Origin of the sequence: Burkholderia sp. Bp9143, from assembly GCF_003853645.1 — a bacterium.
GTDB lineage: Bacteria > Pseudomonadota > Gammaproteobacteria > Burkholderiales > Burkholderiaceae > Burkholderia.
The window spans coordinates 114025-171695 of sequence record NZ_QTPO01000012.1 but is presented as its reverse complement, the minus strand read 5'-3'; the positions used below and the strand labels follow the sequence as shown (position 1 = coordinate 171695).

The 57671-nt window shown below is 67.6% G+C and carries 49 protein-coding genes and 3 tRNA genes (2 of these 52 only partly in view); 19 read left to right on the top strand and 33 right to left on the bottom strand.

Annotation, left to right across the window (positions count from 1 at the left end):
* The 9 genes from DIE23_RS11995 to mltG all read right to left on the bottom strand — a co-directional run.
* Positions 1–594 carry the 5' portion of a glycosyltransferase family 4 protein gene (locus DIE23_RS11995; RefSeq protein WP_124612307.1) on the bottom strand. It extends 471 nt beyond the left edge of the window, so the window shows 594 of its 1065 coding nt (coding positions 1–594); it begins with the start codon at positions 592–594; its stop codon lies off the left edge, out of view.
* 274 nt (positions 595–868) lie between these two features.
* Complete coding sequence (locus tag DIE23_RS11990) at positions 869–2044, bottom strand: AAA family ATPase (RefSeq protein WP_124612306.1); 1176 nt, start codon at positions 2042–2044, stop codon at positions 869–871.
* Positions 2045–2079: 35 nt separating this feature from the next.
* Positions 2080–3252 carry a mechanosensitive ion channel family protein gene (locus tag DIE23_RS11985; RefSeq protein ID WP_124612305.1) on the bottom strand — a complete coding sequence of 391 codons (1173 nt, stop codon included), beginning with the start codon at positions 3250–3252 and terminating at the stop codon, positions 2080–2082.
* 93 nt (positions 3253–3345) lie between these two features.
* Complete coding sequence (locus DIE23_RS11975) at positions 3346–3702, bottom strand: Rap1a/Tai family immunity protein (protein WP_124612313.1); 357 nt, start codon at positions 3700–3702, stop codon at positions 3346–3348.
* 121 nt (positions 3703–3823) lie between these two features.
* Positions 3824–4534, bottom strand: coding sequence for an ankyrin repeat domain-containing protein (locus DIE23_RS11970; protein WP_059817616.1), 711 nt, complete (start codon positions 4532–4534; stop codon positions 3824–3826).
* A 43-nt stretch (positions 4535–4577) separates the two neighbouring features.
* A complete protein-coding gene (locus tag DIE23_RS11965; protein WP_059538079.1) occupies positions 4578–5357 on the bottom strand; it encodes a TatD family hydrolase in 780 nt (259 codons plus the stop codon).
* 79 nt (positions 5358–5436) lie between these two features.
* Positions 5437–6465 carry a DNA polymerase III subunit delta' gene (locus DIE23_RS11960; protein WP_124612303.1) on the bottom strand — a complete coding sequence of 343 codons (1029 nt, stop codon included), beginning with the start codon at positions 6463–6465 and terminating at the stop codon, positions 5437–5439.
* Between the two features lie 18 nt (positions 6466–6483).
* Positions 6484–7104 (bottom strand): dTMP kinase, encoded by a 621-nt coding sequence (tmk, locus tag DIE23_RS11955; protein WP_124498646.1) that lies wholly within the window; start codon positions 7102–7104, stop codon positions 6484–6486.
* The gene (gene mltG / locus DIE23_RS11950; RefSeq protein ID WP_124612302.1) at positions 7104–8123 is read right to left on the bottom strand and encodes an endolytic transglycosylase MltG; all 1020 of its coding nucleotides are present in this window, start codon (positions 8121–8123) and stop codon (positions 7104–7106) included. Before mltG ends, tmk begins: the two co-directional genes overlap by 1 nt.
* 77 nt (positions 8124–8200) lie before the next feature.
* Here mltG and DIE23_RS11945 point away from each other — a divergent pair, with 77 nt between their 5' ends.
* Together DIE23_RS11945 and DIE23_RS11940 are read left to right on the top strand one after the other, a co-directional pair.
* The gene (locus DIE23_RS11945) at positions 8201–9235 is read left to right on the top strand and encodes a folate-binding protein YgfZ (RefSeq protein ID WP_124612301.1); all 1035 of its coding nucleotides are present in this window, start codon (positions 8201–8203) and stop codon (positions 9233–9235) included.
* A gap of 76 nt (positions 9236–9311) precedes the next feature.
* Positions 9312–10157 carry an NRDE family protein gene (locus DIE23_RS11940; RefSeq protein ID WP_124612300.1) on the top strand — a complete coding sequence of 282 codons (846 nt, stop codon included), beginning with the start codon at positions 9312–9314 and terminating at the stop codon, positions 10155–10157.
* A gap of 19 nt (positions 10158–10176) precedes the next feature.
* Here DIE23_RS11940 and DIE23_RS11935 read toward each other — a convergent pair whose 3' ends face one another.
* From DIE23_RS11935 to DIE23_RS11915, 5 genes are all read right to left on the bottom strand, one after another.
* The gene (locus tag DIE23_RS11935) at positions 10177–10617 is read right to left on the bottom strand and encodes a GNAT family N-acetyltransferase (RefSeq protein WP_124612299.1); all 441 of its coding nucleotides are present in this window, start codon (positions 10615–10617) and stop codon (positions 10177–10179) included.
* A gap of 34 nt (positions 10618–10651) precedes the next feature.
* A complete protein-coding gene (locus DIE23_RS11930; RefSeq protein WP_124612312.1) occupies positions 10652–11611 on the bottom strand; it encodes an alpha/beta hydrolase in 960 nt (319 codons plus the stop codon).
* Between the two features lie 146 nt (positions 11612–11757).
* Entirely contained in the window at positions 11758–12237 is a 480-nt protein-coding gene (locus tag DIE23_RS11925; protein ID WP_124612298.1) for a PaaI family thioesterase, read from the bottom strand.
* On the bottom strand, positions 12234–12551 hold the full coding sequence (locus tag DIE23_RS11920) for a Dabb family protein (RefSeq protein ID WP_124612297.1): 318 nt from the start codon (positions 12549–12551) through the stop codon (positions 12234–12236). The genes DIE23_RS11925 and DIE23_RS11920 overlap by 4 nt, the downstream gene beginning before the upstream one ends.
* Before the next feature lie 318 nt (positions 12552–12869).
* Positions 12870–13400 carry an isochorismatase family protein gene (locus tag DIE23_RS11915; protein ID WP_124612296.1) on the bottom strand — a complete coding sequence of 177 codons (531 nt, stop codon included), beginning with the start codon at positions 13398–13400 and terminating at the stop codon, positions 12870–12872.
* A 764-nt stretch (positions 13401–14164) separates the two neighbouring features.
* On the opposite strand from DIE23_RS11915, the gene DIE23_RS11910 reads away from it, so the two are divergent.
* The gene (locus DIE23_RS11910) at positions 14165–16306 is read left to right on the top strand and encodes a hypothetical protein (protein WP_124612295.1); all 2142 of its coding nucleotides are present in this window, start codon (positions 14165–14167) and stop codon (positions 16304–16306) included.
* A 146-nt stretch (positions 16307–16452) separates the two neighbouring features.
* Here the strand turns inward: DIE23_RS11910 and DIE23_RS11905 are convergent, their stop codons facing one another.
* The 5 genes from DIE23_RS11905 to DIE23_RS11885 form a co-directional block, all read right to left on the bottom strand.
* Complete coding sequence (locus tag DIE23_RS11905) at positions 16453–17853, bottom strand: sensor domain-containing diguanylate cyclase (protein ID WP_124612294.1); 1401 nt, start codon at positions 17851–17853, stop codon at positions 16453–16455.
* A 313-nt stretch (positions 17854–18166) separates the two neighbouring features.
* A complete protein-coding gene (locus DIE23_RS11900) occupies positions 18167–19345 on the bottom strand; it encodes an acetyl-CoA C-acyltransferase (protein WP_124612293.1) in 1179 nt (392 codons plus the stop codon).
* A gap of 42 nt (positions 19346–19387) precedes the next feature.
* Positions 19388–20020 carry a bifunctional nicotinamidase/pyrazinamidase gene (gene pncA / locus DIE23_RS11895; RefSeq protein WP_044843660.1) on the bottom strand — a complete coding sequence of 211 codons (633 nt, stop codon included), beginning with the start codon at positions 20018–20020 and terminating at the stop codon, positions 19388–19390.
* A 43-nt stretch (positions 20021–20063) separates the two neighbouring features.
* Entirely contained in the window at positions 20064–22148 is a 2085-nt protein-coding gene (locus DIE23_RS11890) for a 3-hydroxyacyl-CoA dehydrogenase NAD-binding domain-containing protein (protein WP_124612292.1), read from the bottom strand.
* 182 nt (positions 22149–22330) lie between these two features.
* On the bottom strand, positions 22331–23974 hold the full coding sequence (locus DIE23_RS11885) for a 3-(methylthio)propionyl-CoA ligase (protein ID WP_124612291.1): 1644 nt from the start codon (positions 23972–23974) through the stop codon (positions 22331–22333).
* Positions 23975–24138: 164 nt separating this feature from the next.
* Here DIE23_RS11885 and DIE23_RS11880 point away from each other — a divergent pair, with 164 nt between their 5' ends.
* The 5 genes from DIE23_RS11880 to DIE23_RS11860 all read left to right on the top strand — a co-directional run bounded on the left by DIE23_RS11880 (position 24139) and on the right by DIE23_RS11860 (position 27943).
* A complete protein-coding gene (locus DIE23_RS11880; protein WP_124612290.1) occupies positions 24139–25707 on the top strand; it encodes a YdiU family protein in 1569 nt (522 codons plus the stop codon).
* Positions 25708–25745: 38 nt separating this feature from the next.
* Complete coding sequence (msrB, locus tag DIE23_RS11875; RefSeq protein ID WP_096503123.1) at positions 25746–26177, top strand: peptide-methionine (R)-S-oxide reductase MsrB; 432 nt, start codon at positions 25746–25748, stop codon at positions 26175–26177.
* 124 nt (positions 26178–26301) lie between these two features.
* Entirely contained in the window at positions 26302–26832 is a 531-nt protein-coding gene (locus DIE23_RS11870) for a septation protein A (RefSeq protein ID WP_124612289.1), read from the top strand.
* Position 26833: 1 nt separating this feature from the next.
* Positions 26834–27142: a BolA family transcriptional regulator gene (locus DIE23_RS11865; RefSeq protein ID WP_124612288.1), complete on the top strand. Its 309-nt coding sequence runs from the start codon at positions 26834–26836 to the stop codon at positions 27140–27142.
* A gap of 18 nt (positions 27143–27160) precedes the next feature.
* Entirely contained in the window at positions 27161–27943 is a 783-nt protein-coding gene (locus tag DIE23_RS11860) for a peptidylprolyl isomerase (protein WP_124612287.1), read from the top strand.
* A gap of 165 nt (positions 27944–28108) precedes the next feature.
* Here DIE23_RS11860 and DIE23_RS11855 read toward each other — a convergent pair whose 3' ends face one another.
* Together DIE23_RS11855 and purL are read right to left on the bottom strand one after the other, a co-directional pair.
* On the bottom strand, positions 28109–28651 hold the full coding sequence (locus tag DIE23_RS11855) for a GNAT family N-acetyltransferase (RefSeq protein ID WP_124612286.1): 543 nt from the start codon (positions 28649–28651) through the stop codon (positions 28109–28111).
* On the bottom strand, positions 28651–32715 hold the full coding sequence (purL, locus tag DIE23_RS11850; protein ID WP_124612285.1) for a phosphoribosylformylglycinamidine synthase: 4065 nt from the start codon (positions 32713–32715) through the stop codon (positions 28651–28653). Before purL ends, DIE23_RS11855 begins: the two co-directional genes overlap by 1 nt.
* A 330-nt stretch (positions 32716–33045) precedes the next feature.
* Between purL and DIE23_RS11845 the strand changes: the two genes are divergently transcribed.
* The 3 genes from DIE23_RS11845 (at position 33046) to pgi (ending at position 37680) form a co-directional block, all read left to right on the top strand.
* Entirely contained in the window at positions 33046–34350 is a 1305-nt protein-coding gene (locus DIE23_RS11845; protein ID WP_124612284.1) for an FAD-dependent oxidoreductase, read from the top strand.
* Positions 34351–34401: 51 nt separating this feature from the next.
* On the top strand, positions 34402–35946 hold the full coding sequence (locus tag DIE23_RS11840) for an NAD(P)H-hydrate dehydratase (protein WP_124612283.1): 1545 nt from the start codon (positions 34402–34404) through the stop codon (positions 35944–35946).
* 111 nt (positions 35947–36057) lie between these two features.
* Positions 36058–37680, top strand: a complete 1623-nt coding sequence (pgi, locus tag DIE23_RS11835) for a glucose-6-phosphate isomerase (RefSeq protein WP_124612282.1) — start codon at positions 36058–36060, stop codon at positions 37678–37680.
* Between the two features lie 74 nt (positions 37681–37754).
* Here the strand turns inward: pgi and DIE23_RS11830 are convergent, their stop codons facing one another.
* Complete coding sequence (locus tag DIE23_RS11830; protein WP_124612281.1) at positions 37755–38456, bottom strand: ABC transporter ATP-binding protein; 702 nt, start codon at positions 38454–38456, stop codon at positions 37755–37757.
* Here DIE23_RS11830 and DIE23_RS11825 point away from each other — a divergent pair.
* Complete coding sequence (locus tag DIE23_RS11825) at positions 38455–39129, top strand: arylesterase (RefSeq protein WP_124612280.1); 675 nt, start codon at positions 38455–38457, stop codon at positions 39127–39129. The genes DIE23_RS11830 and DIE23_RS11825 overlap by 2 nt on opposite strands.
* Before the next feature lie 112 nt (positions 39130–39241).
* Here the strand turns inward: DIE23_RS11825 and DIE23_RS11820 are convergent, their stop codons facing one another.
* The 7 genes from DIE23_RS11820 to tig form a co-directional block, all read right to left on the bottom strand.
* Positions 39242–41176, bottom strand: a complete 1935-nt coding sequence (locus DIE23_RS11820; RefSeq protein WP_124612279.1) for a SurA N-terminal domain-containing protein — start codon at positions 41174–41176, stop codon at positions 39242–39244.
* Between the two features lie 137 nt (positions 41177–41313).
* Positions 41314–41390, bottom strand: a tRNA-Asp gene (locus DIE23_RS11815).
* Between the two features lie 23 nt (positions 41391–41413).
* Positions 41414–41489: transfer RNA gene (locus DIE23_RS11810), tRNA-Val, on the bottom strand.
* Positions 41490–41694: 205 nt separating this feature from the next.
* Positions 41695–44118, bottom strand: a complete 2424-nt coding sequence (gene lon, locus DIE23_RS11805) for an endopeptidase La (protein ID WP_060348425.1) — start codon at positions 44116–44118, stop codon at positions 41695–41697.
* Between the two features lie 197 nt (positions 44119–44315).
* On the bottom strand, positions 44316–45587 hold the full coding sequence (gene clpX, locus DIE23_RS11800) for an ATP-dependent Clp protease ATP-binding subunit ClpX (RefSeq protein ID WP_006754177.1): 1272 nt from the start codon (positions 45585–45587) through the stop codon (positions 44316–44318).
* 164 nt (positions 45588–45751) lie between these two features.
* A complete protein-coding gene (clpP, locus tag DIE23_RS11795) occupies positions 45752–46405 on the bottom strand; it encodes an ATP-dependent Clp endopeptidase proteolytic subunit ClpP (protein WP_006496351.1) in 654 nt (217 codons plus the stop codon).
* A gap of 140 nt (positions 46406–46545) precedes the next feature.
* Positions 46546–47892, bottom strand: coding sequence for a trigger factor (tig, locus tag DIE23_RS11790; RefSeq protein WP_124612278.1), 1347 nt, complete (start codon positions 47890–47892; stop codon positions 46546–46548).
* A gap of 386 nt (positions 47893–48278) precedes the next feature.
* On the opposite strand from tig, the gene DIE23_RS11785 reads away from it, so the two are divergent.
* Complete coding sequence (locus DIE23_RS11785; RefSeq protein WP_124612277.1) at positions 48279–49424, top strand: glycerate kinase; 1146 nt, start codon at positions 48279–48281, stop codon at positions 49422–49424.
* Positions 49425–49486: 62 nt separating this feature from the next.
* Entirely contained in the window at positions 49487–49936 is a 450-nt protein-coding gene (locus DIE23_RS11780) for a MarR family winged helix-turn-helix transcriptional regulator (RefSeq protein WP_124612276.1), read from the top strand.
* A 260-nt stretch (positions 49937–50196) separates the two neighbouring features.
* Here the strand turns inward: DIE23_RS11780 and DIE23_RS11775 are convergent, their stop codons facing one another.
* Complete coding sequence (locus tag DIE23_RS11775) at positions 50197–51195, bottom strand: 2-dehydropantoate 2-reductase (RefSeq protein ID WP_124612275.1); 999 nt, start codon at positions 51193–51195, stop codon at positions 50197–50199.
* Between the two features lie 101 nt (positions 51196–51296).
* On the bottom strand, positions 51297–52442 hold the full coding sequence (locus DIE23_RS11770) for a helix-turn-helix transcriptional regulator (protein ID WP_124612274.1): 1146 nt from the start codon (positions 52440–52442) through the stop codon (positions 51297–51299).
* Positions 52443–52744: 302 nt separating this feature from the next.
* Between DIE23_RS11770 and DIE23_RS11765 the strand changes: the two genes are divergently transcribed.
* From DIE23_RS11765 to DIE23_RS11750, 4 genes are all read left to right on the top strand, one after another.
* Positions 52745–53791 carry a porin gene (locus DIE23_RS11765; RefSeq protein ID WP_124612273.1) on the top strand — a complete coding sequence of 349 codons (1047 nt, stop codon included), beginning with the start codon at positions 52745–52747 and terminating at the stop codon, positions 53789–53791.
* 22 nt (positions 53792–53813) lie between these two features.
* Positions 53814–55034 carry an MFS transporter gene (locus DIE23_RS11760; protein ID WP_124612272.1) on the top strand — a complete coding sequence of 407 codons (1221 nt, stop codon included), beginning with the start codon at positions 53814–53816 and terminating at the stop codon, positions 55032–55034.
* Between the two features lie 16 nt (positions 55035–55050).
* The gene (locus tag DIE23_RS11755) at positions 55051–56160 is read left to right on the top strand and encodes a class II histone deacetylase (RefSeq protein WP_124612271.1); all 1110 of its coding nucleotides are present in this window, start codon (positions 55051–55053) and stop codon (positions 56158–56160) included.
* 98 nt (positions 56161–56258) lie between these two features.
* Positions 56259–56489 (top strand): hypothetical protein, encoded by a 231-nt coding sequence (locus DIE23_RS11750; RefSeq protein WP_124612270.1) that lies wholly within the window; start codon positions 56259–56261, stop codon positions 56487–56489.
* A gap of 98 nt (positions 56490–56587) precedes the next feature.
* Here DIE23_RS11750 and DIE23_RS11745 read toward each other — a convergent pair whose 3' ends face one another.
* Together DIE23_RS11745 and DIE23_RS11740 are read right to left on the bottom strand one after the other, a co-directional pair.
* Positions 56588–56881: a hypothetical protein gene (locus DIE23_RS11745; protein WP_124612269.1), complete on the bottom strand. Its 294-nt coding sequence runs from the start codon at positions 56879–56881 to the stop codon at positions 56588–56590.
* A 189-nt stretch (positions 56882–57070) separates the two neighbouring features.
* Positions 57071–57157 (bottom strand) — tRNA-Leu (locus tag DIE23_RS11740).
* A 236-nt stretch (positions 57158–57393) separates the two neighbouring features.
* Between DIE23_RS11740 and hpnD the strand changes: the two genes are divergently transcribed.
* Positions 57394–57671: the start of a presqualene diphosphate synthase HpnD gene (gene hpnD, locus DIE23_RS11735; RefSeq protein WP_124612268.1), read on the top strand. Its footprint extends 556 nt past the window's final position; the window shows 278 of its 834 coding nt (coding positions 1–278); the start codon lies at positions 57394–57396; its stop codon lies off the right edge, out of view.

Sequence of the window (57671 nt, the reverse complement as noted above, 5' to 3'; positions counted from 1 at the left end):
CAGCCCGCACTGGCGCGCGATGCGGATCGCGGTGTCGACCCGCTTCTCCGGCGAGATGCGGCCGAGGAACGCGAGATAGCGCGGCTCGACGGGCTGCGGCAGGTACAGCGTGTCGGGCAGCCCGTGGTACACGGTGGTCAGCCATTTCGCCTGCGGCAGCGGCTGGCGCTGCGAATTCGAGATCGAGATCACCGGCGCGGTGTTGAACGTATCGAACACCGGCTGCTGCTCGGGCAGGTCGAGCCGGCCGTGCAGCGTCGTCACGAACGGCGTGTCCTGCCGGTTGAAGACCGAAAACGAGTAGTAGTCCATGTGGAAATGGAGCACGTCGAAGTCCTTCGCACGGCGCGCGACCGTCTCCATCAGCAGCATGTGCGGCGCGACGCGGTCGCGGATCGACGAGTCGAGCCGCAGCGCGCGCGGCCACACCGGTTCGAGCCTGGCCCGGGTCGTCGAATCGCCGCTGGCGAACAGCGTCACGTCATGGCCGAGGTCGACGAGCGCCTCGGTGATGTAGGACACGACGCGCTCCGTGCCGCCGTACAGCTTCGGCGGCACGGATTCGGTCAGCGGGGCGATCTGGGCAATTCTCATGGTCCACGTCTCCTGTGTCCTCGGTCGGCGGCACGGGGGCCGTGCGCACCTGCGGCTCCGTGCAGCGCGCGGCCGGCATCGCGCCGGCCGAATATCCCATTATTATTCGCGATTCCGATGCCCGGAAGCACCGGCCTTTCATTTTATGGGGGTTGTTACAGACAGGATACATTCGCGCTCAGGATCGCCAGAAGCACATTGGCGCAGCCGGACCGGCGCCGCAGGCTACCGACGGCGCGCCGCCGACGCGGCCGCACGCACACCGCCCCGCCCGTCAGCGCGACGGCCACTTCCACGGCGGCAGGTCGCGCGTGTCCGCATCGACGAGCACGGTCGCGCCGAGCTGCTTGTCGAGCACGAGCGACTCGCAGGCGGCCTCGCGTTCGAGCGTCGCGATGAGCCGCGCCGCGTGCGACACGACCAGCACCTGCGAACGCCGCGCGGCCTGCGCGATCAGGCGCCCGAGCGCCGGCAGCAGATCGGGATGCAGGCTCGTCTCCGGTTCGTTCAGCACCATCAGCGCGGGCGGCCGCGGCGTCAGCAGCGCGGCCGAGAGCAGCAGATAGCGCAGCGTGCCGTCCGACAGCTCGGCGGCCGACAACGGCCGCAACAGCCCCGGCTGGCGCATCAGCACGTCGAAGCGGCCGCGGCCGCCCGGGTTGTCGATGTCGACGGATGCGCCGGGGAACGCGTCGTCGATCGCCGCATCGAGCGCGGCGACGTCGCCGATCTCGCGGATCGTCTGCAGCGCGGCGGCCAGATCGGCACCGTCGTCCGCCAGCACCGGCGTATGGGTGCCGATGTGCGACTGTCGGGCCGGCGCCTGCGCATCGGTCCGGAAATGATCGTAGAAGCGCCACGACCGGATCCGCTCGCGCACCGCGATCATCTCCGGCGCGCCGACCGGATCGGCGAACTCGGTCATCATGCTGTCGAAGCTCGCGACCGGCTGCGGCACCGTGTGCCAGTCGCCCGACCCGGTGCGCGTACGAATCTGCGCACCCTGCCGGTCGACCAGCAGCGTCGACGGGCGCAGCAGCGCGCCGCCCCAGATGCATTCGCGCTTCACGACGGGGTCGAGCGCGAACCGCGAACGGCTCGGGACCGGCAGGCCGAGATCGATCGCATAGCCGAAATCGTCGCCCGCGAAGCCGAGCTTGAGGCTCACCGGCCCGTTGCGCACCGTGCCAGTCACCGGCGTGTCGCCGCTCAGCATCGAACGCGAAAAGCGTTCGGGGCCGGCCCACAGCGTCGACGGCAGCCCACCTTCACGCGCGAGCGACGGGATCACGCGGCCCTGCGCGGTGTCGGCAAGGAGCCGCAGCGCGCGGTACACGCTCGATTTGCCGCTGCCGTTCGGCCCCGTGACGACGGTGAGCGCCGCGAGCGGCACGATCAGCTCGCGCAGCGAGCGGTAGTTGGCAATGGCGAGCGTTTTCAGCGCGGTCATGGAGTCAATGGCAGCAGGTAATGGCGGGCGCGCGTTCAGCGGCCTTCGGTGGCCCTCGGATCGGCCGCGGTGTTGGCCGCCGTGCTGGCGGCGGGCGGCCGCACATGCGGCCGTTCGGGACTCGGCTCGCCCGGCGCCGAATCGTGCGGATACAGCTCCATCCGGCTGCGCGGCAGACATTGCGGAAAACGTGCCTGCAGGTACGCGATCAAGCCCTCGCGCACGCGGCAGCGCAGATCCCAGCACGCCGACGAGTCGACCGCGCTGACGAGCGCGCGCAACTGCATCGTGCGCTCGGTCGCGTCGGTCACCTGCAGCACCTGCACGCGGCCGTCCCATTCGGGCGCCGCGTGGACGAGCCGCGCGAGTTCCTCGCGTAGCGGCGCGAGCGGTGTGCGGTAGTCGACCGACAGGTACACCGTGCCGATGATTTCCGAGCTGCTGCGCGTCCAGTTCGTGAACGGGTTTTCGATGATCCACTGCAGCGGGACGACGAGCCGGCGCTGGTCCCACAGCCGCACCGACACGAACGAGCCGGTGATTTCCTCGATGCGGCCCCACTCGCCCTGGATCACGACGACGTCGTCGAGCCGGATCGGCTGCGTGAGCGCGATCTGCAGCCCGGCGATCAGGTTGCCGAGCACCGGCCGCGCGGCGATACCGGCAACCAGCCCCGCGACGCCCGCCGACGCCAGCAGGCTCGCGCCGATCTGCCGCACGTTCGGGAACGTCATCAGCGCGGCGCCCGTGCCGATGATCACGATGAGTACCATCACGGTGCGCACGAGCACCTTGGCCTGCGTGTGGACGCGCCGCGCGTGGAGGTTGTCGGCCGCGTCCATCGGATGGGCCCGGATGATCGCATCGCCGACCCCGGCCACGAGCCGCACCAGCAGCCAGGTCAGCGACACGATGGAGCCGACCGCGGCTGCGGTACGCATTCCGCGTACGAACGACATGCCGTCGTCCGCCTGGACCCACAGGAATTCCAGCGCGAGCAGCCCGAGCGTGACGAGCGACGATTTGTCGATGTAGCGCAGGATCACGGTCATCAGCGGATACGGCTGCGCGATCCGCTTGACGATGCGTGCACCGAGACGATGCACGATCACGACGACGAGTACGACGATGACCGACACGCACAGCGTGCCGAGCCACGTATGCAGCGGCGCATCGGCGATGCGCCGCACTTCCTCGATTGAAATCATCGGCGCCCGGGAAGCTTCGGTTATGAGGCGCATCGGCCTCGTCCTGGATGCGTCGGCGACGTCCGGGCGACGCGCGCCCGGACCGGCATCAGATCAGTTGCCGCTCCTGCACGGAAACGCCTTGCCAAGACCGAGCGACACCGCGGTGCTCGCGTTGTAGTCGGCCAGCCTCGGGTTTTCCGCGATGTACTTGCGCACCGCGTCGGTCATCTGCTGCGCCCGGATGTCGGGCGGCAGGCAGAAATACTGCCCGACGCGCGGCCCGGTGGTGCCGCCGATCGCGTCGATCGTGTTGTAAACGCCATCGGCAGCGCCCTCGATGTAGGCCGCGCACGACGCCCGCGACTTGACGTCCGTCTTCGCGCACAGCCGGTCGAGATCCGCGCCCGTGAAAGCCGCCGCCGACAACGGCACGGCGAACGCCGCGGCACAAAACATAGCCCGCAACATGGTGTTCCTTATGTCAATGCGGCCTCGGGCCGCTTGCTGCGCCGACCGGCGCGGCGGCCGGACACCCGCTGCCGGCCGGGTTCCGGCCGGCCGGGCGCGCTCGGCCACCGCGCCGAAACCGTCATTTTGCACTCTTTTGCGCATCTGCCGGCGCCGACGCGCCGACGCGCACCGTCCGCTTGCTCAGGATGTCGATCGCGTCCGGCGCCTTGTAGTGCTTCGCGAACTCGAGCGCGGTGATGCCGAGCTGGTTCTTCACCTGCGGATCGGCACCCTGGTCGAGCAGCAGGTTGACCGTCGTCGCGTGGTTGCCGCGCGCGGCCATCATCAGTGGCGTCGTGCCGTTCGGCGACGCGGTGTCGATATATGCGTCGTGGTCGAGCAGGATCTTGACGACCTCGTCCTGGCCGTTGGTGGCCGCGTAGTGCAGCGGCGCCCAGCCCTTCTTGCTGACTTCCGCGCCCTTGTCGATCAGCAGCTTGACGAGCCCGACGTCGCCGTTCAGCGACGCGAGCATCAGCGCGTTCTCGCCGGCCTTGTCTTCCTTCTCGAGGTCGACGTTCGGCGTCGTGGCAATCGCCGCCGCCACCTTGTCGGACTTTTCGCGCGCGGCGATCACCAGGATCGGGTCGCCGTTCGGCGCGAGCGTGTTCGGATCGAGCTTGCCGCTCTTGAGCTGCTTGCCGATGTCGGCGATGTCGTCGAACTTGACCGCCTTGACGATCGCGTCGAGCGACTCGGCATGCGCGCCGGCGGCGGCAAACAGGCCGCTCGCGACGAGCGCGGCGGCGACGAGTGCGCGCTTGGGCAGGTATGTGGTCGGCTTCGTCATTGTTGTGGGCTCCTTCCCTGGGTTGTCGGCTGGCCGCGCGTCATTAGCGGGCGATCTTGAACAGCCGGAAAAAGTTCTGTGTCGTCGCATCGGCCAGTGCCTCGACGGCGATGCCTCGCTCGGATGCGATAAAGCGTCCGACATGGCTGACGTACGCAGGTTCATTCGGCTTGCCGCGATACGGCACCGGCGCGAGGTACGGCGAGTCGGTTTCGATCAGCAGCCGGTCGAGCGGCACGCGCCGCGCGACGTCCTGCACGTCGGTCGCGTTCTTGAACGTGACGATACCCGACAGCGAGATATGGAAGTTCTGCGCGAGCGCCTGCTCGGCGACGGGCCACGGCTCGGTGAAGCAGTGCATCACGCCGCCCGGCACGTCCGCGCGCTCCTCGGCCATGATCCGCAGCGTGTCTTCCGACGACGAGCGCGTATGGATGATCAGCGGCTTCATCGTCGCGGTCGCCGCGCGGATGTGCGTACGAAAGCGTTCGCGCTGCCATTCCATGTCGGCGATCGAGCGGCCTTCGAGGCGGTAGTAGTCGAGGCCCGTCTCGCCGATCGCGACGACCTTCGGGTGCGCGGCCAGTTCGATCAGTTCCGCGAGCGTCGGCTCCCGTGCGTCCTCGTGATCCGGATGCACGCCGACCGACGCGTACACGTTGTCGTGCGCCTGCGCGATCGCGAGCACGTCGGGCAACGTCTCGAAGTCGACCGACACGCACAGCGCGTGCGTGACGTCGTGCTCGCGCATGTTCTCCAGCACGGCAGGCAGGCGGTCGGCGAGACCCTTGAAATTGATGTGGCAGTGAGAATCGACGAACATCGTGTTTCCTGAATTCGTAAGACGGGCGCTCATGCGCTCGCCGGCAATCGTTTCCCCACCTCGGGGAATCAATACGCGCTCACGCGAACATTTCCCGATAACCGAGAAACAGTTCCTCGAATACGAGCCGGGCATTGAGCGGATGGTTCTCGACCGTCCGCTGGCGCGTCACGGCCTTCATGAAGCGCGCGAACGCATTCGCGTCGACCGCCTCCGCGCAACGCGCGAGCGCGGCCGCCTGCATCGGGAAGTAGCGCGGCGCGCCCGCCATCCGCTGGGCGAGCAGATCGTAGAGCCAACGCTGCAGCCAGCCGAGCACCAGCGGCACCGGCAGCTTCTGCAGCGTCTCGCCACAGGCGAACGGATCGCACGCGGCGCCGGCCGCGAGCTGGCCGAGCGTGAAATCGCGCAGCGGCCGGTTCTCGTCGCTCGCCAGCGCCAGCGCGGCGAGCGGCGCGCCGCCGGCCTCCGCGAGCAGCGCGCGCGCATCGTCGACGCCCTGCCCCGCGAGCCACGCCGCGGCCGCGTCGGGCGCCGGCACGGTCATCGGCCACTGCCGGCAGCGGCTGATGATGGTCGGCAGCAGCCGGTCGATGCGCGCCGATACCAGCAGGAACACGACGCCGGACGGCGGCTCCTCCAGCGTCTTCAGCAGCGCGTTCGACGCGGCGACGTTCAGCGCCTCGGCCGGATACAGCACGACGACGCGCGCGCCGCCGCGATGCGATCCGACCCCGCAGAAGTCGAGCAGCGCACGCACCTGCTCGATCTTGATCTCCTTGCTCGGCGCGCGCGTCTTCTTGCCGCCTTCGTCCGCGTCGGCCGGCTTCGCGTCGTCGGCCGCGCCCGGCGCTTCGCCCGCGAGCGCCTCGGGCAGCACGATCCGGTAGTCCGGATGGTTGCCCTGCGCGAACCACGTGCAGGCCGCGCAGGTGCCGCACGGCTCGCCGTTCGGCTGCGGCGCTTCGCACAGGAAGCCCTGCGCGAGATGCTGCGCGAACTGCAGCTTGCCGATCCCGGCCTGGCCGTGCAGCAGCAGCGCATGCGGCCACTGCGCGCGCAGTTGCTGCAGGCGGTTCCAGTCGTCGGTCTGCCACGGATAGATCATGTGGTGCGTTCCTTCGTGTTACAGCGCGGCAAGCACGCGTTCGAGCTGCTGGCGGATCTCGGGAATCGTCTGCGTCGCGTCGACGATCGCGAAGCGATGCGGCGCCTCTTCCGCGCGCCGCAGGTATTCGCCGCGGGTGCGCGAGAAAAACGCATCCGACTCGCTTTCGAACTTGTCGGGCATGCGCGCGGCGCCGCGGCGCTCGCTCGCCACCTGCGGCGCGACGTCGAACAGCACCGTCAGGTCGGGCTGGAAACCGCCCTGCACCCACCGCTCGAGCGTCTCGAGCTTGTCGCGCGGCAGCCCGCGGCCGCCGCCCTGGTAGGCGAAGGTCGCGTCGGTGAAGCGATCGGACACGACCCAGTCGCCGCGGGCGAGCGCGGGCTCGATCACGAGCGCGAGGTGCTCGCGGCGCGCGGCGAACATCAGCAGCGCTTCGGTCTCGAGATCCATCGGCTGGTTCAGCAGGATCTCGCGAAGCTTCTCGCCGAGTTGCGTGCCGCCCGGCTCGCGGGTGACGACGACCTGCCGGCCGCTCGCGGCCAGCCTGGCCTGGAGGCGTTCGCAGAACCATTGCAGGTGGGTGGTCTTCCCGGCCCCATCGATGCCTTCGAACGTGATGAATTTACCGCTCGCCATTATTGACCTCGTATGTACTTGTCCACGGCCTTGTTGTGATCGCCGAGCGTGTCCGAGAACACGCTCGTGCCGTCGCCCTTCGCGACGAAATAGAGCGCGCTCGTCTGGGCCGGATTGATCGCCGCCTGCAGCGAGGCGACGCCCGGCAGGGCGATCGGCGTCGGCGGCAAGCCGCGGCGCGTATAGGTATTGTAAGGAGTGTCGGACTGCAGGTCGCGCTTGCGCAGGCGGCCGTCGTACGCATCGCCGAGGCCGTAGATCACCGACGGATCGGTCTGCAGCGGCATCCCGATGCGCAGCCGGTTCGCGAACACGGCCGCGACGAACGCGCGATCGGCCGCGTGACCCGTTTCCTTTTCGACGATCGACGCGATCGTCAGCGCTTCGTAAGGCGTCTTGTACGGCAGCCCAGGTGCACGCGCGGCCCACGCTTCGTCGAGGCGCGTCTGCATCAGGTGGTATGCGCGCCGGTAGATGTTCAGGTCGCTCGTGCCCTTGTCGAACAGATAGGTGTCGGGGAAGAACAGCCCCTCGCCGCTGCCGCGCTGGATCGTGTTGTCCGGTGCGCCGATCGCGCGCAGCAGTTCGGCGTCGCTCATGCCGGCCGTCGCGTGCGCGAGATCGGGATTGCCGTCGAGTTCCGCGCGCATCCGCTTGAAGGTCCAGCCCTCGATCACCGTCGCGACGTATTCGTTCACGTCGCCGCGCGCGATCTTCTGCAGCACGTCGTACGGCGTGATGCCGGTCTTGAATTCGTAGTTGCCGGACTTGAGCCGGCTCGACAGCCCGAGCAGGCGCGTCATCGCGACGAAGCCGAGCGGCTCGACCGGCACGCCGCCGAGCTTGAGCTGCAGCGCGACGCTCTTCACGCTGCTGCGCGGCTTGATCGTGACGTCGAGCGATGCAGCGCCCAGCAGCAGCGGCCGGGTCGCCCAGTAATACCCGCCGCCCGCGCCGGCAGCGGCCACAACGACGGCCAGCGCCACGACCGTCGCGGCGCATTTCTTCAGTAGGGACATGGAAACGAGACTCAGGTAAGACCCATATAATACTTGCTCGCCTTCGTCAAAGTCAGGGTTGACTGTTCCCTCATTCCATGAGCACACCGTTCGCTTCACCGGCTGCCCAGGTCGCATCCGTCTCGCTCCCCGTTTTCCCCCGCCCGTCCGCCGCCGATTTCGACGCGCCGGGCGCCTGCATGCCGCTTGCGCAGTTCGGCGTGATCGACGTGGCCGGCGACGACGCCGCGACGTTCCTGCACAGCCAGCTCACCAACGACATCGAACATCTCGATGCCGCGAGCGCGCGCCTGTCCGGCTATTGTTCGCCGAAGGGCCGCCTGCTCGCGTCGTTCCTCGCCTGGCGCGCCGGTCACGGCGTGCGCCTGCTGGTCTCGAAGGACGTCCAGGCCGCCGCACAGAAACGGCTGTCGATGTTCGTGCTGCGCGCGAAGGCGAAGCTGACGGACGCGAGCGACGCGCTCGCGGTGGTCGGCTTCGCGGGTGATGTGCGCGAAGCGCTGTCGGGCATTTTCGACGCGCTGCCGGACGGCGTGCACGTGAAGGTCGACGGCCCGGCCGGGGCGCTGATCCGTGTGCCGGACGCGGCCGGACGCAAGCGCTACCTGTGGATCGGGCCGCGCGCGGAAGTCGACGCGCGACTCGCCGCGCTCGCCGGCACGCTGCCGGTCGTGTCGCCGGCCGTATGGGACTGGCTCGACGTGCGCGCGGGCGAGCCGCGCATCACGCAGCCGGCCGTCGAACAGTTCGTGCCGCAGATGGTCAACTTCGACGTGATCGGCGCCGTTAACTTCCGGAAGGGGTGCTACCCGGGCCAGGAAATCGTCGCGCGCAGCCAGTATCGCGGCACGATCAAGCGCCGTACCGCGCTCGCGCACGTCGCCGGCGAGACCGACACCGTGCATGCCGGCGTCGAGCTGTTCCACAGCGACGACCCGGGCCAGCCGTGCGGGATGATCGTCAACGCGGCGGCCGCGCCCGCGGGCGGCGTCGACGCGCTCGTCGAGATCAAGCTGGCCGCGCTCGACGGCGGCACGGTGCACCTCGGTTCGGCCGACGGTCCGGCACTCGCGTTCGACGCGCTGCCGTACGCGTGGCCGACGGAAGCGTGATGCACTGACAACCCGTTCGCACGCCGGTTCGCACATGGCGGCCGGCGCCCGATGTTTCCTGCGAGAGATTCGCCCGATGTGTCTGATTGCCTTCGACTGGCAGCCTGATGCCGCCGCCGGTCCCGTCTTTACCCTGACCGCCAACCGCGACGAATTCTTTCGCCGTACGAGTGCGCCGCTTTCGTGGTGGGAGGATGTGCCGGGCGTGCTGGCCGGCCGCGATCTCGAAGCGGGCGGCACGTGGCTCGGCGTGTCGCGCGACGGCCGCTTCGCGGCGCTGACCAATTACCGCGCGCCGTTCGACATTCGCGCGGGCGCGCCGACCCGCGGCAAGCTCGTGTCCGATTTCCTCCGCAGCCCGTCCGTTGCGCCGCTCGATTACCTCGGCGAACTGGCCGAGCACGCGGCTGTGTACAACGGCTTCAACCTGCTAGTCGGCGACTGGAAGCGGCGCGAGCTTGCGTGGTTCTGCAACCGCGCGGCCGAAGGTGAAACCGGCGTCGCCGCGCCGGTCGCGATCGGCGCCGGCGTGCATGCGCTGTCGAATGCCCGGCTCGATACGCCCTGGCCGAAAGTCGTGCGCAAGCGCGCGGAACTCGGCACGCTGCTGACCGACAACCCGACCCCATCGCTCGACGAGTTGATCGAGCTGATGCGCGATCCGCATGTCGCGGACGACGACGCGCTGCCGCACACCGGCATTCCGATCGAGCGCGAGCGTGCGCTGTCGGCCGCGTTCATCGAGACGCCCGAATACGGCACGCGCGGCACGACCGCGCTGCGCGTGACAATGAAGGAAGGCGTGCGATTGACGGTCGACATCAAGGAACGCTGCGACGACGACGGCTCGCACCGCACCGTTCGCCCGGGTAGTTTCGAGCGCGCGTTCACGTTCGACATCGAGGCGACGCAACGACGCTGAGCCTGCCGCGCGTGCGGCGCTAGGGCGCGCGCGCCATCTCGACGTGCGGCACGCCGATTTCGACGAACGGTTCGCCGATCGCCGTGAAGCCGTGCCGCACATAGAACGACACCGCGGCATCCTGCGCGTAGAGCCGCACGACCGGCTCGCCGCGATGCCGCGCCGCGTCCAGCAGCGCATTCAGCACGGCCGATCCGGCGCCCTGCCCGCGCGCGTCGGCCAGCACCGCGACGCGGCCGATCGTGCCGGTGCGCAGCAGCCGCCCCGTCGCGACCGCGCGGCGTGCGCCGGTCGCCGCATCGAACCGGTAGGCAACCGCGTGCAGCGACAGCGGATCCTCGTCGTCAAGCTCCCATTCCGGCGGAATCCGTTGCTCGCGCACGAACACCGCATCGCGAATCCGTGCGGCATCGCCGCCCAGCACGGCCCAGTCGCCCGTTTCCACCCAGCCGTCGGTCATCGCTCCCTCCGCGCGGCGCCGGGCGCCGCCGCCGTCAAATGTCGTCGAATGCGGCCCTGAGCGCCGCCACCGCGTCGGCATGCGCGGCCCGCACCTCGGGCACGTAGCCGCCCATCTTGAAGAACTCGTGGATCATCCCCGGATAGCAGACCAGCGTGACCGTATTGCCGGCCGCACGCAGCTTGTCCGCGTACGCGGCGCCCTCGTCGCTCAGCGGATCGTATTCGGCGGTCGCGATCCAGGCCGGCGCGACACCGCCGAACGACGGCGCATCGCGCGTGCCGTCGAGCGGCGCGAAGCGCCAGTCGTCGCGGTCGGACCGATCGCGCACGTATTGCGTGAAGAACCACTGGATCGTGTCCTGCGTCAGCAGGTAGCCGTTCGCGAGCCGTCCATGCGATTCAGTGTCCTGGTAGCCCGTCACGCCCGGATAGATCAGCATCTGCAGTGCAAGGTCGATGCCCGCGTCGCGCGCAAGCACCGCGCAGACGGTCGCGAGCGTGCCGCCCGCGCTGTCGCCGCCCACCGCGAGCCGCGCGGCGTCGATGCCGAATGCGGCGGCTTCGCGATGCAGCCAGCGCAATGCGTCGTCGGCGTCGTTCACCGCGGTCGGGAACCGGTGTTCGGGCGCGAGCCGGTAGTCGACCGACAGCACCGCGCACTGCGCGTCGCGCGCGAACATCCGGCACAGCGCGTCGTGCGTATCGACGCTGCCAACCGTGAAGCCGCCGCCGTGGTAATAGACGAGCGCCGGCAGCGGTTCGGCGAGGCTCGGCTCGACCGGCAGGAAGAGCCGCGCGCCGATCGAACGGCCGTCGCGCGTCGGCACGACGCAGGCCTCGACCGAATGCATCGGCGCCGGCGCGACGTCGAGGATCGGCGCGCTCTTCTCGTACGCGGCGCGCGCCTGCTGCGGCGTCTGGTGGTGATAGGACGGACGTTTCGCGCGCTCGATCATGTCGAGCACCTGGGCGATCTTCGGATTCAGCGGCATCGGTGAGGACGGCGCGTGCGGCGCCGCGAGCGGACAAGCGTTACATGATGCCACGCGCGGGTCCGGCGCGCGGTGCGCCGGAATCCCGTGCCGTCAATCAAAACGGTCCTGCCCGTGGAGGGCGGGGCCGCCGTGCATCCGGGCGCTTACGCGTCGCTCGGGCCGGGCTGCGCATCCGGCGCCGTGCGCGTGCGTTGCCGCTTGATGTCGCGGCCCACCGCGAGCCGCCGCATGTACTTGAACGTACCGAGCGCCTTCGCGACGAAGTTGCCGTCGCTGTCGCGCACTTCGCCTTCGCAGTACGCCATCGTCGTCGAACGATGCATCACGCGTCCGTACGCGCGCAACTCGCCGCGCCCGGGCTGCATGAAGTTCACCTTCATCTCGACCGTGACGACGCCGACGCCGTCGTCGGTCAGGCTGCGCGCGGCCATCGCGAGCGCGATGTCCGACAGCGTCATCGTCACGCCGCCGTGCGCGATGCCCCACGTATTCATGTGCCGCTCGTCGAGCGGCAGCACGATCTCGCTCGCACCATCCTTTGCGGACACCAGCTGCACACCGAGCAGATCGACAAACGGGCTTTCGATCGACGGACCGTCCGTCGGAGATGCCGCGCCGCTCATCGTGCCGTGCTTTCGGAGAGATAGTCGACGCACTGGCGCGATTCGGCCACCGCCACGACGAATTTCTTCACTTCCTGGTGAACCGGGTGTACCTGGTAGGCATTCAGTGCGGCCTGGTCCGTGAAATCGGATACGAGCACGACGTCCGACGTGGCTTCGAGCCCCGGCGTCGCGATGCCGACGTCGAGCTGCAGGATGCCCGGCACGAGGTCGCGGCAGCCTTCGAGCTTTTCCTTCAGCTTCAGCGCGTTCTGCGCGCGCGTGCCGCCTTCGGCCGATTCCTTCAGCTTCCACATCACGATATGTCTGATCACTTTCGTTGCTCCTGTTCGGGTTGAATCGCCATTCCGGCCGAAACCCTTGCCGGTCATGGATGTTCCGTTGCTCCGCCATTCACGCGCCGGCAAGCGCGGCCGGCCACGGGAACGCGAACGTCGAAACGGGCATCATTTCACACCTGCGGCGGCGATGCCCGCTTTTTCTCCGCGTCGCTCATCGACACCGGGATCCCGCTCGCGAGTACCGATACCGGCATCAGCCTGCCAGACTTGCCGGCGCCAACGGACGGTATCCCGAGGTTCTCTCGCCCGCTTGCGGGTGTGGCGTTCCAAGCCGCGCCCCGACGCCGTGATTCACTTGATCAGATGCAGCACGTCGCGAAAACGCGGATGCCGACTGGACCCGAGCCATTCGAACCCGATCATCTCGACGGTCGCAATCTCCACGCCCCGCGCCCCGAGCCTGTCGATCGCCGCATCTCGATCCACCGTTTTGCGGGAGCCCACGGCGTCGCTGACCACCGTGACCTTACGGCCGCTGCGCAACAGGCCGAAGGCCGTTTGCAACACACAGACGTGTGCCTCGCAACCGGCAATGATGACATTGTTGCGTTCGGCCGGAAGCGCATCGGCCAGGCCTTCCGCGCACGCGTCGAAATGGTCCTTGGCCACGGTGTTCGAGCACAACCCCTTGAAGTCCGACACGGTCTCGCCGAGCCGGAGCGGACTCTGTTCGGTACCGATGACCGGCACCTCGAATATCCGCGCAATACGGCCGAGTCGAACGGCCTGCGCCACGACGAGCGCCCCGTCGTGAATCGCCGGCATCAGTCGGGTCTGAAAATCCACCAATACGAGCACTGAATCGTCGGGTACGTGTAGCACCGCGCATTCTCCAAGACGATGCAAGGGCGACTTCGACCACCGCCTGCCATCAATGAAACGCCCGACTCCGCGAAAGACCGGAATCGAAGGCGCAAGAAGACTCCAAGCCTACCAAATCTGTGGGCTCCGACGGGTGATCGAGGGCACTGCGGTTCGGGACCGGCATTCGAAACCGGCATCGCGCGGCCGCACTCGGCTCCATTGCGGGAACGCCAATTTCTCGCTCGCCTGCCGCGGCGAATTCACTGAATTCGCCGCCGTCGATTCAACCGCCCGGCAGACACCGGCAAATCGCCCATACCGGCATCCACTGCCAATTGATTCTCGTCGCATTTCAAATGCGATTATTTTTCAATTCACATCAATTCGAATAATTTACCGACCCATCAGGAAATAATTTCACCCGCTTTTCAAGCGATTATTCGAGGGTCTTCAAAATCATTATTGACTTCGGCTTTATCCGAACTTTAGAATCCCCTACGACAGCTTACGTTTCATTTTCCTCGCTGCGCACGATTTACTTCCCGCGCCATGCCGTGGCGCCAGTGGAATTCGTCATTCATGCCTCACCGGGCGGAATTTCCTTTCGCTTTTCAATTCCGGCATTTAACCGCTCGCCGGTTATACCGCCCGATTCGCCCCGCATCACATCCGGATTAAATCGCGCATTCATCTGAATGCCGCCGCACCGGACGAAGCAGGCCGAGCGCCCGCTGATTCGATCATTCTCATAAAAAATCGCCAGTCATCAGGAGGGACATGACATGCATCGCTTCGCGAAGTCGCTGTGTACGGGATTCGTCTGCGCAGGCCTGCTCGCGGCCTGCAACGACGACGACGTCCAGTCGGGCAACCCGCCGTCGAACCAGGCCGCACTGTCGTTCCGCATGGATGCCGGCGGGCAGATCAATGCGTTCTACCGGCAGGACAAGGTCGCCGCGCACCTGCTGGTACGCTCGTCGACGAAACCGCGCCTGCTCGTGGTGTTTCCGGCCGGTAACAGCGGCACCGGGCTGTGGTTCGACGATACCGCGCAGCCGGTGAACTGGAGCCTCGACACGGCGCCGTCCGCGCTGTCGGTACCCGACACGCACGGCCGCCCGCTGTACGGCATCGGCGCCGACGTGTCGGTCGACACCGACACGCTGACGATCCGCCAGGGGCTGCTGAGCAACGTGCGCTTCCTGCGCGACTTCAACGGCGGCGCGACGATTCCGCCGGAGATCGTCGCCGCCCCGACGCTCCAGGGCAGCGCCGCGCAATGGCAGCGCGACCGGCTCGACGGCGCGCCCGGTTACGCGCTGCGCATCACGCCGCGCGACGGCGGCAGCATCGCGACGGCAGCGGGCGGCAAGCTCGTGCTGCGCGCGGCGGCCGGCACACGCACGCTGAAACTGCATGTCGACGCGCTGTCGGGCGAGACACCGCTGTCGCCGATCCTGCGCGCCGACCTGCTCGCGCCGTCCGTGAATCCCGACCCGGTCAGCCAGAACGTGCTCGAATTCCTGAGCTTCCACGACAAGCTGCTGGCCGGCTCCTGGCAGTACGACACCTACTTCGGCCGCGACACGCTGATCTCGGTGCGCATGCTGATGCCGGTGCTCGAGCCGGCGGCGATCGAGGCCGGCCTGACGTCGGTGCTGAACCGCCTGTCGAATGACGGCAAGGTCGCGCACGAGGAAGGCATCGGCGAATTCGCGCTGGTCGACAACGCGAAGCACGGCCGGCCGAAGGATGCGACGCCGACCTACGACTACAAGATGATCGACAGCGACTACCTGCTCGCGCCGATCGCGGCGGCCTGGCTGATCGACGACACGCGCGGCCAGGCGCGCGCGGCCGCCTATCTCGCGCAACGCGGCAGCGACGGCCAGACGAACGGCAGCCGGCTCGTCGTCAACCTGCTGCACGTCGCGGCGACCGCGCAGCCGTTCGCGCAACAGCCATCGGTCGCGAACCTGATCCACCTGCGGCCCGGCGAGATCGTCGGCAACTGGCGCGACAGCACCGACGGGCTCGGCGGCGGCGTCTATCCGTACGACGTGAACGCGGTGCTCGTGCCGGCCGCGCTGCGCGCGGCGAATGCGTTCCTCGCGCGTGGCCTGCTCGATCCGTACCTGGACGCCGGGCAACGCGCGACGCTCGCGAACACGGCTACCGAAGCGGCTACCTGGGAGCGGCAGGCGCCGCCGCTGTTCCAGGTGAGCGTGCCGGCCGCGCAGGCGGCGACCGACGTGTCGGCCTATGCGCCGTCCGCCGGTGTGCCGGCCGGCACCGCGCCGGGCGCGCCGCTGACGTTCTACGCGCTGTCGCTCGACCAGCAGGGCACGCCGATTCCGGTGATGAATTCCGACGGCGGCTTCGCGCTGCTGTTCGGCACGCCGCCGGACGACCAGCTCCGGCGGATCGTCGCCGACGTCACGCGGCCGTTCCCGACCGGGCTCGTCACCGATGCCGGGATGCTGATCGCGAACCCCGCGTATGCGAACCAGGCGCTGTGGCCGAAGTTCACGAGTTCCGCGTATCACGGCACGGTGATCTGGTCGTGGCAGCAGGCGATGTGGGTCGCCGGGCTCGATCGCCAGCTCGCGCGCCAGGACCTGTCGGACACGACGCGCACGCTGCTGACGCAGGCGCGGCAGACGATCTGGCAGGTGATCTCGAACGGACGCGACATGCGCACGTCGGAAATGTGGACCTGGTCGTACGTCAACGGCCAGTACCAGACCGACGCATTCGGCACGCGCAGCGCGGATGCGACCGAGGCCAACGCGGCGCAGCTGTGGAGCACGACGTATCTCGCGATCCGCGATCCGCAACTGCGCACGGGCAAGTACTGGTGGCAGGCGACGCAGCGGATGCAGGACGCGCAACCGGAGCATGCCGCGGCCATTGCGTCGCGATAGATGACGCGTCAGTGAAACGAAAGCCCCGCACGCGCATTCGCCTGCGGGGCTTCATTCCGGTCGCGCGCGAAACGGGCGATACATCGCATGGCGCCATTGCGTTGCAGTCGAGCGCGCCACGTCGCCGGACGCACGGCGGCCGTTCGTCAGTGCGCGACCACGCGATTGCGCCCGTCCCGCTTCGCCTGATACATGCGTTCATCGACCGCCCGCAGCAACGCATCGACCGTGCTCCCATCGACGCCGTACTGCGCGACGCCGACGCTGACCGTCACCTGCACGCGCTTGAAATCCAGCCCGAACGGCGAACTCGCGATCGACGAACGCACGCGCTCGGCGGTCATGCGCGCGCCTTCGAGCGGCATCTCGGGCAACAGCGCCATGAACTCCTCGCCGCCGACTCGCGCAAGCGCACCGGCCGGACGTATCGCCTCGAGACACTGGCGCACGACGCCGCGCAGCACTTCGTCGCCGATCTGGTGGCCGTACGCGTCGTTGATGTTCTTGAAGTTGTCGAGATCGAGCGCGAGCAGGCAAAACGGCGTGCCGTCGCGTTCCGCGCGCACGATTTCGCGCTCGACCTGCGCGATGAATTGGCGGCGGTTGGACGCGCCCGTCATCGGATCGGTCGCGGCCATGTATTCGAGCTTCTGGTTCGTGCGCCGCAGTTCCTGCAACGCACTCTCGGTGCGCGCCATCGATTCCGACAGCCGGCTCATCAGGTCTTCCTGGCTGTAGATCGCGGAGAACGAGCGCGTCGTCTGCAGCGCCTGCACGACGCCGTAGCTGAGCAGGAAGAAGCCACCCGCGAAGATCGCATGCGCGAGCCACCACATGTGATTCCACGGCTTGCCGAGGATAAACGCGAGCGACGACAGCGCGAACGCCATGATCGACATGCCGTAGATCACCATCAGCGGCGACCGGATGCGCCGCGCGAGCAGCACGCCGACGTTCAGCAGCGAAAACACCAGCGCGCCGCCTTCCATCGACAGCCGCGTACCCAGCGCGCCGGCGACCGGCGAATACGCGACGTACGCGACCGCCACGTTGACGATCACGAACAACATGACCCACGGCAGCCACGTTCGCGCGCGCGTCCGCTTCTCGATGCGATCGGGCGGCTGCGAATACGACAGCAGGCCCGTCAGCAGCAGGATCGACATCACGAGGCGCGAGGCGGGCCCGTACAGCAGGAACAGCCAGATGTTGTGGTGCGCCATCCCGGTAAACACACCGTGCAGCGCGTAGATCATCGCGAAACCGAGAAAGCCGAGCGTCAGCCAGCGCAGCAGCGGCTCGCCGGACGACCGGTAGCACACCCACGTCACGTAGGTGACGAACGCGCCTTCGAGGGTCGCGGCCGCGATCGCGATTTCATGGAATGCGTGGCTCTCGAACACGACGTGCGGGTCGCTGAAGAACCACAGATAGGCAATCAGATAGGCCGGCAGCAATGCAAAACCGACCAGCAGGCATTTCGCGTAGAGCCGCGCGGCCGCGCTGACGACGCGAGGCGGTTCCCCCGCTGCATAGGTCGTGCTCAATTTGATCCCCGTTTCGGTCTGCTGCGTGGTTCAAACGTCCACGATGCCGGAAACGCGCGGTGCATCGTCTTCGCCGGCTACCGGAAGCGCGTTACGTGCGTTGGTACGACGCACACGCTGGCCCATCCCGCCGAAAGGCAAATGTCAGAGCAAGTATAGGTGCGGCAATTCGTTTGACAAGTAAGGGGAAACGGCACCCCCGAACCGGCACCTTTTACTTCACAATCTTCATGAATCAGGTCCGGATATCACCGATTCGCAATCGCGGCCGCCGCTTTCGCCGCGGAACGCCGCGGCGGCACGCGATCTAACGTCAGATGATTTCGAACAGCCCGGCGGCCCCCTGCCCGCCGCCGATGCACATCGTGACGACCACGTATTTCACGCCGCGCCGCTTTCCTTCGATCAGCGCATGGCCCGTCAGGCGCGCACCCGACACGCCGTACGGATGGCCGACAGCGATCGCGCCGCCGTTCACGTTCAGGCGGTCGTCAGGAATCCCGAGCGTGTCGCGGCAGTACAGCACCTGTACCGCGAATGCCTCGTTCAGTTCCCACAGACCGATGTCGTCGACCTTCAGCCCCGCCTGCTTCAGCAGCTTCGGCACCGCGAATACCGGGCCGATGCCCATCTCGTCCGGCTCGCAACCGGCGACCGCAAAACCGCGGAACACGCCAAGCGGCTGCAGCCCTTCGCGCTGTGCGACATCCGCGTTCATCACCACGCACGCCGACGCGCCGTCCGAGAACTGGCTCGCGTTGCCGGCGGTGATCACGCCACCCGGCACGGCCGAACGGATCTTCGACACGCCTTCGAGCGTCGTGTCGGGCCGGATGCCTTCGTCGGCCGACACCGTCACGTCCTGCGTGAACAGCCGGCCGGTCGCCTTGTCGGCAATGCCGGCACGCACGGTGATCGGCACGATCTCGTCGTTGAAGCGCCCGGCCTCCTGCGCGGCCGCGGCGCGCAGTTGCGACCGCACGCCGTACTCGTCCTGACGCTCCTTCGCGATCCCGTAGCGCTTCGCGACGTTCTCCGCCGTCTGCAGCATGTTCCAGTAGATCTCGGGCTTGTGCTCGACGAGCCAGCCTTCCTGGATCATGTGCCGGTTCATCTCGTTCTGCACGCACGAGATCGATTCGACGCCGCCGGCGACATACACGTCGCCCTCGCCCGCGATGATCCGCTGCGCGGCAAGCGCGATGGTCTGCAGCCCTGACGAGCAGAAACGGTTCACCGTCATCCCCGGCACGCTCACCGGCAGCCCGGCGCGCAGCGCAATCTGCCGCGCGATGTTGGCACCCGTCGCGCCTTCCGGGTTCGCGCAGCCCATGATCACGTCCTCGATGCGCGCGGGGTCCAGCTTCGCGCGTTCGAGCGCGGCCGCGACCACGTGGCCGCCGAGCGTCGCGCCGTGCGTCATGTTGAATGCGCCGCGCCACGACTTCGCGAGCGGCGTGCGTGCGGTCGATACGATTACGGCTTCGGTCATGCGAGTCTCCTTCGGTCCTGCTTCATGTCGGATGGGAATGCGCTACGCCGTCGGGCGCGCGCCCGCGGACGTCACATGCGCGACGCCCGCCGCCTGCATCTGTTGCCATGCGTGCGCGAGCGACCCGTTCAGGTCGATCGCACGGCACGCATCGTTGATCACGGCGGCCTCGAAACCTGCCGCACGCGCATCGAGCGCGGACCACGCGACGCAATAGTCGGTCGCGAGCCCGCAACACCACACGCGCTTCGCGCCGAGCTCGCGCAGATAGCCGGCGAGCCCCGTGCGCGTCGTGCGGTCGGCCTCGACGAACGCGGAATAGCTGTCGACCTGCGCGTCGCCGCCCTTGCGGATCACGAGCCTGGCATGCGGGATGTCCAGGTCGCGATGCAGCGCCGCGCCTTCCGTGTCCTGCACGCAGTGCACGGGCCACAGCACCTGCTCGCCGTACGGCAGCGCGAGCGTCGAGAACGGCTCGCGCCCCGGGTGGTTCGCCGCGAACGACACGTGTTCGCGCGGGTGCCAGTCCTGCGTCAGCACCACCTGGTCGAAGCGTTGCGCGAGCGCGTTGATCACCGGCACGACCGCGTCGCCGTCCGGCACCGCGAGTGCGCCGCCCGGCATGAAGTCGTACTGCACGTCGATCACGAGCAACACGTCGTCAGTGCGTTTCATTGCGTTTCTCCTTGCAAGCCCGGTCGTGCGGTCACGCGGGCTGTCAGCCGTTGAACCCGCGCCCGGCCTTCGCCAGTTCGACGATCGACGGCGCGAGCTGCCACGCGTCGCCGTTCGGCGCGGCCGCATAGCGGCGGATCGCGCGCTCGACGTTGTAGAGGCCGACCATGTCCGCATACAGCATCGGGCCGCCCCGCCACAGCGGGAAGCCGTAACCGGTCAGATAGACCATGTCGATGTCGGACGCCTTCGACGCGATCTTCTCCTCGAGGATCTTCGCGCCTTCGTTGACGAGCGCGAACACGAGCCGCTCGACGATCTCGTCGTCGCCGATCTTGCGCCGTTCGACGCCGCGCTCCTTCGAATACGCGACGACCATCTCGTCGACGAGCGCCGACGGCTTCGCCTTGCGCTCGCCCGGCACGTAGTCGTACCAGCCGCCGCCCGTCTTCTGGCCGAAGCGGCCCTGCTCGCACAGGCGGTCGGCGATCTTCGAGTACTGCAGATCGGGCTTCTCGACATAGCGGCGCTTGCGGATCGCCCAGCCGATGTCGTTGCCGGCGAGGTCGCTCATCCGGAACGGCCCCATCGCGAAACCGAACGTCTCGATCGCGCGATCGACCTGCGCGGGCAGCGCGCCTTCCTCGAGCATGAAGAGGGCCTGGCGGATGTACTGCTCGATCATCCGGTTGCCGATGAAGCCGTCGCACACGCCCGACACGACCGCCGTCTTGCGGATCTTCCTGGCCACCGCCATCACGGTGGCGAGCACGTCCTTCGCGGTCTGCGCGCCGCGCACGACCTCGAGCAGCTTCATCACGTTCGCGGGGCTGAAGAAGTGCATGCCGACCACGTCCTGCGGACGCTTCGTGAACGCGGCAATCTTGTCGACGTCGAGCGTCGACGTGTTCGATGCAAGGATCGCACCGGGCTTCGCCACGGCGTCGAGCTGGCCGAACACCTGCTCCTTCACGCCGAGCTCCTCGAACACGGCCTCGACGATCAGGTCCGCATCCTTCAGGTCGTCGTAGGAAAGCGTGGGCGTGATCAGCGCCATGCGCGCGTCGAGCTTCTGCTGCGTGAGCTTGCCCTTCTTCACCTGCGCGTCGTAGTTCTTGCGGATCGTGGCCAGACCGCGGTCGAGCGCATCCTGCTTCGTCTCGAGCAGCGTGACGGGCAGGCCCGCGTTGATGAAGTTCATCGCGATCCCGCCGCCCATCGTGCCTGCGCCGATCACGCCGACGCGACGGATCTCGCGCACCGGCGTATCGGCCGGCACGTCGGGAATCTTGCTCGCCGCGCGCTCGCCGAAGAACGCATGCCGCAGCGCGCGGCTTTCCGGCGTCATCATCAGCGCGACGAAGCCGTCGCGCTCGGCGACGCTGCCCTTGTCGAAGCCATTCAGCACGCCGGCCTCGATCGCGTCGATGCACTTGTGCGGCGCGGGGAAATTCGGCGCGGCGGCCCGCGCGGAATTGCGCGCGAACTGGATGAAGCCCGCGACGTTCTCGTGGACGATCTTGCGATCGCGCACGCGCGGATGCGGCCCCTGCTGCGCGCCGACCTTGCGCGCGAACGCGACGGCCGCGTCGAGCAGGTCGCCGTCGGCCATCTCGTCGAACAGCCCGCTCTTCGCGAGCTGCTCCGACGGCACCGGCGCGCCCGACACGATCATGTTCAGCGCGGTTTCGAGGCCCACCGCACGCGGCAGGCGCTGCGTGCCGCCCGCGCCCGGCAGCAGGCCGAGCTTCACTTCGGGCAGCGCGACCTGCGCACCGGGTGCCGCGACGCGATAGTGCGCGCCGAGCGCAAGCTCGAGGCCGCCGCCCATCACGACGCTGTGCAGCGCCGCGACGACCGGCTTCGCGCTTGCCTCCACCGCGCGGATCACGGTGTGCAGCGTCGGTTCCTGCAAGGCCTTCGGGGTATTGAATTCGGTGATGTCGGCGCCGCCCGAGAACGCGCGGCCCGCGCCGGTCAGCACGATCGCCGTGACCGACGGATCCTGCGCGGCGCGATCGAGCGCGTCCATGACGCCCTGGCGCGTCGACAGGCCGAGCCCATTGACGGGCGGATTGTTGAGCGTGATGACGGCCACGCCGTCGCGAGTCGAGTAATCCACTGCCATCTGCCTGCCTCCATGCATCGCGCGCCGGGGTGGCTGCGCTTCATTGTCCGCGGTCGAACGGCCGCATGTCCGGATCGAACGGAGGCAGCATACAACGAAAAAGCACGGTCGTTCAATTTGATTTTTTCCCGATCCGGGGGCCGGATCGGGCGACCGTGCGGCAGGCCATCACCGGCCGCCGCTTACGGCGCGCAGACCGCCGTCGGCAGCACGTAGTCGCGGAACGTCTCGCGCAGCTTCAGCTTCTGCAGCTTGCCGGTCGCGGTGTGCGGCAGCGATTCGACGAACACGACGTCGTCGGGCACCCACCACTTCGCGACCTTGCCTTCGTAGAACGCGAGCAGCGCGTCGCGGGTCAGGTTCGCCCCCTCGCGCGGCACCACGACGAGGAGCGGTCGCTCGGTCCATTTCGGGTGCGCGCACGCGATGCAGGCTGCCTCGGCGACACCCGGGTGCGCGATCGCGACGTTCTCGATGTCGATCGAGCTGATCCACTCGCCGCCTGACTTGATCACGTCCTTGCTGCGGTCGGTGATCTGCAGGAAGCCGTCGGGGTCGATCGTCGCGACGTCGCCGGTCGGGAACCAGCCGTCCGACAGCGGCGACGTATCGCTCCTGAAGTAGTGATCGATCACCCAGGGCCCGCGCACCTGCAGTTCGCCGAACGCGACGCCATCCCACGGCAATTCGCGGCCGTCGTCGCCGACGATCCGCATGTCGACGCCGCAGATCACGCGCCCCTGCTTCTCCAGCAGCCGGCGCTGCGCGTCGAGCGGCCGCTGCGACTGCGCCCAGTTCAGCTTCGCGAGCGTGCCGAGCGGCGACAACTCGGTCATCCCCCACGCGTGGATCACGCGCACGCCGTATTCGTCCTCGAACGTGCGCAGCATCGCGGGCGGGCACGCGGAGCCGCCGATCACCGTGCGGTTCAGCGTCGAGAAGCGCACGCCGGCCTCGCGCATGTAGTTCAGCAGCCCGAGCCACACGGTCGGCACGCCCGCGGAGAACGTCACGCGTTCGGCCTCCATCAGTTCGTACAGCGACTTGCCGTCGAGGTCCTTGCCGGGCAGCACGAGCTTGCCGCCCGTGAGCGGCACCGCATACGGCAGCCCCCACGCGTTCACATGGAACATCGGCACGACGGGCAGCACCGCGTCCAGCGCAGACAGGTTCATCGCGTCGGGCAGCGCGGCGCCGTAGGCGTGCAGCACCGTCGAGCGATGCGAATACAGCACGCCCTTCGGATTGCCGGTCGTGCCCGACGTGTAGCACAGGCCCGATGCCTGCAGTTCGTCGAGGCGCGGCCAGTCGTAACGGCCGTCCTCGGCGTCGACGAGCGTTTCGTAGCTCAGGTACGGCGTCGCGCCGGACGGCAGGTGCGCGGCGTCGGTCATCGCGATCCAGCCCTTCACGTGCGGACACTGCGGCGCGATCGCGTCGACGAGCGGCGCGAAATTGATGTCGAAGAAGATGTAGCGGTCTTCCGCGTGATTGACGATGTACGCGATCTGCTCGGGGAAGAGGCGCGGGTTGATCGTATGGCACACGGCGCCCATCCCGCCGATCCCGTAATACGCCTCCAGATGCCGGTAGCCGTTCCAAGCCAGCGTGCCGACGCGGTCGCCCGATTCGACACCGAGCCACGCGAGCGCCTGCGCGAGGCGCTTCGCGCGTTGCTCGCAGTCGCGGTACGTGTAGCGATGCAGGTCGCCTTCCACGCGCCTCGAGACGATCTCCGTGTCGCCCGCATAACGCGCGGCGTGCGCGATCAGCGACGACACCAGCAACGGCATGTCCATCATCTGGCCCAGCAACGGCTTGCCCATCGTCTTGTTCTCCCTGAAGGAAGCGAATCGGTGACCAGCCTCGAAGCGGTGCGCCAGCTTGCGGCCCGTCCACGGCCCGGACAGGCGTGGCGCAAGACGCGCGGGCCGCCATGCGGGCGGCGCGACGCCGCCTTACAATATCGGCTTACCCAGAGGCGCTCAACATGTCGTTTTCCCGAAGCGCAGCCGATACGGCTGACACTCTCCCCGACCTCGCCGCCACGCTCGGCGCGCCAGCCGTTGGCGCGTTCGTCGCGCTCGGCGACGCGTTTCATACGCGGCTGCCGGCCGCGCCGCTGCCCGCGCCGTACGTCGTCGGCTTTTCCGATGAAGTCGCGCACCTGCTCGGCCTGCCGGCATCGCTCGCGGCGCGACCCGGATTCGCCGAGCTGTTCGCCGGCAACCCGACGCGCGATTGGCCCGCGAGCGCGATGCCGTACGCATCGGTGTATTCCGGTCACCAGTTCGGCGTGTGGGCCGGCCAGCTCGGCGACGGCCGCGCGCTGACGATCGGCGAACTCGCCAGCGCCGACGGCCAGCGCTACGAACTGCAGATCAAGGGCGGCGGCCGCACGCCGTATTCGCGGATGGGCGACGGCCGTGCGGTGCTGCGTTCGTCGATCCGCGAATTCCTGTGTTCGGAAGCCATGCATCACCTCGGCATTCCGACCACCCGCGCGCTCACGGTGATCGGCTCCGACCAGCCGGTGGTGCGCGAGGAGATCGAGACGTCGGCCGTCGTCACGCGCGTGTCGGAGAGCTTCGTGCGCTTCGGCCATTTCGAGCACTTCTTCTCGAACGATCGCCCGGACCTGCTGCGCCAGCTCGCCGATCACGTGATCGATCGCTTCTATCCCGCATGCCGCGACGCCGACGATCCGTACCTCGCGCTGCTCGAAGCCGCGACGCTGCGCACGGCCGACCTCGTCGCGCAATGGCAGGCGGTCGGCTTCTGCCACGGCGTGATGAACACCGACAACATGTCGATCCTCGGCGTGACGATCGACTACGGCCCGTTCGGCTTCGTCGACGCGTTCGATGCGAACCACATCTGCAACCACTCGGACACGAGCGGCCGCTACGCGTACCGGATGCAGCCGCGCATCGCGCACTGGAACTGCTACTGCCTCGCACAGGCGCTGCTGCCGCTGATCGGGCTGCAGCACGGGATCGCCGACGACGATGCGCGCGCCGAGCGCGCGGTCGACGACGCGCAGGCCGTGCTCGCGAAGTTTCCGGAACGCTTCGGCCCCGCGCTCGAACGCGCGATGCGCGCGAAGCTCGGCCTCGCGCTCGAACGCGAGAGCGATGCCGAGCTCGCGAACAAGCTGCTCGAAACGATGCACGCGAGCCATGCGGACTTCACGCTGACGTTCCGCCGGCTCGCGCAACTATCGAAGCACGACGCGAGCCGCGACGCGCCGGTGCGCGACCTGTTCATCGATCGCGACGCGTTCGACGCGTGGGCGAACCTCTACCGCGCGCGACTGTCCGAGGAGACGCGCGACGACGCGACCCGCGCGGCCGCGATGAATCGCGCGAACCCGAAATACGTGCTGCGCAACCATCTGGCCGAAGTCGCGATCCGGCGTGCGAAGGAAAAGGATTTTTCCGAAGTCGAGCGACTCGCGCAGGTGCTGCGCCGACCGTTCGACGAACAACCGGAACATGAAGCGTATGCGGCATTGCCGCCCGACTGGGCCGGGTCGCTCGAAGTGAGCTGCTCGTCGTGAACCGCACGACCCGACCGACCGATCAGGAGAACTCCCACATGTCACACGATTCCGACGATAAAACCTTCCCTTACCAGAAGGACGACGCCGAACTGCGCCGCCGGCTCACGCCGATGCAGTACGAGGTCACGCAGCATGCGGCGACCGAGCGCGCGTTCACCGGCGAATACACCGACACCGAGGACGCCGGCATCTACACATGCGTCGTCTGCAGCACGCCGCTGTTCGAATCCGGCGCGAAATTCCATTCGGGCTGCGGCTGGCCCAGCTACTTCAAGCCGCTGAACGGCGAGGTGATCGACGAGAAGATCGACCGCTCGCACGGGATGGTGCGCGTCGAGGTCCGCTGCAACCATTGCGGCGCGCATCTCGGCCACGTGTTCGAGGACGGCCCGCGCGACCAGACCGGTTTGCGGTACTGCATCAATTCGGCTGCGTTAAACTTCGAGTCCCGACCCGAAAACGAATGAGCGGCACCGGACGGATCGGTCGGACAGCCTTCCCGGCTGCCCCGATCCCGGACGGTGGCGCCTGGCGGGTCCCCACAACGGTGAAAGGCCGCGCGATGCGGCCTTTCACGCAGCTGCGAGCGCCATGAAATTCCTGTTCGATCTGTTTCCGATCATCCTGTTTTTCGCCGCCTTCAAGGTCTGGGGCATCTTCACCGCCACCGCCGTCGCGATCGTCGCGACGCTGGCCCAGGTCGCGTGGGTCGCCTTCCGGCACCGGAAAGTCGACACGATGCTGTGGGTCAGTCTCGGCGTGATCGTCGTCTTCGGTGGTGCCACCCTCGTCCTGCATGACGAGAAATTCATTCAATGGAAACCGACTGTGCTGTACTGGCTGTTTGCGATCGGGCTGTTTGCCGCGCGCTATGTATTCGGCAACAACCTGATCGAGAAGATGATGGGCAAGCAGCTCACGCTGCCGCACCCCGTGTGGGACAAGCTGAACGTCGCGTGGGCACTGTTCTTCGCGGTGCTCGGCGTCGCGAACCTGTACGTGGTGCACAACTACACCGAATCGCAATGGGTGAACTTCAAGCTGTTCGGCACGACGGGCGCGATGGTCGTGTTCATCATCCTGCAGAGCCTGTGGCTCACGAAGTACCTGAAGGACGAATGACATGACCGACACCTTTCTCGACGCCTCGCCCGACGAACGCATCGCGCTGATCGAAGCGCGCCTGACCGCATCGCTCGCGCCGCTGTCGCTCGCGGTGCGCGACGACAGCGCGCAGCACGCGGGCCACGCCGGCGCGGCCGCCGGCGGCCATTACACGGTGACGATCGTGTCGGCCGCCTTCGCGGGCAAGCCGCGCGTCGCACGGCACCGGCTGGTGTATGATGCGCTCGCTGATGCGATGCAGCGCGGCATTCACGCGCTCGCGATCGTGGCTTACACGCCCGAAGAATTCAACGAATCTTCAATCTAGTCTCAACAGGAATTCCCGATGATCCTGAAATCCCCCCGCCTGTGGGTCGCGGCGGCTGCCTTTGCAGCGGCACCGGCATTCGCCCAGAACATCGCCGTCGTCAACGGCACGCCGATTCCGAAGTCGCGCGCCGATGCGATGGTCGCGCAGCTCGTCCAGCAAGGCCAGACCGACAGCCCGCAACTGCAGCAAGCCGTGCGCCAGGAACTCGTGAACCGCGAAATCCTGATGCAGGAAGCGATCCGCGAAGGCATCCCGAACCGCCCGGACGTGAAGGCGCAGGTCGCCGTCGCGCAGCAGACGGTCGTGCTGCGCTCGATGATCGAGAGCTTCCTGAAGAAGAACCAGCCGACCGACGCGGAAGTGAAGGCGCGCTACGACGATCTCGTGAAGGGTGCCGGCGGCAACCGCGAGTATCACCTGCACCACATCCTCGTCGACAGCGAACAGCAGGCGAAGGACCTGATCTCGAAGATCAAGGGCGGCGCGAAGTTCGAGGATCTGGCGAAGCAGTACTCGAAGGATCCGGGCTCGGGCAAGAACGGCGGCGACCTCGACTGGTCCGACCCGAAGGCGTACGTGCCGGAATTCGCAGCCGCCGCGCAGAAGCTGCAGAAAGGCCAGATGACCGACGCGCCGGTGAAGACGCAGTTCGGCTGGCATATCATCCGTGTCGACGACATCCGCGACATCGCCCCGCCGCCGTTCGACCAGGTGAAGGCGCAGATCGCGCAACAGCTCGTGCAGCAGAAGCTGCAGGCGTTCGAGGAAGGCCTGCGCCAGCAGGCGAAGATCCAGTAACGTCGGCGACGATCGCCCACGCAAAGGCCGCTCCCAGAGCGGCCTTTTTTCTTTTTCACGCATGCTGGCGGTCAGCCGGTTCACGCGGCGAGCGCACAAAGAAAAAGCCGCTTCAAGGCGGCTTTTCAGGTCTGCGGGAGCTCGTACGGGCGGCGCAGCAACCCGCTATGCCGGATGGAACGCATCGTGGTAGCGGACCTCACCCGACGGCCGCGGCGCGGCTTGGTCGAACGGCAGCGCGAGAAAATACTCGGGCGGCGCATCCGCGAACACGAGATCGCGGGACGGCACAAAGCCGAAACGCGCGTAGTACGCGGGATCGCCGAGCACGACACAGCCGCGCGCACCGAGCCGGCGCAACGCATCGAGCCCCGTGCGCACGAGCCCCGCACCGATGCTCTGGCACCGGCATTCGGGCAGCACCGCGAGCGGCGCGAGCCCGTACCACGCGTGGCTGCCGGCCGGCTCGCCGCCAATCGAGACCGGCGAGAACGCGACGTGACCGATCACGCGCTCGTCGCGCTCCGCGACGAGCGACACGCTGAGCGCACCCTCCGCACGCAGCGCGTCGACGATCCGCCGTTCGAACTGCCCGTGCTGCGGCTCGTCCGCGAACGCAGCCGCGATCACGCGACCGATCGCATCGACGTCGCGCGCGCGTTCGTCGCGCAGCGTGACGATCTCGACCGGTGCGTGCGGATCGAGCATCAGCCGATCCAGCGGCGTGCGTTACGGAACACGCGCATCCACGGGCTCGCTTCGCCCCAGCCTTCCGGATGCCAGCTCATCGTGACCGTGCGGTGCACGCGCTCCATGTGCGGCATCAACACCGAGAAGCGGCCGTCGGCCGTCGTGACCGACGTGATGCCGGCCGGCGACCCGTTCGGGTTCAGCGGATAACGCTCGGTCGCTTCGCCGCGGTGGTCGACGTAGCGCATCGCAACCGCGACGCGATCGATGTCGCCCTGCTGCGAGAAATCCGCATAGCCTTCGCCGTGCGCGACCGCCACCGGAATCCGCGAGCCTTCCATCCCCGCGAAGAAGATCGACGGCGACTTCTCCACTTCGACGAACGAGAAGCGCGCCTCGAACTGCTCGGACTTGTTGCGCGTGAACTTCGGCCACGCTTCCGCACCCGGGATCATCGACGCAAGGCTCGACAGCATCTGGCAACCGTTGCAGATGCCGAGCGCGAACGTGTCCGGGCGCGCGAAGAAGGCCGAGAACATGTCGGCGAGGTTCGCGTTGAAGCGGATCGTCTTGGCCCAGCCTTCGCCGGCACCCAGCACGTCGCCGTACGAGAAGCCTCCGCATGCCACCGCGCCCGCGAAATCGGCGAGCGTCGCGCGGCCGGCCAGCAGGTCGCTCATGTGCACGTCGTGCGCGTCGAAGCCCGCGCGGTCGAACGCATACGCCGTTTCGAGGTGCGAGTTCACGCCCTGCTCGCGCAGGATCGCGACGCGCGGGCGCGCGCCCGTCGCGATGAACGGCGCCGCGATGTCGTCGGCCGGATCGAAGGTCAGCACCGGCGAGATGCCCGGATCGGCCGCGTCGAGCAGCGCGTCGTATTCGGCGTCCGCGCAAGCGGGGTTGTCGCGCAGGCGCGCGATGCGCCAGCTCACTTCGCCCCATGCGCGATGGAGGTCGGCGCGCGGCGCGTCGAACACCTTCTTCGCGTCGCGGTACACCTCGATCACGTCGCGATCGTTGACCGTGCCGATCACGTGCGAGCACGCCGACAGGCCGAACTCGCGCAGCGCGCCGAGCACCGCGTCGCGATCGATCGCGCGCACCTGCACGACGGCGCCGAGCTCTTCCGAGAACAGCGCGCGCAGCGTGCGATCCTCGCGACGGCCGCTCGTCTGCTTCGCCCAGTCCTTCGCGTCGCCATAGTCCGATTCATGATTCGGGTCGAGCGTCAGCATGTCGACGTTCAGCGACACGCCCGCGTGACCCGCGAACGCCATTTCGCACACCGTCGCCCACAGGCCGCCGTCCGAGCGGTCGTGGTACGCGAGCAGCTTGTCTTGCGCATTGAGCGACTGGATCGCGTTGAAGAAGCCCTTCAGGTCTTCCGGATCGTCGACGTCCGGCGTCGCGTCACCGACCTGCTGCGTGACCTGCGCGAAAATGCTGCCGCCCATCCGGTTCTTGCCGCGGCCGAGATCGATCGCGATCAGCACGCTGTCGCCCGCGTCGGCGATGCGGCGCAGTTGCGGCGTCAGGTGACGGCGCACGTCCTCGACCGGTGCGAACGCGGAGATGATCAGCGACACCGGCGACACCACTTCCTTCGCGACGCCCTGCTCGTCCCACTTGGTCTTCATCGACAGCGAGTCCTTGCCGACCGGGATGCCGATCCCGAGCGCCGGGCACAGCTCCATGCCGATCGCCTTGACCGTGTCAAACAGCGCGGCGTCCTCGCCGGCCGTGCCGCACGCGGCCATCCAGTTCGCCGACAGCTTCAGCTTGTCGAGCGCCGCGATCGGCGCGCTCGCGATGTTCGTGATCGCCTCGCCGACAGCCATGCGGCCCGATGCCGGCGCGTCGATCACCGCGAGCGGCGTGCGCTCGGCCATCGTCATCGCCTCACCCTTGAAGCCCGCATAGTCGAGCGCGGTCACCGCGCAGTCGGCCACCGGCACCTGCCACGGGCCGACCATCTGGTCGCGCACCGACGTGCCGCCGACCGAACGGTCGCCGATCGTGATCAGGAACGACTTGCTGCCGACCGTCGGGTGCTTCAGCACCTCGACCGCGACTTCCGACAGCGCGATGCCCGTCACGTCGACCGGCGCGCGCTCGGTCGCGACGCGCGCGACGTCGCGGTGCATGCGCGGCGGCTTGCCGAGCAGCACTTCCATCGGCATGTCGACCGGGAATTCCTCGATGCCCGTTGCTTCGTCGTCGACGAGCTTCAGCTCGCGTTCGTCGGTCGCGACACCGACCACCGCGAACGGGCAGCGCTCGCGTGCGCAGATCGCCTCGAAGCGCGGCAGGTCGGCCGGCGCGATCGCCAGCACGTAGCGCTCCTGCGCCTCGTTCGACCAGATTTCACGCGGCGACAGGCCCGATTCCTCGAGTGCGACCTTGCGCAGTTCGAAGCGTGCGCCCTTGCCCGCGCCGTCGACGATTTCGGGGAACGCGTTCGACAGGCCGCCCGCGCCGACGTCGTGGATGCTCAGGATCGGGTTTTCCGCGCCGAGCTGCCAGCAGCCGTTGATCACTTCCTGCGCGCGCCGCTCGATTTCCGGGTTGCCGCGCTGCACCGAGTCGAAATCGAGTTCGGCCGTGTTCGCGCCGGTCGCCATCGAGCTCGCCGCGCCGCCGCCCATGCCGATCCGCATGCCGGGGCCGCCGATCTGGATCAGCAGGGAGCCGGCCGGCACGTCGTGCTTGTGCGTGTGTTGATCCGCGATGTTGCCGAGGCCGCCCGCGATCATGATCGGCTTGTGATAGCCGCGCACCTGGCCGTCGACGTTCTGCTCGTACACGCGGAAGTAGCCGCCGAGGTTCGGACGGCCGAATTCGTTGTTGAACGCGGCGCCGCCGAGCGGGCCGTCGATCATGATCTGCAGCGGCGACGCGATGCGGTCCGGACGGCCGTACGGGCCGTGCGCATCGTTCGGGTTGCGCTCGCCGACCGGCTGCGCCGCGTCACGTGCGTTTTCCCACGACTGGCGTGCATCCGGCAGGTCGAGGTTCGACACCGTGAAGCCGGTCAGGCCGGCCTTCGGACGCGCACCGCGGCCCGTCGCACCTTCGTCGCGGATCTCGCCGCCCGCGCCGGTCGCCGCGCCCGGGAACGGCGAGATCGCCGTCGGGTGGTTGTGCGTCTCGACCTTCATCAGCGTGTGCGTGAGCTCGGTGTGGCGACCATAGCGTTCGCCCGGCTCGCCGGCCGCGCCCGCGTTGCGCGGGAACCAGCGCTCGGCTTCGGCGCCGACCATGATCGACGAGTTGTCCGAATACGCGACGATCGTGCCTTGCGGGCTCAGCTTCTCAGTGTTGCGGATCATCGCGAACAGCGACATGTCCTGCGCTTCGCCGTCGATCGTCCACTGCGCGTTGAAGATCTTGTGGCGGCAGTGCTCGCTGTTCGCCTGCGCGAACATCATCAGTTCGACGTCGGTCGGGTTGCGTTCGAGCTTGCGGAACGCGTCGACCAGGTAGTCGATCTCGTCGTCGGCGAGCGCGAGGCCCAGCTCGACGTTCGCGCGCTCGAGCGCGGCGCGGCCGACGCCCAGCACGTCGACGGTCGCGAGCGGCTTGGCCGGCAGCTCGTCGAACAGGTGCTTCGCGTCGTCGCGCGCGGCGACCACGCTTTCGGTCATCCGGTCATGCAGCGCGGCTGCCACCGCGGCGCGTGCGTCGTCGGACAGCGCCTTCTTGCCGCCGAGCAGGCCCGACTTCAGCGTGACCGTGAATTCGACGCCGCGCTCGATGCGGCGCACCTGCGTGAGGCCGCAGTGCTGCGCGATGTCGGTTGCCTTGCTCGCCCACGGCGAAACCGTGCCGAAGCGCGGCAGCACGACGAAGGTCTCGGCCGTCCCCTTTTCGGCCGCCGGCTCGAACGGCGCACCGTAGTGCATCAGCGCGTCGATGCGTGCGCTGTCGTCCGCCGACAGCGGCTCGGCCGCATTGACGAAGTGCAGGAACTGGCCGCGCACCGCGACGATGTTGGCGTCGATTTGCCTGAGCGTGTCGAGCAGACGGGTTTGACGGAAATCGGAGAGGGCCGAAGCGCCGGGAAAACACGAGAAGTGAGCCATGGGCTGGACTGACGTCGATGAGTCGCGCGAGGTGGCGACGTGGGGCGAAAGGAAGGCCGTAATTATACCCGGAAGTCGGTCGTCCCAGACCGGCTGATCCGCACCCGTCACGCACCGCGACAGTGCACCGGCATCCGCCGCGCACAACCGCCCGCCGGACCGGTGCGCGCGGCCGCGGCGGCCGGTGACTGCACCGCGGCGGAATCGGATGGGATCGCGTGACGCCGGTTTGCGCGATTTTGGCGCTATCATTCCCGGTTCACCGGGCCGGGGGCCCGTCAGCGAATTCTCACCGGGCGGCATGCACGCCGCCCGTCATCGAAGCAATCCATGGATGTCATCGTCATCGGCGGCGGAATCAGCGGCGTCGCCACCGCCTACCAGCTGCGCGCGGCCGGCCATCGCGTGTGCGTGGTCGAACGCCACGCGACCGTCGCGCAGGGCGCGACCTACGGCGACGGCGGCACGCTGCTGCCGAGCCCGCTCGACGTCTGGTTCGGCCCGACCTTCATGCGCCAGCGCCAGCCGCGCGACACCGGCATCGTCTACAAGCCGGGCTTCAACGGCGGCGTGCGCCGCTTCGTCAAGCAGCTCGCCGCGCTGCGCGAGCCCGACGCGTTCGCCACGCAGTATGCGCGGCTGCGCCCGTTGATCGACGCGTCGCGCGAGTCGATCGCCGACATCGAGGCGCGCTTCCAGCTCGAATTCGAGCAGAAACCCGGGATCCTGCACGTCGTGCGCGACCCGCGCGACTGGGAAGCGCTGCAGCCGGCGCTCGACCTGCTGCGCACGCTTGACCAGCCGTACCGGGTGCTCACGGCCGACGAATGCGCGGCACTCGAGCCGTCGGTGCCGGCCGAGCCCGGTTTCGCCGGCGGCGTGCTGCTCGAGAGCGAGCGCACCGGAAACTGCCCGCTGTTCGCGAAACTGGTCAAGCAGACGCTCGACGAGCACGGCGTGCAGTTCCGCTTCGGCGCGGACGTGGCCGCGATCCGCGTCGACACCGGCCGCGCCGCGGTCGAGCTCGCGCCGCCGGCCGGCGGTCGGCGCGCGACGAAAGCGCACGAGGTCGACGTGATTTCGGCCGACGCGATCGTGGTCGCCGCCGGCGCCGGCAGCCTGCCGCTGCTCGAGCGGCTCGGCTGGCGGCTGCCGCTGCATCCGGTTCGCGCACATACGCTGACCGCCCCGGTCGCGTACGAAGAACATGCGCCGCACCTGAGCGTCGTCGATTCGATCAAGCGGATCTCGATCACGCGCACCCACCAGCGGCTGCGCATCGGTGGCGGCGCCGTGCTGCAGAGCCTCGCCGACACCGCGAAGCCCCTCCCCGAGCCGCTGTCCGAGGCCGCTCTCGCGCTGCTCGGCCAGGCCGTGCACGACTGGGTGCCGGGTGCCGCGAAGATTTCCGCCGCGCTGTCGTGGCAAGGCTCGCAACTGCTGTCGCCGGACGGCCTGCCGGTCGTCGGTCCGACCCCGCATCCGCGCGTGTTCGTCAATGTCGGTCACGGTCCGGCCGGTTGGGGCCTCGCGTGCGGGTCTGCTAAAGTGGTGACAGACTATCTGGCCGGCGACACGCAGCAGTGGCCCGCCGACACGCTCGCCGCGCTGAGCGCCGCGCGCTTCACGACCTGACCGCCGCGGGCTCGTCCCGGGGCGGCTCCCTTGCGCCGCCATGACCCCGCGATGACGAATACCCGCCCGCTTCCCGACTCCGCCCCGCTCGCGCTGCTGCGCGTCGCCGACCTGCGCGCGGCCGAGGCCGCCGCGACCGCCGAACTGCCGCCGCACACGCTGATGGGCCGCGCGGGCGCCGCCGCCGCGCGCTGGCTGTCCGAACGGGTCGCCGGCGACGATCGCCCGGTCTGGTTCGCCGTCGGCCCCGGCAACAACGGCGGCGATGCGCTGGTGGCCGCCGCCGAGCTGCAGCAGCTCGGCGTCGCGACGCAGGCCTGGATGCCCGTGCCGGTCAAGCCGGACGACGCACGATGGGCGCTCGGCCTCGCGCGCGCGGCCGGCGTGCCGCTGTCGACCGAACCGCCCGCGTCGCTCGACGATTACGCGTGGGTCGTCGACGGACTATTCGGCATCGGCCTCGGTCGCGCACTCGACGGCCCATTCGCCGCCCAGGCCGCGCGCATCGCCGCGCATGCCCGAAGCGGCGGCCGCGTGCTCGCGCTCGACGTGCCGAGCGGACTGGACAGCGACACGGGCCGGATCGTCGGCGCGGGTGTCGCCGTCGCCGCGACGCACACGCTCACCTTCATCGGCGCGAAGCCGGGCCTTTACACCGGCGACGGCCGCGACCTCGCCGGCGCGATCGACATCGCGTCGCTCGACGTCGCACCGCCCGCCGCGCCGGCCGTCGTGCTGAATGCGCCGGCACGATTCGCCGACGCGTTGCCCGCCCGCGCATTCGCGTCGCACAAGGGCACGTTCGGCAGCCTGGCGGTGCTCGGCGGCGATACCGGCATGTGCGGCGCGCCGATCCTCGCCGCGCGTGCCGCGCTGTTCGCGGGCGCCGGCAAGGTGCATGTCGGCTTGCTTGGCGCCGGCGCGCCGCCGTACGACCCGCCCTTTCCCGAACTGATGCTGCACCCCGCGGACAGTCTCGACCTCGATGCGATGTCCGCGATCGCGGCAGGCTGCGGCCTCGGCGCGCGCGAGACCGCGGCCACCCTCGTGCGCGACGTGCTCGCGCACGACACCATGACGCTGCTCGACGCCGACGCGCTGAACCTCGTCGCGACGCACGCCGACCTCGCGGCCGCCGTTGCCGCCCGCGGCGCACGCGGCCATGCGTGCGTACTGACGCCGCATCCGCTCGAGGCAGCGCGGCTACTCGGCAGCGATACCGCGACGGTGCAGCACGATCGGCTGGCCGCGGCACAGGCGCTGGCCGCGCGCTACGCGAGCGTCGTCGTGCTGAAGGGTTCGGGCACGGTGATTGCGGCGCCCGACGGCCGCCTGACGATCAACCCGACCGGCAATGCGGCGCTCGCCACCGGCGGCACCGGCGACGTGCTCGGCGGACTGATCGGCGCGTTGCTCGCGCAGCGCGTCGCACCGTACGAAGCCGCGCTTGCGGGCGTGTACCTGCACGGCCTCGCGGCCGATACGCTGACCGCGCACGGCACGGGACCGGCCGGCCTCACCGCTGGCGAACTGGCGCCGATGGTGCGCACGCTGATCAATCGCCTTTTTTACCCGTCGCCGCGCGCCGACATGTAACGCCGCTATACTGAGTGCCCCGCCGCACGGCGGGCCCGCTCGTCCGCCGGCCTTCCGATCCCGATGCGCCGGCGCGGCATTCCTCCCGATTCACGCTTCACTCGAGCCGCCATGACGCTGAATTCGCTCCCCGCCTGGACTGCCCTTCAATCCCACTTCGAACAGATCCGCCATGCGCGGCTGCGCGACTGGTTCGCGCCGGAAAACGACCGCGCGCCGACCCGTGCCGAACGCTTCACGGTCCCTGGCGGCGGCCTCGCGGCCGACTTCTCGAAGAACCGCATCAACGACGACACGCTGCGCCTGCTCGTGCAGCTGGCCCGCGAAGCGCGCGTCGAGGCGCGCCGCGACGCGATGTTCGCCGGCGAGATCGTCAACCCGACCGAAGGCCGTGCCGCGCTGCACACCGCATTGCGCGCGACCGACCCGCACGCACCGTTCCATGCGCAGGTCAGCGCCGAGCGCGCGAAGATGGCGACCTTCGCGCGCGCCGTGCGCAGCGGCGCGTGGACCGGCTACACCGGCAAGCGCATCCGCCATGTGATCAACATCGGCATCGGCGGCTCGGATCTCGGACCGAAGATGGTCACGCACGCGCTGCACCATGTCGCGACGCCTGACATCTCGACCCACTTCGTGTCGAACGTCGACGGCGCCGATCTCGCGCGCGTGCTCGAACAGGTCGACCCGGAAGAAACGCTCGCGATCGTCGTGTCGAAGACCTTCACTACGCTCGAGACGATGACGAACGCACGCTCGCTGCGCGACTGGTTCGTCGCGCGCGGCTGCCCCGAGGACGCGCTCGCGAAGCACTTCGTCGGCGTGTCGGCCAACCCGGCCGAAGTCGTGAAGTTCGGCATCGCCGCGGACAACGTGTTCGAAATGTGGGACTGGGTCGGCGGCCGCTATTCGCTATGGTCGGCGGTCGGCCTGTCGATCATGCTCGCGATCGGACCCGAGCAGTTCGACGAATTGCTCGCCGGCGCGAACGACATGGACCGCCATTTCCGTGAAGCGCCGCTCGAGCGCAACCTGCCGGTGCTGCTCGGCCTGATCGGCATCTGGTACCGCAACTTCTTCGGCTCGCAAAGCTATCTCGTCGCGCCGTATTCGGAAGCGCTGCACTACCTGCCGTCGTACCTGCAGCAGCTCGAGATGGAAAGCAACGGCAAGTCCGCGCGCCTGGACGGCACGTTCGTCGACTACCCGACGTCAGCCGTCACGTGGGGCGAGCCGGGCACCAACGGCCAGCACGCGTTTTTCCAGATGCTGCACCAGGGCCCGACGATCGTGCCGATCGACTTCATCGCGGTGCTGACGCCCGAGCATCCGCTCGCGAGCCATCATCCGAAGCTGCTCGCGAACTGCTTCGCACAGAGTGAAGCGCTGATGCTCGGCCGCACGCTCGACGAAGCGCGCAAGGTCGCCGGCCCCGGCAAGGAAGCGCTCGCGCCGCACCTGACGTTCCCGGGCAACCGCCCGACGACGACGCTGCTGGTGGATGCGCTGACGCCGCGCACGCTCGGCGCGCTGATCGCGCTCTACGAGCACAAGGTACTGGTGCAGGCGACGGTGTGGGACATCAATCCGTTCGACCAGTGGGGTGTCGAGCTCGGCAAGATTCTCGGCAAGGTCGTCGAAGCCGACCTGTCGGCCGAGTCGGTCGATCCCGCGAAGCACGATTCGTCGACGACCGCGCTGATCGAGCGCGCGCGTGCGGCGCTCAAGCGCTGACGCGACAGCATCGAACGCGTGCCGGCCGCCCGGGGCGATCCACCCTGTGCGGCCGGCAAGAATTCAGTGTCGCGCTACACCGCGTGCGGTGCGACGATGCGTCCGGCGTCGATGGTGACCGTCGTCGCGCAACGCCGCGCGAGTTCGGCATCGTGCGTGACGAGCACGAGCGTCGCGCCGTGCGTGCGGTTGAGCTCGAACATCAGGTCGATGACCGCGTGGCCCGTGGCCGCATCGAGGCTGCCGGTCGGTTCGTCGGCGAACAGGATCGCCGGATGCGTGACGAACGCGCGCGCAAGCGCGACACGCTGCTGCTCACCACCCGACAGCAGCTTCGGATAATGCGCGGTGCGCTCGGCGAGACCGACCTGCACGAGCAGTGCGCGGGCACGATCGGCCGCGTCGCGCGCACTGATGCCGCCTTGCAGTTCGAGCGGCAGCATCACGTTCTCGAGTGCCGTCAGGTGCGGCATCAACTGGAACGACTGGAAGACGAACCCGACTGCGCCGTTGCGCAGCGCGGCGCGCTCGTCCTCGTCGAGCTGGTCGAGCGCGCGGCCGAGCAGGCGAACCGTGCCGCTCGTTGCACTGTCCAACCCCGCAAGCAGGCCGAGCAGTGTCGATTTGCCCGACCCCGATGCGCCGACGATCGCGAGGCTGCTGCCGGGCCGCACGGCGAGCGTGATGCCGTCGAGGATCGTCAGCTCGCCCGTTGCATCGGCAACCCGCTTGCATACGTCATGGACTTCAATGATCGGATCGGTAATCTTGAACATGGACACGACATTCCGCTGGAAAAGGCGCGCGGCGCTCGCCGCGCTGCTGGGCACCCTGGCCGCAACAACCATGCCCGCCCGCGCCGCGACGGCGGCGACCCCGACATCGGGCCAGCCCGCGCTCGTCGTGCTCGGCGACAGCCTGTCGGCCGAATACGGGTTGCCGCGCGACACCGGCTGGGTTGCGCTGCTGCGGCAACGGCTCGCGACCGAGCGAATCGATTATAGCGTCGCGAACGCAAGCGTCAGCGGCGACACCACGAGCGGCGGCCGCGCGCGACTGCCCGCGGTGCTGCAACGGCTCAAGCCATCGATCGTCGTCGTCGAGCTCGGCTCGAACGATGCGCTGCGCGGCGTGCCGCTCGCCACGACCGAGCAGAACCTGCGCGGCATCATCGCCGATGCGCGGCAGGCACACGCGAAGGTCGTGCTGGTCGGCATGTACGTGCCGCCCAACTACGGACCCGACTACACGCAGAAATTCCATGCGGTCTATACGCGGCTGTCGAAGGAACTGGGCGTACCGCTCGTGCCGTTCCTGCTGGCCGGCATCGAGAACAAGCCGGAGATGTTCCAGTCGGACCAGATGCATCCCGCGCAGCAGGCACAGGGCATCCTGCTCGACAACGTCTGGCCGGCGCTGAAGCCGCTGCTCGGCAAGCCGCGCGGCTGACCTCACGACTCGCCACCGCCGGAAAGCAAAAAGCCCCGCTTCGAGCGGGGCTTTTTGTTGCTGCGTGCGCAACCGTGAACGGCGCTTCGCCTGGTTGTCGCTTGGCTACCGCTTAGTTGCCGCCGTCCTGCGACTGGCTCTGCGTGGTGCCGTACAGCTTCACCTTCGAGCGGTCGCGCAGCGCGGCGAGATACGCTTCGCCTTCGCTTTGCGATTCAACCTGCGCCATCTGCTGCTGCGCGGCCGCGAGCTGCTGCGGATCGACGGCCGTACCCGCGATCACCCCGTTCACGCGATAGATCGCGTAGCCGTCCGCACCGAGATCGACACCGACATACGCCGGCAGCGTCTTCGCATCGACCTTGTAGACGGCGCTCAGCGCCGCCGGCGTCAGGCCCTGCGACTGCGTGCGCGACACCTTCTGCGCGGCCGCGAAGCCATCCGCCGACTTCGATTTCTGCAGTTCGGCCAGCTTCGCCGCGCCGTCCTTCTTCGCGAGTTCCGCTGCCTGCTCGGCGACGACCTTCTGACGCACCGCGTCCTTGATCGTGTCGAGCGCCGGCACGGCAGCCGGCTTGTAGTCGGTCACGCGCGCCGAGATCAGCGTGTTGTTGCCCACGTCGATCGCCTGCGTGTTGTTCTGGTTCTTCACCGAGTCGTTCGCGAACACGGCGGTGAGGAGCTTCGGATTGTTCAGCGGGCTCGTCGGCGGCAGTTGCGGATTCGGCGTCGGCGTGACGGTGGCCGTCTGGATCGTCAGCTTGTACTTGTCGGCGGCCGGCTGCAGCGTCTTCGCCTTTTCATACACGGTCGACGTGAAGCCTTCCGCGTTGTCCGAGAACGCCTTCGCTGCGTACTGCTGCTTCAGGTCGACTGCGATCTGGTCCTTCACGTCCGCGAACGGCTTGACCACCGACGGCTTCACTTCCGTCGCCTTCAGGACGTGGAAGCCGAGGTCCGATTGCACGATACCGCTCACGTCGCCCTGCTTCAGCGCGAATGCGGCATCGTCGAACGCCTTGCCGCCCGCGGTCGAGCCGCGCGTGATGAAACCGAGATCGCCGCCCTTCGCTGCCGACGGTGCATCCTGCGAGCTCTTTTGCGCGATCTGCGCGAACTGGTCCGGATGCGCCTTCACGTCGGCCAGCAGCTGCTCGGCCTTCGCCTTCGCGGCCGCCTTGTCGGCCGCGCTTGCGTCGCTCGCCGCGGCGATGAAGATGTGGCTCACGCGCACCTGCGCTTCCGAGCGGAAGTGAGTCGGGTTGTCGTCGTAGAACTTCTTGATGTCCGCCTCGGTCGGCTGCGCGCTCGCGGCGGCCGCTGCCGGCGAATAGACGAGATACTGGATCGTCGCGGTTTCCGGCGTCGCGAAGCCCTGCTTGTGCGCGTCGTAGTACGCGGTGAGCTGTGCGTCGGTCGGCTGCACCTTCGCCGCGTAGTCGCTCGTCTTCAACACGAGCGCCTGCACTTCGCGCTGCTGCGCGGCCAGCTCCGACAGGCGTTGCGCCGGGCCCTTCGGCGTGAACGCGCTCGCGACGATGCTCGCCGGAATCTGCTGCAGCGCGAGGCTGTAGCGCACACGTTCCTGGTACTGCTCGGGCGTCATCCCCTGGAACGACAGCAGCTGCGCGTAGCGTGCGACGTCGATCGAACCGTCGGGCTTCTTCAGCGACGCGATCATCGGGTCGCTCATCAGCGCATCGCGCACGGCGTTGTCGGATGCGGTCAGGTGCAGGCGTTGCGTCTCGTCGGCCAGCACGCGTTGCTGGATCAGGCCGTCGAGCACTTGCTTGCGATGTTCGGGCGTGTCGAACACCTTGATGTCGAACTGCCCGCCGAGCGCCTGGCGCGCCTGGTCGATCTGCTGACGGAACGCGCCGTCGAATTCGACCCGCGTGATCTTGTGCCCGTTGATCGCCGCGACGTTCGCGCTGTCGTCGAAGAAGCCGCGGAAACCTTGGATCCCGACGAAACCCAGCCCCGGCAATACGATTAGGAGCAGGAGCGCCATCATCAGGCGCTGGTGATTACGGAAGAAATCGAGCATGCGTGACGGGAAAATTGGACAAAACGTCCGATATTACAACATACAGGGTGGCACGGGAGAAAAGCAGGTGCGCAACGGACGGGCGCAACCGACGACACAAATGAAAAAGCCCGCACAAGGCGGGCTTTTTCATTTTCTGGCGGAGCGGACGGGACTCGAACCCGCGACCCCCGGCGTGACAGGCCGGTATTCTAACCGACTGAACTACCGCTCCTTGGTCTGGCTGAATCGGGAAACTGGTGGGTGCTGAGGGGTTCGAACCCCCGACCTACGCCTTGTAAGGGCGCCGCTCTACCAGCTGAGCTAAGCACCCGTTTCCGATTCGTTCTGGCTGCGACCTGCGTTTCGGCATCAACAACCAGCGAGCCCGCAAGTTTAATTCATCCCCGATCATTTTGCCAAGCCCATGCGCAAAAATTTTTAACGCGCTGCTCGACACACGACACCGACGCGCATAAAAAAACCCGCGGACACGCCGCGGGTTTCGTGAACAACCGTCAGCGACGGCGTTCAGGTTCTCAGTGCTTGACGACTTCCGTCGAGCCGGCATCCTTCGCCGCCTCGCCGACCGGTGCCGCAGCCTTCGCCTCTTCTTCCGGCGGCAGCGGGGTTGGCGTACGTTCGAGCGCGAGCTCGAGCACCTTGTCGATCCAGCGGACCGGCACGATCTCGATCGCGTTCTTCACGTTGTCCGGAATGTCCGCGAGATCCTTCACGTTCTCTTCCGGGATCAGCACGAGCTTGATGCCGCCGCGATGCGCAGCCAGCAGCTTTTCCTTCAGCCCGCCGATCGGCAGCACTTCGCCACGCAGCGTGATCTCGCCCGTCATCGCGACATCGGCACGCACGGGGATCCCCGTCAGCACCGACACCAGCGCGGTCGTCATCGCACCGCCGGCGGACGGACCGTCCTTCGGCGTCGCGCCTTCCGGCACGTGGATGTGGATGTCCTGCTTCTCGAACGCTTCGTCCTTGATGCCCAGACGGCGCGAACGCGAGCGCACGACCGAACGTGCGGCCTCGACCGACTCCTTCATCACGTCGCCGAGCGAACCCGTGCGGATCACGTTGCCCTTGCCCGGCATCACCGCGGCTTCGATCGTCAGCAGGTCGCCGCCGACCTCCGTCCACGCGAGGCCCGTCACCTGACCGACCTGGTTTTCCTTCGCCGCGAGGCCGAAGTCGTACTTGCGCACGCCGAGGAACGTATCGAGATTCTCGCCATCGACCTTGATCGCGCCCGATGCCTTCTTCAGCAGCAGCATCTTCACGACCTTGCGGCAGATCTTCGACACTTCCCGCTCGAGCGAACGCACACCGGCTTCGCGCGTGTAGTAGCGGATGATGTCGCGGATCGCCTGCTCGGCGACCTCGATCTCGCCGTCCTTCAGGCCGTTGTTCTTCTTCTGCTTCGGCAACAGGTAACGCTGCGCGATGCTGACCTTCTCGTCTTCCGTGTAGCCCGACAGACGAATCACTTCCATCCGGTCGAGCAGCGGCGGCGGGATGTTCAGCGAGTTCGACGTCGCGACGAACATCACGTCCGACAGGTCGAAGTCGACCTCGATGTAGTGGTCGGCGAACGTATGGTTCTGTTCCGGATCGAGCACTTCGAGCAGCGCCGACGACGGATCGCCGCGGAAATCCATGCCCATCTTGTCGACTTCGTCGAGCAGGAAGAGCGGATTGCGCACGCCGACCTTCGCGAGGCTTTGCAGGATCTTGCCCGGCATCGAGCCGATGTACGTGCGGCGGTGACCGCGGATCTCGGCTTCGTCACGCACGCCGCCGAGCGCCATCCGGACGAACTTGCGGTTCGTCGCACGGGCGATCGACTGGCCGAGCGAGGTCTTGCCGACGCCCGGGGGCCCGACGAGGCACAGGATCGGCGCCTTGACCTTGTCGACGCGCTGTTGCACCGCGAGATACTCGAGGATGCGTTCCTTCACCTTCTCGAGGCCGAAGTGATCCTCGTCGAGCACCTGCTCGGCGTTCGACAGGTCGTTGTTGACCTTGCTCTTCTTGCGCCACGGCAGGCCGATCAGCGTGTCGATGTAGTTGCGCACGACGGTCGCTTCCGCCGACATCGGCGACATCAGCTTCAGCTTCTTGAGCTCGGCGTCGGCCTTCTTCTTCGCTTCCTTCGGCATGCGCGCGGCGTTGATGCGCTTCTCGAGTTCCTCGAGATCCGCACCCTCTTCGCCTTCGCCCAGTTCCTTCTGGATCGCCTTGACCTGTTCGTTCAGGTAGTACTCGCGCTGGCTCTTTTCCATCTGGCGCTTCACGCGCCCGCGAATGCGCTTTTCGACCTGCAGGATGTCGATCTCGGCTTCGAGCTGCGCGAGCAGGTGCTCGAGGCGCTCGATGACCGGGAACATCTCGAGGATGTGCTGCTTCTGGTCGAGCTTCAGCGGCAGACGCTCGGCGATCATGTCCGCGAGGCGACCGGCTTCATCGATGCCCGACAGCGACGTGAGAATCTCCGGCGGGATCTTCTTGTTCAGCTTCACGTACTGGTCGAACTGCGACACGATCGCGCGGCGCAGCGCTTCCGTTTCCGCGCTGTCGGCGTGATCGGGCTCGAGCGGCATCACTTCGCAGGAGAACTGCGTCTCCTGCTCTTCGATCGACAACGCCTTCGCACGCTGCAGGCCCTCGACGAGCACCTTCACGGTGCCGTCCGGCAGCTTCAGCATCTGCAGGATGTTGGCGATACAACCGACCTCGTACATGTCCTTTTCGGTCGGTTCGTCCTTGGCCGCGGTTTTCTGGGCGACGAGCATGATGTGCTTGCCGCCTTCCATCGCTGCTTCGAGGGCCTTGATCGATTTCGGCCGGCCCACGAAGAGCGGAATGACCATGTGCGGGAAAACGACGACGTCCCGCAGCGGCAGCAGCGGGAGCGTGATGCGTTCCGGCGGGAGAAGTTGGGTGCCTGACATTTCATTTCCCCATGAGTGGAATCAATTGTTCGGTAATTGAGGCCGCCACAACGAATTGCAAGCCTTCAAGTGCGGGAAATATTCGGTAAGAAAGTAACCACCGCGTGTCGAGTCAGAGTTACCCACAAGATAAACGAAAAAAAGCCGCCCACGGACTCATGAACGGCCTTTTTCGCAGAACATCGTCGGCAAGCCGGTCAGTTCGAACCCGCCACCTTCGGCGTGTCCTCATAGATCAGCAAGGGTTTGCCGTCGCCATCGATGACGTTCTCGTCGATGATGACCTTGCTGACCCCTTTCATCGCCGGCAGCTCGTACATCACGTCGAGCAATGCCTGTTCGATGATCGAACGCAAACCGCGCGCGCCGGTCTTGCGGCGGATCGCCTTGCGGGCGACTGCCTGCAGCGCGCCCGGCCGGATTTCCAGCTCGACGCGCTCCATCGCGAACAGCTTGTGATACTGCTTGACGAGCGCGTTCTTCGGCTCGACAAGAATCTTCATCAGCGCGGCTTCATCGAGCTTGCCGAGCGTCGCGACCACCGGCAGACGGCCGATCAATTCGGGGATCAGACCGAATTTGATCAGGTCTTCCGGTTCCGTTTCGCGCAGCACTTCGCCCGCGTCGCGTTCCTGCTTGCTCTTGACCGTCGCGCCGAAGCCGATGCCCGTCTTTTCGGTGCGATCGGTGATCACCTTCTCGAGACCGTCGAACGCGCCGCCGCAGATGAACAGGATGTTGGTCGTGTCGACCTGGATGAAATCCTGGTTCGGGTGCTTGCGGCCGCCCTGCGGCGGCACCGACGCCATCGTGCCTTCAACGAGCTTCAGCAGGGCCTGCTGGACGCCCTCGCCCGACACGTCGCGCGTGATCGACGGGTTGTCCGACTTGCGGCTGATCTTGTCGATTTCGTCGATGTAGACGATCCCGCGCTGGGCCTTGTCGACCTCGTAGTTGCAGTTCTGCAACAGCTTCTGGATGATGTTCTCGACGTCCTCGCCGACGTAGCCGGCTTCGGTCAGCGTCGTCGCATCGGCGATCACGAACGGCACGTTCAGCAACCGCGCGAGCGTCTGCGCGAGCAGCGTCTTGCCGGAGCCCGTCGGGCCGATCAGCAGGATGTTGCTCTTCGACAGCTCGACGTCGTCCTTCTTGTCGAGATGCTTCAGGCGCTTGTAGTGGTTGTACACGGCCACCGCGAGGATTTTCTTCGCGCGTTCCTGGCCGATCACGTACTGATCGAGGATGTCGCGAATTTCCTGCGGGCTCGGCAGATCCGACCGGGACAGGCTGGCCTCGACGCCGGCGGCAGCCGCCTCGTCGCGAATGATCTCGTTGCAGAGGTCGATGCACTCATCGCAGATGAATACCGACGGGCCCGCAATGAGTTTCTTCACCTCATGCTGGCTCTTCCCGCAAAACGAGCAATACAACAGCTTCTCGCTGTTCGAACCTTTTTTGTCCGCCATGAATGTAGAGCCTCCGGACAGGTAGATGACATGATACGCCGAATGCTCCGAACGCCGCGCCTAGGGCGCGACCGGAGCCGGCTGGATGCGCTTGCCGCAGATGCTCAAGGCACTCGGGACGTTGCTGGGGCGCCGCGCGAATCGGGGCGGCACCCCACTTAAGCTCACGGGCGCTTCAGCAGCACCTGATCGATCAGCCCGTACGCCTTCGCGTCCTCGCTCGACATGAAGTTATCACGGTCGGTGTCGCGCGCGATGCGCTCGACGTCCTGGCCCGTGTGCTGCGCGAGCAGGTTGTTCAGCCGTTCCTTCAGATAGAGGATTTCGCGTGCCTGGATCTCGATGTCGGACGCCTGGCCGCGTGCGCCGCCGAGCGGCTGGTGAATCATCACGCGCGAGTTCGGCAGCGCGAAGCGCTTGCCCTTCGCGCCCGACGCGAGCAGGAACGCGCCCATGCTGGCCGCGAGGCCCATGCAGAGGGTCGAAACGTCCGGCTTGATGAACTGCATCGTGTCGTAGATCGCCATGCCGGCCGATACCGAGCCGCCCGGGCTGTTGATGTAGAGGCTGATGTCCTTGTCGGGATTCTCGCTCTCGAGGAACAGCAATTGCGCGACCACGAGGTTGGCGGTCTGGTCGTTCACTTCGCCGACCATGAACACCAGGCGCTCCTTCAGGAGACGCGAATAGATATCGTACGAACGCTCGCCGCGGCCGCTCGTTTCGACGACGATCGGCACCAGCCCCAGCGCTTGCGCCTCGAAACCCTGCGGCGCGTTCGAAGCAAGCATGTCCAGCAATTCAGCGCGAGTGATCATTCAATGAACCTTGTTCGAATGGAAAATTGAACGGAGGGAAGCCGCCCGCTCAATCGCCATATTAATGGCAACCGTGCGCTTGACGTAAAAACGGCGTGCGGGCCGTCGCTCCGACAGCCGGCACGCCGCTAGAGCGACACTTACGCTTGCGCCGATGCGCTCGCGAGTGCCTCGAAGCTCACTTCCTTGTCCGTCACCTTTGCCTTGCCCAGCACGAAGTCGACGACGTTGCTTTCAACGACGAACGCTTCCATCTCGGCGAGGCGCTGCTGGTTGGAATAATACCAGCGGACCACTTCCTTCGGGTCTTCGTAGCTCTTCGCGAACTCGTCGACTTCCGCGCGGATCTGTTCCGGCTTCGCTTCGAGGCTGTTCGACTTCACGAGCTCGGCCAGCACGAGGCCCAGCTTCACGCGACGCTCTGCCTGCTCGGCGAACATCTCGGCCGGGATCGGTGCGTCCTTCGCGTTCGGCACGCCGCGCTGCGCCAGATCCTGGCGAGCCATTTCGACGAGGCGTTGCTGGTCCTGCTCGATCAGCGCCTTCGGCACGTCGAGTTCGGAAATCTTCAGCAGCGCGTCCATCACCTGGTTCTTGACGATGGCTTGCGTGCGACGCTTCGCTTCGCGCTCGAGGTTTTCCTTGATCTCGCCGCGCATCTTCGTCAGGTCGCCGTCTTCGATGCCGAGCGACTTCGCGAATTCGCCGTCGATTTCCGGCAGGTGCGGCCACTCGATCTTCTTCATCGTGACCGTGAATTGCGCCGTCTTGCCCGCCACGTCCTTGCCGTGGTAGTCGTCCGGGAACTTCAGGTCGAACGTACGCTGTTCGCCAGCCTTCAGGCCGAGCGCCGCCGTTTCGAATTCCGGCAGCATGCGGCCTTCGCCGAGCACGAACGGGAAGTCTTCGGCCGTGCCGCCCTGGAACGCGACGTCGTCGATCTTGCCGACGAAGTCGACCGTCACGCGGTCGCCGTTCTTCGCTGCGGTGTCCGCGCCGCCGTCGCCGTGCTCGCCGGCTTCGCCGCGAGCGTGGAAGTGCACGCGCTGCTTGCGCAGGATGTCGAGCGTGCGGTCGATTTCGGCGTCGCCGATCGACGTCGTCGAGCGCTCGACTTCAGCCGCCGCCAGATCGCCGATCTTCACTTCCGGGTAGACCTCGAACGTCGCGTCGAACGCGTACGCGTCTTCAACCTGCTCCTGCTTCGGCTCGAAGCTCGGCTGGCCAGCGACGCGCAGGTTTTCCGCGCGGCTGATCGTGAAGAACTCCTGGCCGATCTTGTCGCTCAGCACTTCCGCCTCGACCTGACCCGCGTACTGCTGGGCAACCATCTTCAGCGGCACCTTGCCCGGGCGGAAACCCGGCATGCGAACGTTCTTCGCGAGTTTCTGGATACGGGCGTCGATTTCCTTCTGCACGGTGTCTTTCGGCAGGGAAATCGTCACGCGGCGTTCAAGCTTGCCGAGGTTCTCAACAACGTTAGCCATGGCTTCAATCGTCCTAAAATTATTCGAGCGAATCGGGTTTTCCTTGCCGTGCCTGCCTGCGGCGTGAGGGCATCACCTGCACACGCCGCGCCGGAGCGCCACGCCATCCCTGCACGCGCCGGATGGCTAGCGCAAGCGGCTCGGAGCACGGCTTTGGCCGGAAGAATCGACTATTCTAGCAAACAATTTTCCTCATACCGCCAGATCGGCGCGACAACCATGCGCGCCCGCGGTGCCGCACGCTCCCGTGCACGACGATGCGCGCGGATCGCCGCTATGCCGAACGCCGTATCCACCGCCGGCCCGCCATCCTGTAAGCTCCGATTGAAGGTGCGCCGCGGTCGCGGCCGCCATTATTCACACCAATCACGCCTTCCGGAGACACCATGCCGCAACACCCGTCCGCGCCTGTCGTCGTCATCGCGCCCGATTCGTTCAAAGGCTCGCTTTCCGCCGAGCAGGTCGCGAACGCGATCGCCACCGGCATCCGCCGCGCCCGGCCCGATGCGGTCGTGCGCTGCTGCCCGATGGCCGACGGCGGCGAAGGCACGCTCGATGCGATGCTGGCAGGCGGCGGCACGCGGCGCGTGCTGCGGGTGGCCGGCGCGTCGCTCGCGGCACGCGATGCGGCGGCCGGCGTGATCGACGCGCGCACCGCGATCGTCGAAACGGCCGAGATCGTCGGCATTACCGACGCGGTCGGCATGAGCGTGCCGGTCGACGCGCGCAGCACGCGCGGGATGGGCGAAGCGATCCGCACGCTGCTCGACGAGGGTGTCCGCCGCTTCTTCGTCGCGCTCGGCGGCAGCAGCACCAACGACGCGGGTGCGGGGTTGCTCGCGGGCCTCGGCCTGCAATGCTTCGACGCGGCCGGCCAGCCGGTCGAACCCGTCCCGGCGCGGCTCGCCGACATCGCGCGGATTGACGCGTCGGGGCTCGACCCGCGCCTGAAGGAAGCGGAATTCATCGGCATGTCCGACGTCGACAACCCGTTGACCGGTACGCACGGCGCGACCGCGGTGTTCGGGCCGCAAAAGGGTGTGACACCCGAGCAGGTTGCGACCCTCGACGCAGCGCTCGGCCATTTCGCCGACCTGCTCGAGGCTGCGCTCGATCGGCATGGTCGCGACCTGGCCGGCGCCGGCGCCGCCGGCGGTCTCGGATTCGCGCTGCACATGCTGGGCGCGCAGTTCGAAGCCGGCGCGGAAGTCGTCGCGCGGCAGGTCGGGCTCGATGCGGCACTCGCCGGCGCCGACTGGCTGATCACCGGCGAAGGCCGCTCCGACGTGCAGACGCTGCATGGCAAGGCGCCGTTCATCGCCTGCCGTCATGCGCGGGCAGCGCGTGTGCCCGCGTCGCTGCTGTCGGGCGCGGTCGACCCGGCCGCGCTGCCGCGCCTGTCCGAACACTTTTCCGGCTGCTTCTCGCCCGCGCCCGGCCCGATCACGCTCGACGTCGCGATCCGCGATGCGGCGAACCTGCTCGCGAACGAAGCCGAACAGTTGACACGGCTGAAGTACGGCGCACACTGACCGTTGACCCGAGCGCGCGATACAGGAACAATCGGGCCCGCCCTTTTTCTTCAGGATTCGACATGAAAGGCCGTCAAGCCGGGCTCGATCAGTTTCTGACCTATCGCCTCCATGCGCTCACGAAGCGATCCGACCGCGGGATTACCGAGATGTACCGGCACAAGCTGGACATCTCGCTGCCCGAGGCGCGCGTGATCGCCGCCGTCGGCGCCTTCGGTCCGTTTTCGATCATGGATCTGGCGCGCCACACCAACCTCGACAAGAGCCAGGCGAGCCGCGCGGCGGAAGCGCTGCTGCGCCAGGGGCTGCTCGAGCGCAGCGCGAGCGAGGAGGACGGCCGGATCGTGCTGATCGCGCTGACCGCCGACGGCCGCGCGCTGCATCGCAAGATCATGCCGATCGTGCGCAAGTGGAATGAAGGCTTGCTCGCGTGCCTGTCCGACAGCGAGCGCCAGACGTTCGAGCGGCTGCTCGACAAGGTGGTCGCGAACGCGGTCGAACGCGACGACTGAGTCGTGCAGCGGGCGTAATCGGTGCCGCACCTGTATCGCGAAGGCGTGGCATACGCGGGAATCGTTGCGGCGGCTTCACACGTATTTCAGGCGCGACCGAGCGCCCGACGCTTTATTCAGATGAATCCTGCGGGCCGCCCGAGTCGCGCAAGTGCACGGGCGGCGGCCCGGCTTCCCTTGCCGGGGTACCGGACGACTGCCCGCCGCTTTTTCACCCTTCTGCGCGCCCGCCCCGCCATCGCCGCAGCGCCCCCCCTTCGCTATAGCCCGCTGTTCGCCGCGCGCTGACGCAGCAACCCCAACACCGCGTCGCAATACGGCGTCGGCACGTCGAGCTTGCGTCCCAGTTCCGGAAACACGCCGAGGATCGGCCCGATTTCCAGCGGTCGCCCAGCCTCGAAATCCTGCAGCATCGACGTCTTGAACGCGCCGAGTTTGCGCGTCACGGCAATCCGTTCCGGCCCGCTCATCCCCGTATCGAGACCGAGCTTCGCGCCGATCGCGGTCGCCTCCTCCATCATCCGCAACGCGAGATCCTGCGTGAACGGATCGTCGAGCAGTTGCTCGGCGGTCGAACCCGTCAGCGCGCTCAACGGATTCATGTTCATGTTGCCCCACAGCTTTGCCCAGATCTCGGTGCGAATCGCCGGCGTCGACTCGACGTCGAAGCCGCCCGCGGCGAGCGCCGCCGCGAACCGCGCGGTCGGCGCGTCGAGCCGATGATCGGGCGAGCCGATGATCAGGCGGTTGCCGCGGCCGCGGCGCACGATACCCGGCGCGTCGGTGCTCGACGACAGGTGCACGACACAGCCGATCGCCTGCGCGGGCGGCAGCGCCGCCGAGACCGCGCCCGCCGGGTCGACCGCGTCCAGCGGCACGCCGTCGAGCGGGCCCGCGAGCCCGTGCGTGAACCACCACGGCAGTCCGTTCATCGCGGCGACGATCACCGTGCCCGGTCCAACCAGCGGCGCGATGCGCGCGGCCAGCGCGGGCAACGCCTGCGCCTTCAGCGCGATCACCACGTAGTCCTGCACGCCGAGCGCGGCCGCGTCGTCGCTCGCGCGCACCGGGACCGACGACACGGTGCCCGCCTCGTCGATCACGCGTATGCCTTGCGCGTTCAGTGCATCGAGCGTCGCACCGCGCGCGAATGCGCTCACCGTCGTGCCGGCCCGCGACAGCGCGGCCGCGAGCAACCCGCCGATCGCGCCCACACCGACCACCGCCGCGCGCACCGACCCTGAATTCGTGTCGTTCATGATGGAATTCCGTCTACCGGGAGCTGACGAGCATAACGCTCAATGGTTGCGGATACAACCATTTACACAAGAACCTGCGCGCCCGTGTTCGTACGCGCGATTCAGCGTTGCGCGACGCCCGCCTCCATCGGCTCGTCGTCGGTCGGACCGCCCGTCGCGCCGAGCACGCCGGCGATCTGGCTCTTGTCGTGCATGCCCAGCTTGCGGTACGCGCAGCGCAAATAGTGACGCACGGTCGTCGGCGAAATCGCCATCTGCTGCGCGACCTCCTTGTGCGAACGGCCGGCACCGTAATAGCGAATCGCCGCCAGCTCGCGCGGGCTCAGCCGATCGAGCAGCGAGCGCGGCCGCGCCTCGATCTGGAACAGTCCCGCGACGGGCACGCACTGGATGCGCAACGCGTCGCCGATGAACGGCTGGCTCGACTGGCGCCGCACATGCGCGACCAGCGGCTCCGGCACGCGCGGGCCCGTCCACGCCGGCCATTCGGTCCGCAGCACGTCGTCGAAGCCCTGATCGGCGTGATGCAGCACGCCGAAGTTGTCGCACAGCGCGCGCGCCGCCGGCACAACCGCGTCGCCGCGCTCACGCGTGAGCTGTGCCGCGCGATTGATCGTCAGCGCGGCCGCCAGATGCGGGATCACTTCCTCGAAGCGGCTCGCGTCGTCGTCGCTGAACGGACGGTTCAGGCCCTGACGGTAGATCGACATGAACGTCGTCAGCCCGAAGCGGCGATCGAGCGTGCACACGCACATCAGTTGCGCCAGCCCGTACTTCACGCACCAGTCGCGAAACCGCGCGTCGAACCCGGGCTCGACGACCGACAACCGCACCGCGCGACCGCGCGCGCCGAGCAGCGTGCGCTGCGCGAGCGGATCGCAGTCGCGCACGCGCTTCCAGTCGCTGAAGAACAAGTGCGGAAGACGGTACAGGAAACTGTTGTGCATTACGGGACCGGTCGGCACGTGCGTCGCGACGCCGGTCCACGCGGCGTCGAACGGGATGAGCCCCTGCAGCAGCGAAAAGAAACGGCATTCGAATTCGCCGATGCACGACTGCGCGGCGACCGCGTACAGATCGAGCAGCATCAGGCCGAGTTCGCGCCGCGCCGCGTCGCCGCGCGTCACGCCGTCGAAATCGGCGCGGCGGGACGGCACCGGCGGCCAGGCGGATTCGTCGAGCACGATCGCGGCCGGCACGTCGCGCAGCGCGTCGAGATCATGCCCGATATCCGTCGTGATCCTCACCTTTCGCTCCCCTGCCCGATCGGGCCGCTGATGCGCGCAGCGCAGACCGGCCGATTATAGCGACCGGCATTTTTGGCGGGCTCCGCTGCCGGAACACGCGACAACCCCATCCATTTGAACGGTCCACCGCCCGTTGCTGCCGCGCAGCACGCCGCCCCGCGGCGTCGCGGCACGCCCATGCCGGACACCGCGGGTTTTCCATACCGTTCATCTGCACGACTGTTCGCCGGTTTTCCCGCTGCGGACACTGCGTCGCGACAACAGCAACGACAAACGATGCAGGACGGTATGGAGAACCCCTCGTGATGACACCTCGCTTCATCCGCACGACCACGGCGGCCACGGCGCTCGCCGCGTGCAGCCTCGCCGCGCACGCGCAATCGACCCTCACGCTGTACGGCGCGCTCGACGCCGGCGTGCAGTACCTGACGCATGCCGACGGACGGCACGCGGCCGTCCGGTTGCAGAACTACGGAATCCTGCCGTCGCAGGTCGGGTTGAAGGGCACCGAGGATCTCGGCGGCGGCTGGCGCGCGCTGTTCAAGCTCGAACAGGGCCTCAACGTCAACGACGGCACCGCGACCGTCCCGGGCTACGCGTTCTTCCGCGGCGCGTACGTCGGCATCGCGGGGCCCGTCGGCACCGTCACGCTCGGCCGGCAGTTCAGCGTGCTGTTCGACAAGACGCTGTTCTACGACCCGCTGTGGTATGCGTCGTACAGCGGCCAGGGCGTGCTCGTACCGATGGACGCGAACTTCATCGATCACGCGATCAAGTACCAGTCGCCGACGTTCGCCGGCTTCGATGTCGAGGCCCTCGCCGCGACGGCCGGCGTCGCGGGCAACACGCGCGCCGGGCGCGTGCTCGAACTCGGTGGCCAGTACACGAGCAACGGGCTGTCGGTCAGCGCGGTGCTGCATCAGGCGCACGGCGACGTGTCGGCAGCGGACGACGCGTCCGCGCGCCGCCGCGCGCTCGGCACGCTCGCCGCGCGTTATGCGTTCGCAACGCTGCCGCTCACCGTCTACGCGGGCGTCGAACGACTGACCGGCGACCTCGATGCGGCGCGCACGATCGTCTGGGGCGGCGCGCGTTATCTGACGTCGGGCGGAATCGGGCTGAACGTGGGCGTCTACCACACCGATTCGCACGCGCCTGCGATCGGCCACCCGACGCTGTTCATCGCGAGCACCACCTACGCGCTGTCGAAACGCACCGTCGCCTACGTGAACATCGGCTATGCGCGCAACAGCGGCCAGAGCTCACAAACCGTCTACGAATACGACCCGACGCCGCTCGCCGGCGCATCGCAGTTCGGCGCGATGGTCGGCATGTACCACCTGTTCTGATTCCGTCCAGCGAGCTCCCGCGATGAAAACCCTTTGCTCCTCCGATGCCGCGCCGCCATCCGACGGTCGCGCGTCGCCTTTCGCGCGCTCGACGCTCGTCGCACTCGTCGTGTTCGCGGCCATCACGCCGCTGCTGCTGCTCGTCGCACCGGCCGTCGCCGGTCAGCTCGCGACGCAGCTCGGGCTGTCCGCGTCGCAGATCGGCACCTACTTCTTCGTCGAACTCGGCGCGTTCAGCCTCGCGACCGTGCCGTCGTACCTGTGGCTCGGCCGCGTCGATGCGCGCCGCGTCGCCGCCTGCGCGATCGTGCTGTTCGGCGCGTGCAATCTCCTGACCGCGTGGTGGATGCCCGGCTTCGTCACGCTGCTCGCGCTGCGTGCCGTCACCGCGCTCGGCGGCGGCTCGCTGATGGTGCTCTGCATGACCAGCGCGGCCACGAGCGAGAACAGCGATCGCGTGTACGGGCTTTGGGTCGCCGGCCAGTTGATCGCCGGCGCGATCGGCCTGTTCGTGCTGCCGCATGTGTTCGCCGCATTCGGGCTGCGCGCGCTGTATGTCGCGCTGGCCGCGCTCGCGCTGCTTGCCGCGCCGCTGTCGCGCGGCTTTCCGGCAACGCTCGGCGTACGGACCGCATCGGCGCAGGCCGCGCGCCGCGCCGCGGGGGACGCGTCAAGGCGCTTCGTCGCGCTCGCGATCGGTGCGGTGCTGACGTTCTATCTCGCGATCGGCAGCGTGTGGACGTTCGCGAGCCGCGCGGCGGCGGCGGCCGGACTCGATGCGCAGTCGACCGGCAACGTGCTCGCGATCGCGAGCGTGATGGGGATTGCCGGCGCGGCACTCGCATCGTGCGCGGGCGGCCGGCTTGCGCGGCGCGCGATGCTGGCCACCGGTTACGCGCTGCTCGCGGCGTCGCTCGTCGCACTCGCCGCGCTGCCGCATGCGCGCGGCTACAGTGCCGCGATCTTCGCGTTCAAGTTCGCGTGGACGTTCGTACTGCCGTTCATTCTCGCGACCGTCGCGCAGATCGATACGTCCGGGCGCCTCGTCGCGACGCTCAATTTCGTGATCGGTGCGGGGCTCGCGGCCGGCCCGCTGCTGGCCGGACTGTTGCTCGATGCCGGCGGCACGATGCACGTGCTGTTCGCGGCCGCCACCGCCGCCGCGATCGCGTCGTTCACCGCGCTGCGTCATATCGATCGCCGCGCGCGGATTTCCGTGGCTTCCATTTCCTCCCAACCGTGACAGGTCAAGCACATCCATGAATCGCACTGCCTTCTACACCGACGAACGCACTTTCTGGCACACCGGCGGCACGCACGCGCTGTTCTTTCCGGTCGGCGGCTGGGTTCAGCCGCCGTCGAGCGCCGGCTACGCGGAATCGCCCGATTCGAAGCGCCGCTTCCTGTCGCTCTTGCAGGCGTCGGGCCTGGCCGACCACGTCGACATGCGCGGCGCCGCGCCGGCCACCACCGGCGATCTGCTGCGCATTCATCCGGCTAGCTATCTCGACGCGTTCCGCGCGCTCAGCAATGCGAACGGCGGCGACCTCGGCGATCTCGCGCCGTTCGGCAAGGGTAGCTACGAGATCGCCGCGCTGTCCGCGGGCCTTGCGATCGCGGCCGTCGATGCGGTTGTCGCCGAGCGCGCGGCCAACGCGTTCTCGCTGTCGCGACCGCCCGGCCATCACTGCCTGCGCGATCGCCCGATGGGCTTCTGCCTGCTCGCGAACATCCCGATCGCGATCGAGGCCGCGCGCGCGAAGCATGGCATCGACCGCGTCGCGGTGATCGATTGGGACGTGCATCACGGCAACGGCACGCAGTCGATCTACTACGACGATCCGGACACGCTGACGATCTCGCTGCACCAGGACCGCTGCTTCCCGCCCGGCTACAGCGGCGGCGGCGATCGCGGCGAGGGCGCGGGCGTCGGCGCGAACCTGAACGTGCCGCTGCTCGCGGGCAGCGGTGACGACGCGTATCGCCATGCGTTCGAGCGCATCGTGCTACCGGCGCTGGAGCGGTTCCGGCCGGAGCTGATCGTCGTCGCGAGCGGCCTCGACGCGAGCGCAGTCGATCCGCTCGCGCGCATGCAGTTGCATACCGACAGTTACCGGTACATGACGCGCGCGGTGAAGGAGGCGGCACGGCGCCACTGCGGCGGACGGCTCGTGATCGTGCACGAGGGCGGCTATTCGGAGGCGTACGTGCCGTTCTGCGGACTCGCGATCGTCGAGGAACTGGCCGGCATCCGCACCGATGTCGCCGATCCGATGCTCGACCTCGCGATCGCACAGCAGCCGGGCGAGCGGTTCGTCACGTTCCAGCGCGAGCTGCTCGACGAACTGGCCGTGTCGTTCGGGTTGTAACGCACGCTCACCAACGATACGGGGCCGACCCTTGCGCGATCGGTGCGGATGGGGTTTCCTGTGCTTTTACACCTGCCAGGCCCGGGCCCCCTCTTCAGATGAAATCGTCTCCGCGCGATCCCGACACCAACGACAAAGCGCGCCGCCAGCCTTCGAAGCTCGCGCTGAATATCGCCGCGGTGCTGGTCGGCCTCATCACGTTCGCGATCGGCGTGGCGTGGTTGATCTATAGCTGGATCGTCGATCGCGAAGCGCAGTATTTCGCGATTCCGCTGGTGTTTTCGGTACCGGTGATCGTGGCGGTCACGGTACGGAGTTTCTGGGATTAGGCACGCTCCGAACGACAAAGCGCCGCGGTCGTTCGACGCGCGGCGCTTTCTGTCCATCATCTGTGCGGTAGCGAGATGTGCGGTTCGCTCCCGGCCGCTTACAGGCCGGCATGCCTGCACGGGTTGGGGACGGTACCCTGATACCCGCTGGCAAAACCGAGCGCGGAACCGAGCAGCGCCGTGCCGACCGATTTCAGGACGGTATCGCCCGTCAGCGACACTCCGCTCGGGATCGGTCGGCCCGAATAGGCCGAGCACGCCGGGGAGACTGCGTCCATCGGTACGGGCTTGGCGCTCCACGCGACGTTGTCGGCGGCCGTCGTGGCGGATGCCGGTACGGCCAGCGCGAGCGTGAGTACTGCAATCGATGTGTGTGCGATGTTCTTCTTCATGGACGGTCCTCGGCAAAACGCGCTGCGTGTAGGAATTGTAATGAAGATATTACACGCGATCCGAATGTCCGCGCGCTCGACGGCCGCCGCGTATCGGCGAAAAGCCGTCATCAACAAAAAAGCGCTGCCGGTCAGCCGACCGGCAGCGCTTTTTCGGGAACGGCCCTTGGCGGGGCACGTTCGACTTCGTGGTGCGTGAGGCCGGACTCGAACCGGCACACCCTTGCGGGCGTCAGGACCTAAACCTGGTGCGTCTACCAATTTCGCCACTCACGCGCATTTCCGTCGCCTGACCGCGCGGCACGCAAGATGCGTTCTCCACGCGCCCGGGACGTCATGCCGGCTCGAAAACCAGCACGCCCGATCAGGCGAGCGCGAGATTCTACCCGATCTGCGCAGCATTGTCTCGCCCCGCCGGCGTCCGTCGGACAGCGGTGCTAGAATGCCGCGCTCGACGTGCCGGCCACGCGCCGGCGCGCGTCCCCGAACCCGCCTCCGCCACGATCCCACCCGTGAACTTCGACGACTACTGTCAGCAAAAGGCCGCCCCCGCGGGCTCCAGCGTCTACTACGCGCTGCGCCAAGCGCCGCTCGCCGCCGAACCGCGCCTGATGGCCCTGTTCGCGCTGCGCCGCGAACTCGAGGAAACCGTCAAGGAAACCAGCGATCCGACCGTCGGACACACGAAGCTCGCGTGGTGGCACAAGGAACTCGCGGCGCTCGCCGCCGGCGAACCGTCGCACCCGGTCACGAAGGCGCTCGCGCAGCATCACCCGGCGATCGGGGCCGA

Coding starts and splice junctions, on each gene's coding strand:
- DIE23_RS11990 (WP_124612306.1), bottom strand. CDS start 2,044: ATGACCGCGCTGAAAACGCTCGCCATTGCCAACTACCGCTCGCTGCGC.
- DIE23_RS11985 (WP_124612305.1), bottom strand. CDS start 3,252: ATGATTTCAATCGAGGAAGTGCGGCGCATCGCCGATGCGCCGCTGCAT.
- DIE23_RS11975 (WP_124612313.1), bottom strand. CDS start 3,702: ATGTTGCGGGCTATGTTTTGTGCCGCGGCGTTCGCCGTGCCGTTGTCG.
- DIE23_RS11970 (WP_059817616.1), bottom strand. CDS start 4,534: ATGACGAAGCCGACCACATACCTGCCCAAGCGCGCACTCGTCGCCGCC.
- DIE23_RS11965 (WP_059538079.1), bottom strand. CDS start 5,357: ATGTTCGTCGATTCTCACTGCCACATCAATTTCAAGGGTCTCGCCGAC.
- DIE23_RS11960 (WP_124612303.1), bottom strand. CDS start 6,465: ATGATCTATCCGTGGCAGACCGACGACTGGAACCGCCTGCAGCAACTG.
- tmk (WP_124498646.1), bottom strand. CDS start 7,104: ATGGCGAGCGGTAAATTCATCACGTTCGAAGGCATCGATGGGGCCGGG.
- mltG (WP_124612302.1), bottom strand. CDS start 8,123: ATGTCCCTACTGAAGAAATGCGCCGCGACGGTCGTGGCGCTGGCCGTC.
- DIE23_RS11945 (WP_124612301.1), top strand. CDS start 8,201: ATGAGCACACCGTTCGCTTCACCGGCTGCCCAGGTCGCATCCGTCTCG.
- DIE23_RS11940 (WP_124612300.1), top strand. CDS start 9,312: ATGTGTCTGATTGCCTTCGACTGGCAGCCTGATGCCGCCGCCGGTCCC.
- DIE23_RS11935 (WP_124612299.1), bottom strand. CDS start 10,617: ATGACCGACGGCTGGGTGGAAACGGGCGACTGGGCCGTGCTGGGCGGC.
- DIE23_RS11930 (WP_124612312.1), bottom strand. CDS start 11,611: ATGCCGCTGAATCCGAAGATCGCCCAGGTGCTCGACATGATCGAGCGC.
- DIE23_RS11925 (WP_124612298.1), bottom strand. CDS start 12,237: ATGAGCGGCGCGGCATCTCCGACGGACGGTCCGTCGATCGAAAGCCCG.
- DIE23_RS11910 (WP_124612295.1), top strand. CDS start 14,165: ATGCATCGCTTCGCGAAGTCGCTGTGTACGGGATTCGTCTGCGCAGGC.
- DIE23_RS11900 (WP_124612293.1), bottom strand. CDS start 19,345: ATGACCGAAGCCGTAATCGTATCGACCGCACGCACGCCGCTCGCGAAG.
- pncA (WP_044843660.1), bottom strand. CDS start 20,020: ATGAAACGCACTGACGACGTGTTGCTCGTGATCGACGTGCAGTACGAC.
- DIE23_RS11890 (WP_124612292.1), bottom strand. CDS start 22,148: ATGGCAGTGGATTACTCGACTCGCGACGGCGTGGCCGTCATCACGCTC.
- DIE23_RS11885 (WP_124612291.1), bottom strand. CDS start 23,974: ATGGGCAAGCCGTTGCTGGGCCAGATGATGGACATGCCGTTGCTGGTG.
- DIE23_RS11880 (WP_124612290.1), top strand. CDS start 24,139: ATGTCGTTTTCCCGAAGCGCAGCCGATACGGCTGACACTCTCCCCGAC.
- msrB (WP_096503123.1), top strand. CDS start 25,746: ATGTCACACGATTCCGACGATAAAACCTTCCCTTACCAGAAGGACGAC.
- DIE23_RS11870 (WP_124612289.1), top strand. CDS start 26,302: ATGAAATTCCTGTTCGATCTGTTTCCGATCATCCTGTTTTTCGCCGCC.
- DIE23_RS11865 (WP_124612288.1), top strand. CDS start 26,834: ATGACCGACACCTTTCTCGACGCCTCGCCCGACGAACGCATCGCGCTG.
- DIE23_RS11860 (WP_124612287.1), top strand. CDS start 27,161: ATGATCCTGAAATCCCCCCGCCTGTGGGTCGCGGCGGCTGCCTTTGCA.
- DIE23_RS11855 (WP_124612286.1), bottom strand. CDS start 28,651: ATGCTCGATCCGCACGCACCGGTCGAGATCGTCACGCTGCGCGACGAA.
- purL (WP_124612285.1), bottom strand. CDS start 32,715: ATGGCTCACTTCTCGTGTTTTCCCGGCGCTTCGGCCCTCTCCGATTTC.
- DIE23_RS11845 (WP_124612284.1), top strand. CDS start 33,046: ATGGATGTCATCGTCATCGGCGGCGGAATCAGCGGCGTCGCCACCGCC.
- DIE23_RS11840 (WP_124612283.1), top strand. CDS start 34,402: ATGACGAATACCCGCCCGCTTCCCGACTCCGCCCCGCTCGCGCTGCTG.
- pgi (WP_124612282.1), top strand. CDS start 36,058: ATGACGCTGAATTCGCTCCCCGCCTGGACTGCCCTTCAATCCCACTTC.
- DIE23_RS11825 (WP_124612280.1), top strand. CDS start 38,455: ATGGACACGACATTCCGCTGGAAAAGGCGCGCGGCGCTCGCCGCGCTG.
- DIE23_RS11830 (WP_124612281.1), bottom strand. CDS start 38,456: ATGTTCAAGATTACCGATCCGATCATTGAAGTCCATGACGTATGCAAG.
- DIE23_RS11820 (WP_124612279.1), bottom strand. CDS start 41,176: ATGCTCGATTTCTTCCGTAATCACCAGCGCCTGATGATGGCGCTCCTG.
- lon (WP_060348425.1), bottom strand. CDS start 44,118: ATGTCAGGCACCCAACTTCTCCCGCCGGAACGCATCACGCTCCCGCTG.
- clpX (WP_006754177.1), bottom strand. CDS start 45,587: ATGGCGGACAAAAAAGGTTCGAACAGCGAGAAGCTGTTGTATTGCTCG.
- clpP (WP_006496351.1), bottom strand. CDS start 46,405: ATGATCACTCGCGCTGAATTGCTGGACATGCTTGCTTCGAACGCGCCG.
- tig (WP_124612278.1), bottom strand. CDS start 47,892: ATGGCTAACGTTGTTGAGAACCTCGGCAAGCTTGAACGCCGCGTGACG.
- DIE23_RS11785 (WP_124612277.1), top strand. CDS start 48,279: ATGCCGCAACACCCGTCCGCGCCTGTCGTCGTCATCGCGCCCGATTCG.
- DIE23_RS11780 (WP_124612276.1), top strand. CDS start 49,487: ATGAAAGGCCGTCAAGCCGGGCTCGATCAGTTTCTGACCTATCGCCTC.
- DIE23_RS11775 (WP_124612275.1), bottom strand. CDS start 51,195: ATGAACGACACGAATTCAGGGTCGGTGCGCGCGGCGGTGGTCGGTGTG.
- DIE23_RS11760 (WP_124612272.1), top strand. CDS start 53,814: ATGAAAACCCTTTGCTCCTCCGATGCCGCGCCGCCATCCGACGGTCGC.
- DIE23_RS11755 (WP_124612271.1), top strand. CDS start 55,051: ATGAATCGCACTGCCTTCTACACCGACGAACGCACTTTCTGGCACACC.
- DIE23_RS11750 (WP_124612270.1), top strand. CDS start 56,259: ATGAAATCGTCTCCGCGCGATCCCGACACCAACGACAAAGCGCGCCGC.
- DIE23_RS11745 (WP_124612269.1), bottom strand. CDS start 56,881: ATGAAGAAGAACATCGCACACACATCGATTGCAGTACTCACGCTCGCG.